Genomic DNA, 57,397 nt, shown 5'->3' on the forward strand with positions numbered 1-57,397 from the left:
TGATCTCGCTGATCGAGAGGGCAAATTCATCGCTCGCGGCAGCCGCAGCGGTGGCGCCGGCATTGGCTTCTTCCATCGAGGCAGCGACTTCGCCGGTGCGGCGGCTGGCTTCCTCGGCGCTCTGGGCCATGCGGCTGGCGGTGGTGTGGAGCTGGCTGGAGGCTGCTGCCACGCCGCTCACCACATCGCCGACAGTGCGTTCGAACTGGCGGGCGACTTCATCGAGCAACGCGGCCTTCCTCGCTTCGGCCTCGATCCGCTCGGCCTCGCGCTCGGCTTGCAGCTGCAATTCCTGCTCGGCCTTTTCTGAGCGCTCCCGCGCCCAGCTTTCGAGCCGCTTGCTTGCGCGCTTGAACAGGTCGAGCGCACGGATCATCGCCCCGATTTCGTCCTTGCGGGCCTCGCCCTCGATTGCGAAATTGCGGTCGCCTGCGGCAAGGCGCGTCATGCCCGAGGTGATCTCGACGATGCGGCGGGCAAAATCGCGCGAGAGGTAGGCAAGGCCCAGTGCCAGCAGCCCCGCGCCCAGCACCGCCAGCACGGCGAGGATCACGATCATGTTGAAGAAATAGGCGATGCCCTTGGCCTCGCGCGCTTTCCCTTGCGCGGCCAGTCCTTCCGAAAACGCCGCTGCGGAAGCGACCAGCGCCTCTCCCAGCGCGTCGACTTCGGCGGCGGCAGCGTTGGCCGGCTGCCCGGCGCGCACGGCTTCGCGGGCAGTATCGAACCCTTCCGCAAAGGCGCTGACTTCAGCGCGCAGGCGTGTGATTTCGGGGGCGAGGTCCGCTGCTTCCGACGGCAGCGCCGCCTCGATGGCGGCCACCTGTGCAAGCGCCGAGGCCTCGCTGGTGCGCTGTGCCTCGCGCAGCGCGGGGCTGCGGTCATAGAGCACGCGAACGGAATGATAGCGCAGTTCGCCCGCCACCGATTGCAGTTCTCCGGCAGCAACCACGGCGGCCTGCATCCGGGCCGAAGTATTGTAGCGGCTCCACAATTCGCCGAGGCCGAAGCCGAGCACGAGGCTCATCAGCACGCCGACGCCGAAGAAAGTGCCGAAGATCGCGTTGATCTTCCCCGCCAGCGGCAGGTCGCGGAACCAGCCTATGCGCTCGAGCAGCGGGACGCGGGTGGCAGGGGCAGGCGGCGGGGTGGCGGTAACATCATCCTCGACCGCAAAGTCCGAACGCAGTTCGCGGACGAAATCGGGCACGGCCTCTTCCTCGCGCCGTTCCTGCCAGCTCATCATGTTCATGCCGCAATTCCCCGAGCCTGTGTTTGCGGCATTTGTGAAGGATAATCCTTTCCAAATGCTTGCCCGCTAGGGGGAAATGCGGGCTCAGCCGGCGCGCACCCTGTTAAGGAAGCTCTGCACCTGGCCGCGCAGGGTGGCGGCCTGGGTTTCGAGGCTGGTGGCGCTGGAAAGCACCTGCGCGGCGGCCGATCCGGTCGAAAGCGCCATGGCGCGCACTTCGTCGATATGGCCAGCCACGGTTTCGGTGCCGCGCGCGGCCAGATCGATGCTGCGCGCCAGATCGTGGCCTGCGACCGATTGCTGGTCGACCGCGGTGGCGATCGAGACGGCGGTGGTTTCGAGGCTTTCGATCTGGCTGGCGATGTGGCGCAGCGCGCTGACGCTGGCGCCGGTGGTGGATTGCATGGCGCGGATCTGTTCGGCGATCAGATCGGTGGCGCGGCTGGTCTGGTTGGCGAGTTCCTTGACCTCGCTGGCGACAACCGCAAACCCGCGCCCCGCTTCGCCCCCGCGGGCGGCTTCGATGCTGGCATTGAGGGCAAGCAGGTTGGTGCGGCGTGCGATCGACTGGATCAGTTCGACGATCTGGCCGACTTCCTCGGCCGAGGCGGACAGCGCGCCGATGGTGCTGTCGGCCTGCCGTGCCGACAGGCTGGCCTCGCGCGCCAGCTGGGCGGAGGATGCCGCCTGCCGGCTGATTTCCCCGATCGACATGGCGAATTCGTCGCTGGCGGCAGCGGCGGCCGTCGCGCCGCTATTGGCTTCGTCCATCGCGGCGGCGGCGGCGGCGGTGCGGTGGCTGGTATCCTCGGCGGTGGTCGCCATCAGCGTTGCGGTCGATTGCAGCTGGCTGGAGGCGGCGACCACGCTGGTCACCACTTCGCCCACGGTGCGTTCGAACTGGTCGGCGATGCCCTGCAACACGCGCTCGCGTTCCAGCCGCGCTTCTTCCTGCTGCACCTGCAAGCGGGTTTGCGCGTCGAGCTCGGCGCGGGCGCGCTCGGCCTGTTCGCGGCCGAGGCGTTCGAGGCGCTGGCCGGCGCGGTGGAAGATTTCTGTGGCGCGGGCCATTTCGCCGATTTCGTCCTTGCGGTGCTTGCCGCTGATCGCGACATCCCGCGCCCCGGCGGCAATCAGGCTCATCTGCCCGGCGATCGCCTTGAGCGTGCCGCCGACCGTGGCGTTGAAATAGCGTTGCGAGACCAGTGTCAGCGCGGTCAGCACTGTCGCGAGCGCGATCCACATCACCAGCAGCGTGTTGATCAGGCCGGTGCTGCGGTCGGACAGGGCGGCGGCATCCGCGCCCGCCTGCTGTGCCAGAACCGTGCCGCTTGCCACCATGGCATTGCCCGCGGCGAGGATTTCGCGCCCGTCCCGCCCGGCTTCGAAACGGGCGATCCGGCGCGACAGGGCGGCAAGATCGGCGCGGAGCGTGCCGAGCTGTTCGCGCAATGCGGGATTGCGGGCCGGAGCAGCCGCAGTGAGCGCGGCAAGGCCCGCTTCGGCCTTGCCCAGCGCGGAAAGTGCGGCGCGGGCGCGGCGCTCGTCGCCGCCGGTCACCAGCATTTCGGCATGGCGGCGCCCTTCGCCCAGTTGCACCAGCAGGCGTTCGGCGGCGAGCGCCTGTTCCTGCGCGGCGCGCATCCGCTCAGCGCGGTTGCCGAGTTCGATATAGCCGCCCACCACAAACAGCCCCGCCGCAAGCGCAAAGCCGAGATTGAGGCTGAAGAACAGCGTGATCTTGCCGCCGATGCTGAGGCTGTCGAACCAGCGGCGCAGGCGGGCGAAGCGCAGCGGTGCGCCCTCCGGTCCTGCCGCGCCCCCTTCCGCATTGGCCCCGGCGCTTTCGGCATCGAGGTTCATGGCGATGTCCTGCAGCGCGCTCATGCGGCCTGCTCGTCGCCGTTGGCGGACGCCCTGTTCGCCTGTTGCTGGTCTGCCTGTTGCTGCTTGAACATCAGACGGTCGATTTCATAGGCAGGCATGGCGCGGTAATAGAGCCAGCCCTGAATCTGGTCGCAGCCTGCCAGCCGCACCAGTTCGGCCTGTTCGGCGGTTTCCACGCCCTCGGCGGTCACCCCCATATTCATGGCGCGGGCGAGCGCGATCGAGGACAGCATCATCGCCCGGCTGGCATCGTCCACTCCGGCCAGTTCCACCAGCGAACGGTCCAGCTTGAGCTTTTCGAAGCGGAAGCGCCGCAGGAACCCGATCGAGGCATAGCCGGTGCCGAAATCGTCGAGCGCGATGCGCACCCCGAAGCTGCGGATCACATCCAGCGTGCGTTCGGCCACCACCGGATCGAGCACGAGGCAGGTTTCGGTGACTTCCAGTTCAAGCCGGTGCGGCGGGAAGCCGGTTTCTTCCAGCACCTCGCCCAGCTTGATCGGGAATTCGGGATTGCGCAGCTGCGCGGCGGAAATGTTGACCGACAGGTTGATGTCGCCCCAGCGCAGGGCATCGCACACTGCCTGACGCAGCACCCACACGCCCAGCGGGTTGATCAGGCCCGAATCCTCGGCCACCGGAATGAAGATATTGGGGCTGAGCGGCGTGCGCTCGCCCCGCTCCCAGCGCAGCAGCGCCTCGACCGCGACGATCCGGCTGGTTTCGGCATCGACCAGCGGCTGGTAGGCCACGGTGAATTCACCGGCAGCGATTCCGGCGCGGATTTCATCCTCGATCTCGCGCACGCGTTCGCGGCGGCGGTCGAAATTCTCGTTGAACCAGGTGCAGCGCATCTTGCCGCCGCGCTTGGACATTTCCATCGCCACATCGCTGCGGCGGAGCATTTCCGAGGATGGCACACGCTTGTCCGACGTGCTGCGCGTCAGCCCGATGCTGGCACCCACCGCAATCTGGCGCTCGCCCACCGCGATCGGCGTGCCCATGCGTTCCAGCAGGGTGCGGCAGATCCCTTCGAGGATGGTGCCCGCGACCTTGCCGGTCATCATGGCCGCAAATTCGTCGCCGCCCAGCCGGTAACAGCGCGCTTCGCTGCCGCAGACCTCGCGAATCAGCTGCGCGCATTGTTCGATCAGCTGGTCGCCCACGGCGTGGCCATAGTGATCATTGACCTGCTTGAAGCTGTCGAGATCGATCATCGCCAGCGCGACTTCCTCGTCCCCGCGCGAATGGTGCTGGATATCCTCGTGCAGCGCGTGGCGGTTGGGCAGGCGGGTGAGGCTGTCGGTGATGACGCGGGCTTCCAGCTCGCGGACATTGGCGATGCCGCTGCGTCCGATGAAGAACAGCGCGGCGGCATAGACCAGAATCGCCGAGATCAGCAGCGCACCGGGCGAGACGATCTCGATCCGGCTGCTGAAGCTGATGGCGGTGACGATCACCAGGGTAACAGCGCTCACCAGCCCGAGCGGCAGCACCACCAGTCCGGTGGGAGTCAGTCTCAAGGGCAGCTTCGCCGCGAACATGACAACCATTTCCCCGCGCCGGACGGCTGCATCGCCGCCGGGTTCGCGATTACGGTAAAGGCAACGGGCTAAGGAAGGGTAAAGCCGCGCTTCAGGCAATCTGGCGCAGCGCCGCGGGGCGGGCCGGTTCGAAGAAGCTGGCGCGCTTTGCGGTGGGCACGAACAGATCGGTCTGGCCGACCACGGTTTCGCCCGCGCCCAGCATCAGGAAGCCGTCGGGCGCGGTGGCGCTGGCCAGCCGGGCAAAGGCATCGGCGCGGGTGGCGGGATCGAAATAAAGCAGCACGTTGCGGCACAATACCAGATCGAACGGCGCCCGGCCGGGGTGGGGGCCAAGGATATTGTGCTGGCGGAAGCGGGCGATGCGGCGCGCTTCCTCGCGGATCTGCCAGCCGCGGGTGGTTTCATCGAAATGGCGCAGCATCTGGGTGACGCCCAGCCCGCGCTGCACCTCGAACTGGCTGTAAAGCCCGCTGCGCGCCGCCGCGATGGCGCGGTGCGAGACATCGGTGCCAAGGATGTCGATGCTCCAGCCCTGCCAGCGTTCGGCCTGATCGGCGAACAGCATGGCGAGCGAATAGACTTCCTGCCCGGTCGAACAGCCCGCCGACCAGATCGACAGCCGCCGCGTGCCCGCCCGCCGCCGGGCGAGTTCGGGCAGGATTTCCGCGGGCAGCTGGTCAAAGGTCGGCTTGTCGCGGAAGAAATAGGTTTCGTTGTTGAGCAGCGCCTCGACCACGTCCTGCGACAGGTCACGCCCTTCGGCGGCGCTCGGCGGCGCGGCGAGCAGGCACACCAGCTGGTCGACATTGCTGATGCCGTGTTCGCGGAAAATCCCCGCCAGCGCCGAATTGACCCGCCAGCGGCGGCTTTCGGTGAGATGCTGGCCGGTGCGCGCGGCGAGCAGATCGGCGATGATCTGGTGAGAGGCTTCGCTGGCTTCCATCGCCGCCTCCTAACGCCCGGCCCGCAGCATGGCTTCGGGGGCCAGCGCATGGGTGAGGATGGCATCGCCCAGCCGTTCGGGCGGAGCGATCAGGCTGGCAAGGCCGGCGCGGGCGACAGCGCCCGGCATCCCCCACACCGCGCTGGTATCGGCATCCTGCGCCCAGATCGTGCCGCCCGCTTCGACCAGCGTCTGCGCGCCCAGCACCCCGTCGCGGCCCATGCCCGACAGGATCACCCCGACCGCCCGTCCGTCGCAGGCATCCGCGAGGCTCGCCAGCATCGGATCGACCGAGGGCGTGCACCCGCTTGCCGCCGGTTCTGCCGAAATCTGGGCCACCAGCCGGTCACCCTTGCGGCGGGCCAGCAGGTGCCCGTGGCCCGGTGCGATCACGATCCGGCCGGGGCGGATTTCGAGACCGTCGGCGGCAATATCGGCGGGGCGCCCGCAGGCGGTTTCGACCTGGCGGGCGAAGACCGGGATGAAAGAGGCGGGCAGGTGCTGGGTGATCAGCACCGGCAGTTCGAAAGCCGGTGTCAGGCGCCGCAGCATCAGGCCGAGCGCGTGGATCCCGCCGGTCGAAGCGCCGATTGCGACCACATCGGGACGCCAGCTGCGCGCCTTGCGCAGGGGGCGCGCAAACGAGGGCTCGGCCAGCCGCGCCGCCTCGCCCGATGTTTCGCCCCGGCGCGAGCCCAGCGCCCTGATCTTGCCGAGCAACTGGCTGCGATATTCATCGGTAAAGCCGCCCGGACGGGGCTTCAGCAGCGTGTCCGCCGCCCCCATCTCCAGCGCGGCGAGGGTGTGTTCGGCGCCGTCCACCGTCAGCGAGGAAACCACCAGCACCTGCGGCGAGGCGGGCGTGGCAAGGATCGCGGGCAGCGCGCCCAACCCGCCGATTCCCGGCATTTCGAGATCGAGCAGCACCACATCGGCGGGCGTCGCGGCCAGCTGCGCCAGCGCGCCTTCCGCGCTGCTGGCCGTGCCGGTGATCACCATCGCCGGATCGCTTTCCACCATCCGTTTGAAGATGGTGCGGACTGTCAGCGAATCATCGACGATCATCACCCGGATCGCCGCCGCCGCGCCGCGATGGGCAAACGGGCGGGAGGCTCCGGGGGCCAGCGGGATGCGTGGCGGGGACGGGGGCGGGGTGCGGGTCACGCAAACCCGACGAGCTGCAACTTGATCTGGAGCGTTTCGTGATCGAACGGCTTCATCACATATTCGTCCGCGCCCGCGCTTATCGCCTCGCGGATGTGCGCGACATCGTTTTCGGTGGTGCAGAACACCACTTTGGGCGCGTTGCCGCCGGGCCGCTGGCGCAGCGCGACGAGGAATTCGATCCCCGTCATCACCGGCATGTTCCAGTCGAGCAGGACGACATCGGGCATCGCGCTCTCGCACATGTCGAGCGCCACCTTGCCGTTTTCGGCCTCGTCCACGGTAAAGCCGAGGGTTTCGAGGATATGCCGCGAAACCTTCCGGATCACCCGCGAATCATCGACGATCAGACACGTTTTCATGGGCGGTTCCTGCATTGGCGAGCGCCCAGCCTAGGCGGAGTTGGTAAGCATAGGATTAAGCCGCGATCTCGCTTTCGCGCTGCTGTGCCTCCGGCCCGGCCAAGAGCACCGGCAGATCGAGCAGCAGCGCGGGGCCGATCATCGTTTCGATCATGCCGGTCGCCACTCGCGACCATGCGCTGCCGAACCCGCCGGGCACCTGCCCCGCATCGCCCACGGCGGTGGTGATATCCTCGATCGCGTCGACCAGCAGGGCATAGGAATGGCCGCCCTCTGCCACCACCGCAGCGCGGTGATCGGTCGGCCACCCGCCATCGGCAAAGCCGAGCGCGAGGCGGCAGTCGATCACGGTCAGCGCCTGGCTGCGCAGCGCGGTGATGCCGGTGATGTGGTCCGGTGCGCGCGGCACCGGGGTGATCGCGCCCACTTCGATCACCGATTTCACATCGAGCGCGCTCATCGCGCAGCGGCGACCGGCGATGCGGGCGATCACGAGCAGGTTGCCGGTGGTCATGCTGCGCCTCCTGTGCGTGCGGATTGACGGGCGGGCCCGCGGGCGGCAGCGGCGAGCGCGGCCATCAGCGCGTCGCGGTCATAGCGGTAGATGGTGGCGCTGCCGGCGGGGGCTTCGGGATGATCGCGCAGGCGGATCACCGGCCCGGCAGGGGCGCGGCCGAGCAGTTCGGCCACTTCGAACACCTCGTCGGACACGATCGCGATGGTCGCCGGATCGGCGGCTTCGGGCGCGTCTTCGGCGATCACCTCGTAACCCGCAGCGGTCACCAGCGGGGCAAGGATGGTGCGCGCCCATTCGTCGGCGGGCAGCGTGCAGCGCGGGCGGTTGGCGGCGACCGGGCGTTCGCCATGCAGCGCGAACAGCGCGTGGGCATCGATCAGGGTCACCGGCCTGCCACCCACCAGCGTGACCGCCTCGGCCAGCGGATCATCGGCGACCGGGCGCAGCGCGCTGTCGAGTTCCACGGCATCCTCGATTTCGCGCACGGCGTAGAGCAACTCGCCCGCGCCATCGCCAAGCCGCAGCAGCCGCAGGCGCGGCAGGGCGAGCGGGGCGTCGGGCAGGCCGACCAGCGGCAGGATCATCCCGTCGATTACCACCCGCGGGCGCGGGCCGGACATGTCGAGCGCGCTGACCGGCGCGGTTTCGATGCGCTGGACCAGCTCCAACCGCACCGCAGAGCGGCGTCCGGCAAAATCGGTGAACAGCATGGCGCGGGGCCATTCCTGCACGGTGGCGGCGGCCGGCTCGTCCGCGGCGCTATCGCGCACGCGGCTGCGGCTATCGCCCGCCAGTTCGTGCAGCGCGGCGATATTGGCGATGTCGAGCAACAGCACCGGCTGGCCATCATCCAGCAGGGTGGAACCGGCGTAGAGGCCCGATTTCATCACCACCGGGGCTAGCGGCTTGACCACCAGATCGCCGTGGGTGTGGATGCGGTCGACCGCCAGCGCGAACAGATCGCCGCCGGTCAGCCGCAGCATCACCAGCGTCGGATCGGTTGTGTCCGCGGCGCCTGTTTCCAGCCCCAGCACATCGGCCAGCATCAGGCAGGGCACGCGGTTGCCGCGGAAGGTGACCAGCGCGGTCTCGCCCAGCTGTGCCAGATCGAGCGCCCTGGCCGAAGACTGGACGATTTCCTCGACATAGGATTGCGGGATCGCAAAGCGCTGGCCGCTCACTTCCACCGTCAGCCCGGCAATGATGCTCAGCGTCAGCGGGATTTGCAGCGTGAAGCGGGTGCCTTCGCCCGGCGTGCTGGCGACCTTGATGCTGCCGCCGACCCGTTCGAGGTTCTGGCGCACCACATCCAGCCCGACGCCGCGGCCCGAGATATTGCTGACCGCCTCGGCGGTGGAAAAGCCGGGTTCGAAGATCAGGTTGATGATCCGCTCGCGGCTCATCGCGGGCCGCTCGGCAGCGGTGATCAGACCGGTGGCGATGGCCTTGGCGGCGATGCGGTCTTCATCCAGTCCGCGCCCGTCATCGCTGATCATCACCGCGATGGTATTGCCCGACTGGCGCGCCGCGATGGCGATGGTGCCGTGTTCGCGCTTGCCCGCCGCGAGGCGCGCGGCAGGGGTTTCGATCCCGTGGTCGATGGCGTTGCGGATGATGTGGGTCAGCGGATCGCGGATCGTCTCGATCATCTCGCGGTCCAGTTCCACCTCGCCGCCATCGATATCGACCAGCACCTGCTTGCCGAGTTCGGCGCAAAGATCGCGCACCAGACGAGGCAGGGCGGCGAGCAGCGTTTCGATCCGCTGCATCCGCATCCGCGTGATCGCATCGCGCACGTCGGAAAGGATTGCGGTGAGGCGTTCGAACGGGCCGTCGATGGTCGGCTGGGTGCCTGCCTGCCGCAGCCGGTGGGCGAGATCGTTGCGCGCCAGCACCATGTCGCTGACGCCGCTCATCACGCGGTCGAGCAGTTCCACCGGCAGGCGGATGGTGCGCAGCGACGCGGCGTTCTGGTCACTGCGGCGGACGGGTGCCGGCGTGTCGGCGGGGGTGTCGCCTGGCGCCTCACAGGTCGGGCTTGCCGCCACCTCGGCGGGTTCTGCCCCGGTTTCGCCCGATGTTTCTGCAAGCAGACCTTCGGTTCCACGTGGAACATCCAGCGCCGCAATCAGTGCCTCGTCGCCGCCTTCGGGGAAGGGCTCGCCCGCCTCGATCGCGTCGATCATGCCTGAAATGCGGTCGATGATGGCGAGCACCGCGGTGACCATCGCCGCATCGGGTTCGCGCCGCCCCGCACGGCAATCGGCCAGCGCATCCTCTGCCGCGTGCGACAGGGCGGCAAGGCGCGGAAAATCGAAGAAGCCGCAATTGCCCTTCACCGTGTGGACAAAGCGGAAGATCGCATCAAGGCGCGTCCGATCGGCCGGATCGGCTTCCCACGCGACGATCTCGCCGCCCGAAGCCTCCAGCATCTCCCGCGTCTCGGCGATGAATTCCGCCAGCAGATCGTCCATGAGGGGTGCGCCCTTTTGCCTTGCGCAAAGGGCTATGCCGCCGATTTGGTTAACAATGCCCTACCCGGCGACCCACGCAGGCGCGCGTTTGAGGAAGATGTGGCGCACCAGCACCACCGCCGTCACCGCGCCGAACAGATTGGCCGCCAGTTCGGCGGTGTAGATCGCGGCAGAGCCCATGCCCGGTTGCAGCACCAGCGCCACCGGCAGCATCACAAGGAACACCCGCGCCACCGATTGCACCAGCGCAAAGCTCGCCCGGTCGACCGCGTTCATGATCCCGTTGCCGACGATCAGCAGCCCGAACCCAGCATAGCCCCATGCCGCGATTTCGAGATAGAGCGCGAATTCGGCAATCACCGCCGGGCTATCGGTGAACAGTCGGGCGAACTGCTCGCCCGCCACGATCATCGCGATGGCGACCGCCAGCCCCCAGACGATGCAGAAGGCGGCAGCATAGAGCGCCGCCTCGCGCGCCCGGTCATACCGGCCCGCGCCCCAGTTCTGCCCCACGATCGCCCCGATCGCGCCCGACAGGCCGAGCAGCGGGACGATCACGAAGCTTTGCAGGCGGCCCGCCGCGCCGAAGCCTGCCACCGCCGCCTCGCCCTCCAGCGCCACCAGCGCGGTCAGCACCGACAGGCCGAGCGGGTTGATCGCATTGGAGAACGCCGCCGGCAGCCCGACCTTGATGATCGCCTTGGCCGGATCGATCAGGCTGCAATCGCGCAGAAGGGCAAGGTTCAGCGGCAGTGCGGTGCTGCGCATAAGCCACACCGCAAGGCCCACGCCGATCGCCCAGCCGATGACTGTGGCATAGGCCGCGCCCGCCATGCCGAAGCCTTCGATGCCGAAAGCGCCGGTGATCAGCAGCGGATCGAGCACCCAGTTGGCGGCGGCATAGGCGATCGAGATGGTGCTGGTGCGCTTCGCCTCTCCCTGTCCGCGCAGCACGCCGTTGGAGCCCATGATCAGCAGGATGAAGGGGAAGCCCGCTGCATAGGGCTGCATATAGGCGCGGATCAGCGGCATCAGCGCAGAGGGGGCATTCATCGCGGCAAAGATCGGGTCGATCGCCAGCCACAGCGCCAGTCCCATCAGCGCCCCGCAGGCGAGCGCGAAGACGATCCCGAAATTGGCCCGCCGCGCCGCCCTTTCGTGATCGCCTTCGCCAAGCGCGCGCGCGACCACCGAATTGATCCCGACCATGATCCCCACGCCGAGCGACGTGATCGCCACCGAAACCGGAAAGATGAAGGAAATCGCCGCCAGCGCATCGCTGCCCAGCTGCCCGATGAAATAGGCATCGACGATCCCGATCGACATGATCGCCGCCACCCCGATCACCATCGGCAGGGTCTGGCCGACAAGATGCCCCGGAATGCTGCCGCTGACGAGTTTCGCGGACGAGGGGGACGGGGCGTTCATTGCGTTCCGGCCTAGCCGCAGCCTGCGCGGCTTGCAAAGCATTCCCTGCGCATGCGATAGCACCGGCCAATTGCAGACGGAGAGGAACGGCCCATGGCAACCCAGCTCAAACCCGGTATCGAATGCAGCAAGGAAGAATGGCAGGCGCGGCTTGACCTTGCAGCGTGCTACCGCATCTTCGACCACCTCGGCTGGTCGGAATCGATCTACAACCACATCTCGCTGAAGGTGCCGGGGGAGGAGAATACCTTCCTCATCAACCCCTTCGGGCTGCTCTACAGCGAAGTGACCGCCAGCAACCTCGTCAAGATCGATGTCGAGGGCAACAATGTCGGCGGCTCGCCCTATATGGTGAACAAGGCGGGCTTCACCCAGCACGCCTATTTCCACAAGCATCTGGGCGCCCGCGCCGATGCGATCTGCCACGTCCACACCACCGCGACGATGGCCGTGGCGAGCCACAAGGACGGGCTGCTGCCGACCAATTTCTACGCCTGCAATTTCGCCGGCCAGATCGGCTATCACGACTTCGAAGGCGTGACGGTGCGCCCCGAGGAAGGCGAGCGGCTGGTGCAGAACCTTGGCAACCACACCATCCTGATGCTGCGCAACCACGGCCCTGTCGTGATGGACCGCACCATCCAGGGCATGTTCGTCAAGATGTGGGCCTTGCAGCGCGCCTGCGAAATCCAGGTCGCGACGCTGGGCATGGGCGATCCGGTGCTGGTCCCGCAGGAGGTGATCGACGTGCACCAGCGCGATCTTTCGGTGATGAGCGGGCAGGGCGGCGCCGGGCTGTTCGATTTCGAGGCGTGGAAGCGCCGGGTCGACAAGATCGACGACAGCTGGCGCCAGTAAGCGGCTAGCCGAGGCCCGCGATGTCCCGCATGACCGTCAACGAGCGGCCGGTCGAGTTCGACCTCGATCCCCGCATGCCGCTGCTCTACGCGCTGCGCGAGGCGATGAACCTCACCGGCACCAAGGCCTGCGGTGGCGGGGCGGATTGCGCAGGCGCGTGCATGGTGCTGGTCGATGGCGTGGCGCTCAGGTCATGCGCGATCACGCTGGCCGAGGCCGAGGGGCGGATCATCACCACGATCGAGGGGCTTTCGGCGGACCGCTCGCACCCCGTGCAGCAGGCGATGGTGGCGCAAGGGGCGATCCAGTGCGGATATTGCACCCCCGGCATCGTCATCGCGGCGGCCGCGCTGATCCAGCGCAACCCTGCGCCCACCCGCGAGGATATTGCCGCCGCCATCCCCAATATCTGCCGCTGCGGGGTCTACCCGCGGCTCTACAAGGCGGTGGAGCAGGCGGGGCGCGTCGCGCAGCGGCAGGAACGCATCAGCGCCGCCCCCGCCCCCGGCATCAGCGCCGAGGACGCCGCCAAGGCGGTTCCGGCGCTGCGCGTGACAGCGCCGGAATAGGTGGTCAGAACCGCCCCACAATCGTGAACCGCGCATTGAGCGGCGGGGCCACCGTCAGTTCGTCGGCGGAGTGGGCGTTGGGGAAATAGAGTTCGTCGAACAGGTTTTCGACATTGATCTGGAAGCGCAGATTGTCGTTCATCTGGTATGACACCGCCATGTCCACCCGCGCATAGGCGGGCAGGGTCGCGGTGTTGCCGTTGTCGGCAAAGGTTTCGTCCTGCGCGGTCAGGCCCAGCCCGAAGCCGAGCTTGTCGGTCGCCTGGAAGTTGTTCCAGATCGCGAACATGTGTTCGGGCAATTCGCGTAACCGGCGACCCGTGGGGCCGGTGCGGCTCTGCTGTTCGCCGTCGAGATAGGAATAGCCCGCCGACAGGAACCAGCCCGGCGTGACCTGCCCCTGCAACTGCGCCTCGAACCCGCGGATCTTGGAATCGATCACATCGAGCGTATCGGGATTGTTGTCAGCCGGCTGGGGCGAGGACTGTTCGATCTCGAACGCCGCTGCGGTCAGCGACAGGCCGGGGCGGATGTCCCATTTGATCCCTGCCTCAAGGTTCGAGAAGGTGTCCGGATCCAGCGCATCATTGGGCGGGTTGATGTCGGCAAACTGGTCGCCCGAACGCGGCAGGAAGGTTTCCGAATAGCTGGTGTAGATCGAAAGATTGTCCTGCGGCTTGAGGATCACGCCGAGGCGCGGGGTGATCTCTTCATCCTTGCGGGTGCGCACCACGCCGTTGCGGTTGTCGAGCACGGTGATCTCGAACGAATCGAACCGCGCGCCCAGCACCAGCCGCAGCCAGTCAGCCACCTTGATCTCGTCCTGGATATAGGCGGAGAACACGGTCAGATCGGCTTCGGTATCGTCATTCAGCGAAGTGAAGCCGACCCGCGTGGTGCGGCCATCGGCCAGCGTGCCGACCCCGCCGCGCAGGGGGAAGGGGCGCGTCGCGCTGAAGAATTCAACGTCCGCCCGGCGGCCATCGGCGACGGCTGTATCGAACACCGAATTGAAGCGGTCGTTGTTGTTGCTGGTGTCGATGAACTCGCCGCCCACGATCAGCGTGTGGCCGATCCCGCCGGTTTCGAATTCGCCCACCAGATTGCCCGAAAGGATCAGGTTCTGGCGCTGGCCATTGTCGATATAGCCATCCATCGCCACGATGTTGGTCGCCGGGTTGTAGCCGACCGGGAAATAGTTGGCGTAGGTCTTGTCGTAATCGCCGAAAGAGGCGGTGAAGTTCGCCTTCAGGCTATCGGAAAAGCTGTGCTGCACCATGCCGCGCAGCACGTGGGCCTTGAAGGTGGCGTAGTTGTTGTCCGGATCGCCGAAGGTGATGCGCTGGAGGAAGCGCACCGGATCGCCATTGTCATCGGTCGGGATGCCGCGATCGATGAAGCGTTCGTGGTCGAGATATTCGTAGGACAGATCGATCACCGTCCGGCTGCCGATTTCGGCGCGGAAGGTGGGGTTGATGCTGATCTGTTCGCCGTCGAACAGATCGCGGTGGTTGTCGAGGTGTTCATAGGCGGCGTTGATGCGCAGCGCCGTGGTCTCGCTGGTGGCAAGGTTGAGATCGGCCCAGATGTCATAGGCGCCGAAGGTGTCGAGCGAAGCGCGCACGCCGGTGAAGGTTTCGCCGACCACACCCTTCTTGGTCACGCGGTTGAGAATGCCGCCGGTGCCGCCGCGCCCGAACAGCAGGGCATTGGGGCCGCGCAGGATTTCGACCTGTTCGAGATTGTAGAGCCCGCGGTAGTATTCCACGTCATCGCGCACGCCGTCGACGTAGAAATCGGCGGTGGAACGCACGCCGCGGAACACCACCGAATCGCGGTGCCCCTCGCCCTGCGAATTGGTGACGCCGGGGGTGTAGAGCACGATGTCGCCCACCGAATCGAAGCCCTGCCGCACGATCTGGTCAGCGGTGGTGATGCTGAGCGATTGCGGCACATCGATGATCGGGGTGGGGGTCTTGGTCGCGTTCATCTGGTTGGTGAACAGCACTTCGCCGGTGACGACGATGTTCGGGCCGCTTTCGCCCGCATCAGCCGCCGCAGCATCCGCAGCTGCGCTGTCGGCGCTTGCAGTGGTTTCGGCGAGCGCGGGGAAGGCGATGGCCGCGCAGCCGAGCATCAGGACGTTGCGGGCGGAACGAAGAATCATGGGGTACCTTTCTCGATGGCGGGTGCCAGCTATTGCAAATTATTCGCATCTGCAAGCCCGTGATCGGGATGAAATTGATAATCATCAAACTGTGGCAATTCTGCCGAAGCAGGCCTATTGGCCCGCCCGACGGCAGCAGCAGGAGCGCAAGGATGAAGGCGACGATCTGGCACAATCCGGCATGCGGGACCTCGCGCAAGACGCTCGCGATCCTCGAAAACCTCAGCCGGGTCGAAGTGACTGTGGTGGAGTATCTGAAAACCCCGCCGACCGCCGAAAAGCTGGCCCAGCTTTACCGCGATGCCGGGATCACGCCGCAGCAGGGCCTGCGCCTGCGCGGCACGGATGCCGTCGAACGCGGCCTGCCGGATGCCGATGATCAGGCGGTGCTCGCCGCGATGGTTGCCGATCCGGTGCTGATCGAACGCCCGCTGGTCGAAACCGACAAGGGCGTGAGGCTCTGCCGCCCGCAGGATATTGTGCTGGAGATTTTGTAGATCACCGTTCGTGTCGAGCGCAGTCGAGACACCTGTAACCGGCCTCTCGACTGCGCTCGAGGCGAACGGGAGAAGGTCAGGCCCGCTCTTTGGTCAAATCTCTGTCAGCCTGCAATTTGAACCACCCGTGCACCAGCACGAGGCCGCACAGCGCCACGATCAGCCCGAAGCCGAGCCAGTCCGAATGGCCGTAAAGCCAGACGCCGAGGGCAGGTGCGTAGATATAGCTTGCCCCCGCAAGGCTGGCGACGATGCCGCTCGCCTGCCCCTGTTCGGCGCGGGTGACGGCGAGCGAGGTGCCGGCGGTGGTGCCGGGGCGGAACAGCCCGAAGCCCAATGAGGCGATGGCATAGCCCAGCGCGATCAGGTGCAGATCGCCCGCCATCCCCAGCACCGCCGTGCCGAAAGCGGCGGCGGCAATCCCCCACAGGGTTGCCGCACGCGGGCCAAGGTCGAAGCGCGGGATCAGGCCCCACTGCGCCAGCAGCGTGGCAATCGCGCCGCTCATCAGCACCAGGCCGACCGGCCCCGCGCCCTCGGCAGGGCTGTCGCGCAGGCCCAGCCGGTCGAGCACCAGAAAGCCCGAAATCCCCAGCACCATCGCCTGTGCATGGCCGCCCACCAGCCCCGCAAACACCCACGGGCGCAGGCGCGGATCGCGCCATGACAAGCGCGGCGGTTCTCCCGCTTCATCGGTCTCGGCGCTTTCCTGCGGATCGACCGGCGCGCCCGATCCGCTCGACGAATAGGCGACCGCTTCGCCTCTTGCGGCGAATTGCGGCTCGTCATTGGGCAGGCGCCAGCGCAGCAGCACCAGCGCGATCACGCCGATCGCGGCAAAGCACAGGAACGGCCCGGTCAGCCCCAGCCCCAGAAACGGCACCACCATCAGCGGCGCCAGCGCCGGGCCGATCACTGTGCCAAGGCCAAAGCTCGACGCGATCAGCGACAGCGCCTGCGTGCGTTCAGCCCGCGGGGTGCGCGAGGCGACATAGGCCTGCACCGCAGGCGGCGCGGCGCTGCCGAACCCGCCGTAAAGGCTGCGGGCCGCGGCGAAGGCAATCAGCGTCCAGACCGCGGTCATCCAGCCCGCCAGCCCGGCCCACAGCGCCACTCCGCACAGCGCGAAAGAGACGATGAAGCCCGCCAGCCCCAGCGCCATCATCGCCTTGCGCCCGCGCTGGTCGGACCGCCGCGCCCAGAACGGCGCGCACACCACCCACAACAGCGCCGACCACGAATAGGCAAGGCTGATCCACACATCATCGACCTTCAGCGCCGTGCCGATCGAGGGCATCACCGATTGCATCGCGGTGTTGCCCGCCGCGGTCACCAGCATCACCATGAACAGCAATGCCATGCGCGCGGGCGGGATTGCGCCCGTCCGCGCGGCGGTGTCGGCGGGTTGCGGCGCGCTACCGGCCATGCGGCGGCCTATTCGAAGGTCGCGGCGAGGCCTTCGGGCGAATGGCCGGCCAGCTGGCGATGGATCGCGGCGACCACCACAAGGAAGATCACCCCGATCCCGCTGTTCACCAGCGCACTCACCACGCCGTTGCCGATGGCGGCGATATCCTTGCCCAGCGCCGACACGGCCAGCCCGAAAATCCCCGAAACCAGCGCGGCGATGATACCGATGGTGAAGAACAGCAGGAACAGGAAGGCGGCGATGCGGAAGGAATTGCCCTTGGTCAGCCGCCACGACCGCCCCAGCGCCTTCAGCGGATTGCGCTCGCCCTCGATGGCGATCACCGGCGCGGTGAGCGTGAACTTGATGAACATGTAGATACCGATCACCACCAGCACGATCCCCGCGAGCACCGCGGCGGCCGGCGATCCGGCGGCGGCGATCAGGCCGATCGGCACGCCGATCACCAGCGCGATGGCCAGCGAGCTGATCAGCTGCGCCAGCAGATAGGGGATCATGCTGGCAATCCCGATCATCAGCGCCTCGCGCACGGTCGGCCGCCCGCGATCGGTCAGCAGCGCCAGCAGCGCCAGCGATCCGGCGAACTGCACGATCGTCATCACCAGGAACACCGGCCAGTTATCGGCATAGGCCTGCGTGATCTGCGCCATCATCGCCTCCATCGCCACCTGCGGATCCGTGCCCGGAGGGGCCGCGGGCTCGGGCGAGACCAGCTCCGGCGCGAACAGCGCCAGCGCCAGTGCGGGCAGGAAGAAGAACAGCCCGGCAATCGCGCCGACCGTATCGCGGTTGCTGCCGATCAGTCCGGTCGCCTGCGTCCAGGCTTTCCCCATGTCGAGCTTGTGATGCGCCATCTACGATCCCTTTCATCCAAAGGCCGCCCCGACGATCCCGGTGCAATCGCCTCTTGATCTCGGCGATCAATGCCCCCACCGGTGCGGCATGGCAAGCACGGCTCCTGCAAGTCTGTTGGGATCGCCCATCGAATGGCGGCGCGAAAGCGCGCCCGTGGCCTATGCGCAGGCGCTGGCCACGATGGAGGCGCGCAACGCCGCCGTCCACGCGGGCGAGGCGGCGGAACTGATCTGGCTGCTCGAACACCCGCCGGTCTACACCGCAGGCACCAGCGCCGATCCCGCCGAGCTGGTCGATCCGCGCTTCGAGGTGGTCGAGGCCGGGCGCGGCGGGCGCTACACCTATCACGGGCCGGGCCAGCGGATCGGCTATCTGGTGCTGAACCTTGCCGAGCGGGGCAAGGACGTGCGCTGCTTCGTCCACGCGATCGAAGGCTGGGTGATCGCCACCCTCAAGACGTTTGGCGTGGAAAGCTGGCGGGCAGAAGGCCGCGTCGGCATCTGGACCCGCGATGTCGACGGCAGCGAGGCCAAGATCGGCGCCATCGGCGTGCGGGTGCGGCGCTGGGTGACGATGCACGGCTTTTCGGTGAACCTCGACCCGGACCTCAGCCACTTCGGCGGGATCGTGCCCTGCGGCATCGCCGAATATGGCGTGACCAGTCTGGCGAAGCTGGGCCTTTCGGTTTCGGCGCAGCAATGGGACGAGGCGCTGGTGGCGACGAGCGACGATTTCCTTGACGCGCTCGACGCCGCAGCGAAAAGAGCGTGCCGATGAAACGCACCGCGATCCTGACGCTGGCCCTGCTGGCCGCTGCCTGCACCGATCAGGCCGCCAATGCACCTGCCGAACAGGGCGGTGAGGCAGCGGGCGAGGTGCTGGGCGGGGAAATCAGCGATGCGATGATCCCGCTCGACCAGCTCGAATCGCAGGCCCCGCTCGCGCCGCGGCAGGGGCCTTCGCCCAAGGATATCGATGCCGAGCAGCCCGAAGTGTCGGGCGAACTGGCGCCCGAGGACGCCCCAGCGGTGGAAGCGGCACCGGCTGCAACGGCTGCGGCTGAACAGCCGCAGCAGTAAAGCTATCGCCTCATTCGTCATCCCGGCGAAAGCCGGGACCTAGGGCCGCAAGCGCTGTGCAATGAGGCCCTAGGCCCCAGCGTAGGCCTTCGGCCACCTTCGGTTCCGCTGGGGTGACGGGAAATGCGGTGACCCTTACTCCGCTGCCTGCGCCTGTTCCTCTTCGAGGGTCGGGTAATCGACATAGCCTTCGGGAATCGGGAAGTACCAGCTCTTGGGCACATCCTTGTTGGGGTTCCAGTGCGCGCCTGCCGCGATCCGCTTTTCGAGATCGGGGTTGGAGATATAGGGGCGGCCAAAGCTCACCGCGTCGCACTTGCCGCTGGCCACATCGGCAGCTGCTTCCTCGGCGGTGTAATCCGAATTGAGGATCAGCTTGCCGGTGTAGATCTGGCGGATCAGCGGGCTTTGCTTGGGAACGTCGGTCTGGCCGAAGGTGCCATCCGGCCCCGGCTCGCGCAGTTCGACGAAGGCCAGGCCCAGTTCCTCGCATACCTTCGCAGCCGCGCCGAAGGTCGCGGGCGGGTTGCTGTCATCGGTGCCTTGCGAATCGCCGTTGGGCGACAGACGGATGCCGACGCGGTCCGCGCCCCACACGTCGATCAGCGCTTCGAGCACTTCGCGCATGAAGCGGGTGCGGTTTTCCGGGCTACCGCCATATTCGTCAGTGCGAAGGTTGGTCTTGTCGCGCAGGAACTGGTCGACAAGGTAGCCGTTCGCGCCGTGCAGCTGCACCCCGTCAAAGCCCGCCGCCTTGGCGTTCTCGGCAGCGCGGCGGTAATCGGCGATGGTGCGGCGGATGTCCTCGTGGGTCATTTCGCGGGCCACGGCATAGGGCTGCTTGCCCTGCGGCGTGTGCGCCTCGCCCGGAGCCTGCGTGGCGCTGGCCGAGAAGGGCGGCTGGCCATCGAGGAACACCGGATGGACGATCCGGCCCATGTGCCACAGCTGCATGACGATCAGGCCGCCTTCCTCGTGCACGGCCTTAGTGGTGGCCTTCCACGCTTCGGTCTGTTCATCGCTCCAAATGCCGGGGGCAGACGGCCAGCCGAGGCCTTCGCGGCTGATGCCGGTCGCTTCGGTCAGGATCATCCCTGCGCCCGCGCGCTGGCGGTAATACAGCGCCATCAACTCGTTGGGGACAAACATCGGCTCGGCAGCGCGCCCGCGGGTGAGCGGGGCCATGTGGATGCGGTTCTTGGCATGGAGCGCCCCCATCTGGAGCGGCTGGAACAGGATGTCGTGCATATGTGGGTAATCCTCGTCGGTCAGTTTTGATTGGCTATCCACTTGGGGGCGGGGAGGCTAGGGCGCAAGCATGGAAAATGACGGGGCAGCCAAACAACAGCTTGCAGGCGAGGTGCCGAGGCCGGCGGCGTGGCTGCTGCTGGCGGCGCTGCTGGCGGGCAATATCGCGCTGGCGCTGGGGCCGTGGTTTGTGCGCGAGGCCGATACCGGGCCGGTTTCCGCCGGGTTCTGGCGGCTGTTTCTGGCGCTGCCCTTCCTTGTGCTGCTGGCAAAGGTCAACGGCCAGCGCCTGACCGGCATGGGGGCGCGGACGCTGGGGCTGGTGGCATTGGGCGCGGTGACCTTCGCGCTTGATCTGGCCAGCTGGCACATCGGCATCGGCATGACGCGGCTGGGCAATGCGACGCTGTTCGGCAATGCGGGTTCGATCGTGCTGCTGTTCTGGGGCTTCATCGCGGCGCGGATGCTGCCGAAGGGGCTGGAGTGGCTGGCGATCATCTTCGCGCTGGCGGGCGCGGCGATCCTGATGGGGCGGAGCCTCGAAATCAGTCAGGCGACCCTGATCGGCGACCTGTTCTGCCTTGCCGCCGGGCTGCTTTACGCGGTCTATCTGATCACCCTTCAGGGGGCGAGAGGGGCGTTCGGATCGTGGAGCCTGCTGGTGTGGGTGAGCCTGTTCGGCTGTCCGGTGCTGCTGGCGATTGCCATCGCACTGGGCGAGCCGGTGTGGCCGACCGACTGGACACCGGTGATCGGACTGTTCATCGCCAGCCAGCTGGTTGGGCAGGGGCTGCTGGTCTACGCCCTGCGCTATTTCCCGCCGCTGGTGGTGGGCCTCGCCCTGCTGACCCAACCCGCAATCGCCTCGCTCTACGGCTGGATGGTGTTCGGCGAGGTGCTGTCGGGGCTGGATATTGCGGGCATGGTGCTGGTGGGCGCGGCTTTGGCGGTGTCGCGGGCGCGGGCCTAGCCACTGTCGTCACCCCAGCGCAAGCTGGGGCCCAGGGCGGCTATGCGTTGAGCGTGAGGAAGAGATCGTCCCAGGACGGGTTCTGCCTTTCGATCGCCTCGATCTTCCACATCCGCTGCCACGCCTTGATCGCCTTCTCGCGGGCGATAGCGCTCTCGATGGTCGGGTGATGTTCGGCATAGACCAGGCGGGTGCACCTGTATTTCGAAGTGAACGCGCCGCCCTTGCCATCGCGGTGCTGCGTGACGCGTGCGGCAAGGTCTGCGGTCACGCCGGTGTAAAGCACGCCATAGCGCTTGTTGGTCATAATGTAGACGTAGCCACCGCGCTCCATTTCAGGAGCTTAGCACATGGTCGCCCGAGGCCCCAGCTTTCGCTGGGGTGACGGATTAGGAGAGCAAGCGCCACACCACGTCATGCCAGCGAAAGCTGGCACCTAGGGCGGTTGCAGCGCCAATGCCGATGATGGAACGCCAAGGCAGCTTCGCTATCACGGCAAAAAGGAACGCCAGCGATGGGCGGTTGGCGCGGATCAGGGCGAGGGTGATTGCGGCTTCGTGCTTGTTCATGCGCCTAATTTATGGGGTCGTCAGGGCGCGCGCTATTTGCCTTCCCTGACGGCAAATAGCGCGCTAATCGCCTGAAAACGCAACCTTCCCCAGGTCCCCCATGCCCACAGTCCCGCTCGCCATGTCCAGCATCCTATCGAGGCTGCGCTTGGCTTTCAGGCGGATGCCTTCCTCGATTTCGATCTGCGGCTGCAAATCGCGCAGGGCGACATACAGCTTCTCCATCGTGTTCAGCGCCATGTAGGGGCAGATGTTGCACGAGCAGTTCCCGTCCGCGCCGGGGGCGCCGATGAAGGTCTTTTCGGGGAGCGCCTTTTCCATCTGGTGGATGATGTGCGGCTCGGTCGCGACGATCAGGGTGTCGCCGGGGAAGGTCTTGGCGAAATTCAGGATGCCGCTGGTCGATCCGACATAGTCCGCGTGGTCGATGATCGTCGGCGGGCATTCGGGGTGCGCGGCGATCGGCGCGCCGGGGTATTGCTCTTTCAGCTTCAGCAGTTCGGTCTCGCTGAACGCCTCGTGGACGATGCACACGCCGGGCCACAGCAGCATTTCGCGGTTGAATTTCCGCGCCAGATAGCCGCCAAGGTGCCGGTCGGGGCCGAAGATGATCTTCTGTTCGGGCGGGATCTGGGCAAGGATCGTCTCGGCGCTCGACGAGGTGACGATGATGTCGCTGAGCGCCTTCACTTCCGTGGAACAGTTGATGTAGGTCAGCGCGATGTGATCGGGATGGGCCTCGCGGAAGGCGCGGAACTTCTCCGGCGGGCAGCTGTCTTCAAGGCTGCATCCGGCGTCCATGTCGGGCAGGATCACGGTCTTGTGGGGGCTGAGGATCTTGGCGGTATCGGCCATGAACTTGACCCCGCAAAAGGCGATCACGTCGGCATCGGTCGCCGCCGCCTTGCGCGAGAGTTCGAGGCTGTCGCCCACGAAGTCGGCGATGTCCTGAATGTCCGGCGTCTGGTAATAATGCGCGAGGATCACCGCGTTGCGTTCTTTCCGCAAACGGTCGATTTCGGCCAGCAGATCGGCGCCGGTGGGGACTTTGGTGACAAGGCTCATGGGGCAATCCCGCTGTTGGACAGGTCTTCGGGATATAGGGGCTGTCCTGCGATTTTCGAGTGAAAAGCGCGGCCTTGCCGAAGGGTCGCTCTAGCTTTCTCCCTTGAACCTGACTTCGATCTTGGCATCGGCATAACCTGTCACTCGCAGCACTGCCCCCAGATTTTCCCGCACGGCCTCGCGGGCTCCCGCGCGGGCCAAGCCGAGTATTTCCTTGTCCTTTGCATACTCAATCGCCTTTCGCTCGGCGATCTGCGAGTTCTTGCGGGCAAGGCTCTCAGCATCATCGCGCGAGACCCATACCCCGTCCGTGAATACGCGCGCCTTGGCCTCGTCGAGGTTGGGCTTAGAGACGCGAAGCGGCGGCAGGGTCACGGTAAAGACTTGCTGCTCCTTATCCCAGCTCATGTTGGACTCGGTGATTTTCGAGAGCTCAAGACGGTAATCTATCTGGGCGGGGATGATCATGAACTGGCGCCGCTCAAACAAAGATATGCCCGCCGGTCCAGCGATTAGCGCTTCAGTCGGCACCTGAAACCGATAGGTCATCACAATGAGGTCATTGCGCCGCTCAAAACTGCCTGCCGCGCTCGCAACGGGATCACCTTCTTCCTTGTAGAAGAAAGCCCGCCAACCGAAGTAACTGGCCGCAGCGAGCGATACAGCGACCAACAGCATAAGGATCGTTTCGCCACGCGCTCTGAGCCATCCGGTGTGGGTGTGACTAGACAATTGTTGGTGTGCTGGTTCCGGTGCCTGGTTCAGATTATTTTCCATATCCCACCTTCCTCGCGTCTAGCCATCCCGCGCCGTTCAAGATCGATCAGATGCGCGGTGACGCTCATCTCGGCCGCTCCGACCAGCCGCGGGTCGAGGCCTTTGTACATCTCGGGGATAAAGCCGCTCGCGGGCCGCGCTGCCTCGCCCAGCAGGCGCAGGATCTGGTTTTCGCGCTGACGACGATGCCCGATCATGCCGCGCACCAACTGTTTCGGCTTCTCGATCGCCGCGCCGTGGGCCGAGTGATAGCGCACATCATCACGCGCCATCAGCTTTTCGAGGCTTGCGAGGTAATCGCCCATGTCGCCATCGGGCGGGATCACGACGCTGGTTGACCAGCCCATCACGTGATCGCCGGTGAACAGCGCGCCTGATTCCTCCAGCGCGAAGCACAGGTGGTTCGAGGTATGGCCCGGCGTCGCCACCGCGGTCAGCGTCCAGCCGGTGCCGCGCATCCCTTCGCCATCGGCCAGCACGCGGGTTGGGGCATAGTTCGGATCGAACGCCTCGTCGGAACGCGGCCCGGCGACTTGCAGCACCAGCGGCGCGCAGCCGACAATCGGCGCGCCCGTCGCGGCGGCCAGCGGCGCGGCTGCGGGGGAGTGGTCGCGGTGGGTGTGGGTGCACATGATCGCAAGGATCCTGCGCTGCCCCACGGCGGCGAGGATCGCGGCAATGTGATCGGTCTCGTCCGGTCCCGGATCGATCACCGCGCAATCCGGCCCGTCGGCCATCCCCACCACATAGGTCTGGGTGCCGGTGAAGGTATAGGGCGAGGGATTGGGTGCGAGCACGCGCTTGACCAGCGGCTCGACATCTTCGGCAAGGCCGGTGGGCCAGGGTTGTGGGGGGATGGTGACCATCACTGCCTATTGCCGTTCGCCTCGAGCGAAGTCGAGAGGCTGGGGTGCAATTGGTGTCTCGACTTCGCTCGACACGAACGGTTAGGGAAGCGGCAAACGGGAGAGCGTTTTCATGTCCGATTACATCCTCGTGCTCGATGAAGGCACCACCTCCACCCGCGCCATGCTGTTCGCCAGCGACGGGGTGCTGGTGGCGAGCGCGCAGGCACCGATCACGCAGCACTATCCGCAATCGGGCTGGGTCGAGCATGACCCGCGCGAGATCTGGGGCAAGAGCCTCGCCTGCGCGCTCGAAGTCGTGCCCAAGGCGGGGGGCGCGGCGAGCATCGCCTGCATCGGCATCACCAACCAGCGCGAAACCGTGGTGGCGTGGGACAAGGCCACCGGAGAGCCGCTGACCAACGCGATCGTATGGCAGGACCGCCGCACCGAACCCTTCTGCGCCACCTTGCGCGAAGGCGGCCACGAGGCAGAGGTGCAGCGCCGCACCGGCCTGCTGCTCGATCCCTATTTCTCCGGCACCAAGATGCGCTGGATGCTCGATAATGTGCCCGAAGTGCGCGCCGCGGCAGAGAAGGGCACGCTGGCCTTCGGCACGGTCGAAAGCTGGCTGACCTTCAAACTGGCAGGCGGCGCGCATGTCACCGATGCCAGCAACGCCAGCCGCACGCTGCTGATGGGGCTGGAAGATGCGCAGTTCGATGCCGGGCTGTGCGACCTGCTCGGCGTGCCGCGCAGCGCCCTGCCGCAAGTGATCGACTGCGCGGGGCAGGGTCTTGCCACCGATCCCGAGCTGTTCGGGCGGGCGATCCCGATCACCGGTTTTGCCGGGGACCAGCAGGCCGCGACCATCGGGCAGGGGTGCCTTGCTCCGGGGCAGACCAAGGCGACCTATGGCACCGGCGCTTTCGTGCTGACCTGTCAGGGCGATGCCATCCCGCAATCGGCCAACCGTCTGCTCGGCACGGTGCTGACCCAGCTTGGCGGGCGGCGCAGCTATGCGATCGAAGGTTCGGTGTTCGTCGCGGGCAGCCTGGTGCAATGGCTGCGGGATTCGCTCGGCATTGTCGATCTTGCCTCGGAGACCGAGGCGCTGGCGCGTTCGATCCCCGATAGCGGCGGGGTGGTGATCGTGCCCGCCTTGTCGGGCCTTGGCGCGCCGCACTGGCAGGCCGAGGCACGCGGCGTGATCGCGGGCCTCAGCTTTTCGAGCGGCAAGGCGCATCTCGCCCGCGCCGCGCTGGAGGCGATGGCGCACCAGACCCACGATCTGGCGACCGCCTTCGCTGCCGATGGTGCACCCTGGCAGACGCTCAGGATCGATGGCGGCATGGCGGCCAATGACTGGATGGCGCAGGATCTGGCCGATATGCTGGGGATCACGGTCGAACGGCCCGGCTTTGTCGAGACGACAGCCTTGGGCGCGGCGATGCTGGCGGCGTGCGGGGCGGGGATGCATGCCAGCCTCGATGCGGCAGCGCAGGCGATGCGCGGGCGGCTCCACACCTTCGAACCGGCGATGGAGGGTGAGGTCAGGGAGGCGCGGCTGGCGGCGTGGAAGAAAGCTCTGGCGGCGGCGTGATGTTGGACAGGCTTGGGCGGTTCTAGACCCCCTCTAGACCCGTCCAGACCCCCTTTAGACCCCTTTTAGCCCCGTTTTGCCCAATGTTTCACGTGAAACATTGGCGGAGCAGGTTCTAGCCGAGCCGCCCGAAGGTCTGTCCGATCCGGTCCTGAAACGCCTGCACCGGCGATGCCATGTCGCAATGCGCGCGCCACGCTTCGTCCAGCCGGGCGATGCGCTGGTGCAGCCTTTCGGTATCGGCGATCAGTTCGCGGGTTTCGGGTTCGAGCAGCGCCAGCTGCGCTGCATCCGACCCGCGATCGGGCGGCAGCGATCCGTGCAGGCGCACCTGCCGCTCGCTCAACTCGCCCGAAAACAGCGCCCGCTGGTTGAGCAGCCACGCCAGCACATGCATCATCCGCGTGGTGGTCTTCAGCCCTTCGGTCGAGAGCGCGAGGCGCACGAAGGCGTCCTCCCCCGCCAGCGGCTCGCGGGTGCCGGCGGCGAACACGGCGCGCACCTCGTCAGCGAGCACGAGCGCTTCGGTATAGAGTGCCTCGATGATCGGGCGGGACAGATTGGTGGTTCGGGCCATGTCGCGGCACAGACTACGCTCGCCGCGCCCTGTCCGCCACCGGACTATGGTTACTTTCCAAGCAATTTTTGGCTCTCGTCCCGCACGGGCACAGAATTTACGTTTCGCTAAGCATGAGCCATCTGCGTTTCGCGCCAGCGAAACCGCAAAAATTACGCGATGATATCGGGCAGCAGCGTGTCTTCGATGATCGCGATCTGGTCGCGCAGGCGCAGCTTGCGCTTTTTCAGCCGGGCGATCTGCAACTGGTCGGCCCCGGCATTGGTGCGGGCAGCTTCGGTCAAGGCGGCAATCGCGGCGTCGAGGTCGCGATGCTCGGTCTTGAGCAATTCGAGCTTTTTGCGCAGCTCCTGCTCGGTCATTCCTGACTGGTATCCCTTCCGAATGCCCCGTTCGCCACAATGGCGAAAACCGGTGACGATGCACAGGCGCGCAATCCACGGCTGCGCTACGCGTTCCCGCCTGATTCGATAAGGTGCGCGGACAAATTTTCCACCCGCTGCTTCGCGGCGCAGGCATCGCGGTTCGTCGCAGCCAGCCACGCATGCGCCGATTTACGTTCCATTACGACTTTGCATTCTAGCTTCGGTGTGGTTTCAATGAAACCTGCGGCTCGGCCGCGTCATGTGCCGAGTCGCCTTTTCCGGGGGCATACCCCCGCACGCAAAGGAGAACGCATAATGGCATCGACCGCAGTGTCTTCCCACCTCAACGCCCTTCAGAGCAAGCACGCCGGCCTCGAAGCCCGCCTGCGCGAGGAAATGGCCCGGCCCGTGCCCGACACCGCGATGATCCAGTCTCTCAAGAAGCAGAAACTGCGATTGAAGGAAGAGATTTCCTCGCATTGATGGCCTGATCACGTGGCGTGCGGCGCAGCGGGTCACATGCGCCATTGCAGGTTACCGGTCTGAACCGTAAACCTCATGGCCATGACAGCCGCTGCCGCCGCCCGCCAGATCCTGACCCGCCTGACCGAGGTGATGGCCTCGCGCATGCACGCGCAGGCCAAGCTGGATCAGGTGGTCGAGATTATCGGCGAATGCCTGTCGAGCGAGGTGTGCTCGATCTATCTGCTGCGCGAAGGGATGCTCGAACTCTTCGCCACCCGCGGCCTTAATCAGAGCGCGGTGCACGTCACCCGCATGGCAATCGGCGAAGGGCTGACCGGCGCGATTGCGCAGAAGGTCGAAACCCTCAATCTGGCCGAGGCCAAGGCCCATCCCGATTTCCAGTACCGCCCCGAAACGGGCGAGGAAAAGTTCCACTCTTTCGCCGGTGTCCCGATCGTCTACCGCGAACGTGCGGTGGGCGTCCTGTGCGTCCAGCATGTCGAACCGCGCCGCTATGAAGAGGTCGAGATCGAGGCGCTCCAGACCACCGCGATGGTGCTGTCCGAACTGATCGCCAATGCCGAACTGGTCGATGAGGAACAGGCGCTGGGCCTCACCGCCGAACAGGTCGGGCCGCAGACGCTGACCGGGCTGACGCTGGTGAAAGGGCTGGGCGCCGGCCATGCCGTCTACCACCAGCCGCGGGTCGAAATCACGCAGGTGATGGCCGAGGATACCGAAGCCGAACGCCAGCGGGTCTACCGCGCCTTTGACCGGATGCGCGAGCAGATCGACGCGCTTGCCAGTCAGGCCGAATTCGGCGTGGGCGGAGAGCACGAGGAGGTGCTCGAAACCTACAAGATGTTCGCGTACGACGAAGGCTGGTCGCGCCGGATCAACGAGGCGATCGATTCCGGCCTCACCGCCGAAGCCGCGATCGAACGCGTGCAGCAGCACACCCGGATGCGGATGCGCGAGATCGACGATCCGCTGCTGGCCGACCGGATGCACGATCTGGAGGATCTGGCGAACCGCCTGCTGCGCATTGTCGCAGGCCAGGTCGGCACCGCCGCCTCGCAGGGCCTGCGCCGCGACACCATCCTGATCGCCCGCAATCTCGGCCCGGCAGAGCTGCTCGAATATGACAAGCGCCGGCTGAAGGGCGTGATCCTTGAGGAAGGCTCGCTCACCGCGCATGTGGTGATCGTGGCCCGCGCCATGAACGTGCCGGTGATCGGGCGCGCCAAGGGCGTGCGCACCACCATCCGCGAAGGCGACGAAATCCTGCTGGATGCCAGCGCGGGCAATGCCATCATCCGCCCCCTGCCGCAGGTGGCCGACGCGTTTCAGGCGCGCTTTGCCAAGAGCCGCGAAAAGCAGGCGGCCTATGCGTCGCTGCGCGATGTCGAGCCTTTCACCCGCTGCGGCACCCGCATCCAGGTGATGATGAACGCTGGCCTGCGCGACGACATGAGCTCGCTCGGCCTGACGGGCGCGGACGGGGTGGGCCTGTTCCGCACCGAGTTCCAGTTCCTCGTCTCGGCCACCCTGCCGCAGCGCGACCGCCAGACGCGGCTCTACCGCGATGTGCTCGATGCCGCCGGAGACAAGCCGGTGATCTTCCGCACGGTGGATATCGGCGGCGACAAGTCGGTGCCCTATCTCGCCAGCGAAATCGCCGCGCAGGATGAAAACCCGGCAATGGGCTGGCGCGCGCTGCGCCTTGCGCTGGAACGCGAAGGCCTGATGAAGGTGCAAGCGCGTTCGCTGCTCGAAGCGGCGGCGGGGCGTTCGCTTTACGTTATGTTCCCGATGGTCAGCGAGCCGTGGGAATTCGATGCCGCCAAGGCGGTGTTCGACGAACAGCTTGCCTATCTGCGCGCCCAGAAGAAGCTGCTGCCCGAACGGATCAGTTTCGGCGCGATGCTGGAAGTGCCCGCGCTGGCCGAAGTGCTCGATCTGCTGCTGCCGAAATTGAGCTTCCTGTCGATCGGCACCAATGATCTGACCCAGTTCCTGTTTGCCGCTGACCGGGCCAACCCCAAGCTGGCCGAACGCTATGACTGGCTGTCGCCCTCGATCATGCGCTTCCTGCGCCGCGTGATGCAATCGAGCATCGGCAGCGGGGTGGATCTGGGCGTGTGCGGCGAGATGGGCGGACGGCGGCTGGAAGCGCTGGCGCTGCTCGGCATCGGCTATCGCCGCCTGTCGATCACCCCTGCCGCGGTCGGTCCGATCAAGGAACTGGTGCGCAAGGTCGATCTGGCAGAGCTGACCGCGGCGATGACCGCATGGCTCGCCGAACCGGGCCGCAACCTGCGCGCCGAACTGTCGGCATGGGCCGATGCGCGCGGGATCGAGTATGATTGACCGCTGATGAGACTGGACGAGGCCTGCGCAAGCTGCGGGGCCATCGTGGCGCTTGACAGAAGCCTCGCCAAAGGGTGAGTCCTGTTCAAGCGGAATTCACCATAAACACACCACAAAGCCTCGATAGAAGGCGCGGACCCGGGTCATGGATAGCGAACACGATAACGGCGCGGATGGCGCGCAGGATACTCCCGTTGCCGGAGCAGGCGCGCAATTGCGTGCCGCGCGCGAAGGGCTGGGCCTGGCGCTGGCGCATATCGCCGCGGAAACCCGCATCCCGCTGCGGCATCTCGAAGCGATCGAGGACGGCAATTTCGAAGCCTTGCCCTCGCGCGCCTATGCCATCGGCTTTACCCGCACCTTCGCCAAGGCGGTCGGTCTGGATTCGGCGGCGATCACCGATGCGGTGCGCGCCGAGCTGGCGGACGGGTCGATGCAGCGCACGGTCCCGACCTCGTCGATGGAGCCGGGCGATCCGGCGCGTCTGCCTTCGTCCGGGCTGGCGTGGGCGGGTGCAGCGGCCGCGCTGGTGCTGATGGTGGGGGCCTATGCCTTCTACAATGCCTATTTCGGCGCAGGGACCGAGCCGGGATCGCTGATCGAGCCTGCACCTGCCGCTGCGCCGGGGCCGGTCGCCAGCGCCAGTCCCGCCGCCACTGCGCCCGCAGCGGGCGGCGCGGTGGTGCTGACCGCGCTGGAAGACGGGATCTGGCTGCGGCTTTACGAAGAGGGCGGTGAACGCCTGCTCGAACGCACGCTGAAGCAGGGCGAGACCGTGGCCGTGCCCGCCACCGCCGCCGATCCGCGGATCAACACCGGCCGTCCCGATGCCTTGGGAATTACCGTGGGCGGCAAGGCGGTTGCGAAACTGTCCGACCGGCCGACGACGCTTTCGGGTGCGCCGGTTTCGGCTGCGGCGCTGCTGGCTCGGGCGGCACCGGCCGGTGCGACGGCGAGCGCTGCGCCCACGCCGGCAAGCACCGTGGCAACCGGCGCTCCCGCTCAGGCCCCGGTCCGCCGCGCGGCATCGCGCCCCGCGCCTGCGCCGACGGCCAGCGCGCCGGTGATGCAGACCCTGCCCGAGGCACCGGCCCCGGCCCCTGCGGAAACCGCGACCGGCACGGCCGACGAAGGCACGGCAAACTAGAGCACTTTCCGACCAATCCGGGTCATCCTGACGGAGCCGATTTTGGCCCAGCGCGAGGAGTGAGGAGGGAGCCATGCCGCAGCATAGTGACCGACGAAGGACGTGGCGCCGGGCCAAAATCGGCCCGCCCCTTCGGGGTTGCGCCAGGAAGCCCGCTGGCTACGTTGCGGCACTTGCAGGGGCAACCAGCCCCTGCCGCGCGCCACGCCTTTCCAGCGGACTTCCTGACGCAATCAGGCTGATCCGGATTGGTCGGAAAGTGCTCTAACTTTACAATTCACCGCGATTTCCGGTTGATTAGGGGGCCTGCCGCTCTCGACTTGGCGGCCATGACGCGGCAGGGATTCCGGAGACGTTCATGTGCGCCGCGCCACATCGGGGCGGCCATTGCCAGGGAGCCTGTCGCGCCATGACCACCGCCCTTAGGATCATTCCCGCACGCCTCGCCGGCCTTGTGCTGGCCGCTGCCGTGGTCGTCACGGCGCCGTCACCGGCGTTTGCGCAGGACAGCGCCGGTGAAGCCCGCATCCGCAAGATCGAGGCCGAGATCCGCGCGCTCCAGCGCAAGGTCTTCCCCGGCGGCGACGGACGCTTCTTCGAGCCGCAGATCACCCCTGGCGCCGAAGCGGCGACAACCGCCGCCGCGCCTGCCACGGGCGCGCCCTCGACCACGGCGGTGACCGATATCCTCGTCCGGCTCGATGCGCTGGAGGCACAGTTGCAGCGCCTGACCGCGCGCTCGGAAGAGCAGGCCAATGCCATGGCGCTGATGGAAACGCGGCTCGCGGCGCTGGAGACGGCGGCAGGCGCACCGCTGGCAGGCACCACCCCCGCACCCGCCATCACGACCGCGACGCCCGTGCCGTCACCGATGCCGACCCCGACACCGGCCCCGCGGGTGGCAACCCCTGCCCCGGCCCCGGCTCCCGCCACCACGCCGCCTGCCGCCGCGCCCAGCCCCACGCGGCTCGCAGCGGTGCAGGCGATCGCCAAGCCGCAGACGGCTGACGCTGGCGATGATGAATATTCCTACGGCTTCCGCCTGTGGAACGCGGGCTTCTTCCCCGAAGCGCGCCAGCAGCTGACCAAGTTCGTCGAGCAATATCCCAACCATGCGCGCATCAGCTTTGGCCGCAACCTGCTGGGCCGCGCCTTCCTTGACGACAACATGCCCGAAGATGCCGCGCGCTGGTTCCTGCGCAATTACCAGGCCAACAAGAACGGCGACCGCGCGCCCGACAGCCTGCTCTATCTCGGCGCGTCGATGATCGCGATGAAGGACACCAAGCGCGCCTGCATCGCGCTGGCGGAATTTGCCGAAACCTATCCGCTGATCGCCTCCGGGCGCCTCGCCAGCGACTATCAGGCCAACCGCGCCAAGGTGAAGTGCAGCTGACGCAGCAGGCCGCACGCTTCGCCGCCGGATTGGCGGCGCTGTGGCCTGAGGACGAGCGCAGCGGCCCGCTGGGTCTGGCGGTATCGGGCGGGCCTGACAGTCTTGCGCTGCTGTTGCTCGCCCATGCCGTCCTGCCGGGGCGGATCGCGGTTGCCAGCATCGATCACGGCCTGCGCCCCGAAGCGGCGGGCGAAGTCGCTCTGGTCGAGCGGATCGCGGGAGAGCGGGGCATTCCCTTCACCGCGCTGACAGTCAGCCTCGCGCCCGGCAATGTGCAGGCGCGGGCGCGGCAGGCGCGTTACGCCGCGCTGGCGGACTGGGCGCAGGCGGCCGGTCTTGGCGCCATCGCCACCGCGCACCATGCCGATGATCAGGCCGAAACCCTGCTGATGCGCCTCAACCGTGGCAGCGGGCTGGCAGGGCTCGCCGGCGTTCGGGGCCGTTCGCAGATCGAAGCGAGCGAAGTCACGCTGCTGCGTCCGCTGCTTGGCTGGCGCAAGGCCGAACTCGCCGCGCTGGTGGCGCAGGCGGGGATCACCCCCGCGCAGGACCCGTCCAACGCCAACCCCGATTTCGACCGCGCCCGCCTGCGCGCTGCGCTGGCCGGGGCCGACTGGCTCGACCCCGCGCAGATTGCCGCGAGCGCCGGCCACCTTGCCGAAAGCCTGATCGCGCTGGAATGGTATGCCGAGCTTGACTGGCACGAGATGGTGATGCGCGACGAGGAGGCTCCCGGCGGCCTCGGCTACACCTATTGCGCCAATGTGCCGCGGGTGATCGCGATCGAGACGATCTGCAAGATCATCGCCGCGCTCGGCGGCCATGCCACCCGCAGCGAGGCAGCACGGGCATGGGACCGGCTATGGGCGGGCCAGAACGCCTCGATCGGCGGCGTGCTGGCAGTGGCCGGTATCGAGAAGGTGGAGAAAGTCGGCGTGAGGATGCGGGTCTGGCGCTTCCGGCCGGAACCGGCGAGAGGGCGTATGAACTGATTTGATCGCGCTGACGCACGATGCAGACCTCCCGCCCCGCCTCCCCACCCGGCCACCAAGAATACCATTAGGGTATGGTGGCCGGGTGGGGAGGCGGGGCGGGCGGTCTGCGCCACCGAAGGTGGCCGAAAAATCACATCACCTTATCGCCGATCCCGATCATCTTGCCGCGGGTGATGATCACCTTGTCCCCGCGCTTGGTGGCGGCGAACAGGCGGGCGGCGAATTCGTCCGGCACGCCGATGCAGCCGTGGCTGGCATAACCGTTCATCACCGGCGAACCGTGGATCGCGATGCCGGTATTGGTCAGCCACAGGCTGTGGGGCATCGGGGCGTTGTCATATTTCCGCGAATAGTGTTCGCGCGATTTGTTCAGCACCGGAAAGGTGCCCAGCGGTGTCGGGTGCGACTGGGTGCCGAGCAGGGCGACCGCCGTGCCGATTTCGTGCCCGTCGCGGAACGCACTGATCACGCGGGCTTCCAGATCGACGGTGATCACCAGCTTGCCGGTGGCAGGGGCAGCGCTTTCGTCCCAGAACCAGTCCCCGTAACGGATCGTGCCTTCGATCGGCAGGATCGACTTGATCACGAAGGGATCACTGGCAGCCCGCGCCGACAGAGCAGGGGCAGGCGCGGCGACAGGGAGGGGCTGCACCACCTCGCTGGAAATCATCCGCACTGCCGGGCCGCGCGGGGCGGGATCGACGACCGGAGCTGTCACCCCGTCATCGGCCAGCGGCGGCAATCCGGCATAGGCCATCGCCGCCTCGTCCACCTTTGTGGGGGCGGCTGCGACCGGCATTTCGGCATCGGGATCGATCCGTTCGAACGGGCCGGAAACGCGCTGTGCGGCGAGCGGCTGGGCCAGCACGGCGGTGGCAGCAAGGGCGAGCGGCAGGGCGAATGAACGGATCATGCCCGCGATTATGCCGCGTTAGCCTTTTTCATTCCAGCCCTTAACCATGGCGCGTCCCTTGCGGGGACGGTGGCGGGCGAGGGGTTAACGCAGGCCCCGGGCGGGGCTTCCGAGATTCCGCTTTCCTTTGCGGGGCGTTCGCGGGAAAAGACAGGCTGAACAAGGGGATCGCCATCATGACACCATCCGCCCGCATCCTGCTCGCGCTCGCCGCCGCGCTGGTGGCCGCGCCGCTCGCCGCGCAGGAAGCCGCGCCCGAGCCGCTGCCCGACCTGTCGGCGATGAGCGGCGAGGAGGTGCTGGCGTTGTTCAGCAAGACCAGCGGGCGCTGGCTGCGCGAGCCCTGCAATTTCGGCGTCCCCGTCACCATGGCGCTGGAGGAGAAGATCGGCAAGACCGTGCCGATCCGCCGCGCGCGGCTTTATGCGGCGGCGATCTGCGCCGACACGGAAAAGCGCTATGCCGAGGGCGCGGCGCTGGCACAGGAGTTCAACGCGGTCGATCCGGCGCAGCAGGATGTCGGTCTTGCGCTCTATTTCGCACGGCGGCTGGAGGATGCCGACATGGCGCTGGCGACCCTCGGCGCGCTGGAGAGCAAGGCGCTCGGCGAACTGGAGAAGGACGAATACTGGGCCACCGGCCGGATGCTTGCCAAGGCGGGGCGGGCAAAGGATCACGACGCCTTGTCGCTGGCCTGGGTGGAGAGCGGCAAGCTCGCCTTCATCGACGGCGAACTGCACGAAGGCATCGCCCTGCGCGGCCTGCGCGAGGCGGCGCGCACCGGACGGGCGGACATGGTCGATCAGCTGCTGGTCTCGATCACCAGTCCGCCGAGCTATATCGATCTCCTCACCAGCCGCGATTACGCGCCATTCTGGCCGCAGATCGAACAGCGCGCGGGGGCCAACCTTGCCGCCATCGGGGCCGAGCACGTGCGCATGACGGCCGCGCGGCTGACCAACGCCGCGAGCGATCGCGACCGCCTGTCTGCTGCTGCCCACGCACTGCACTACAATGGCCAATATGCCGATGCGATCGCGCTGGCCCAGCGCTGGCGCGCGCGCTCCGGCCCCGATGCGCCGATCGAGGAAGGTGACGGCTGGGCGCTCAATATCGAGGCCTATGCCCATGACGCGCTCGGCCAACCGAAAAAGGCCGATGCGGTGTTCGAGGAACTGGCGAAGCTCGACCCCGACCAACACCCGTGGGTGGTCAATTTCGTGATCAACCGCGCCTCGCGGCTGGTCGGGCAGGGGCGCTGGAAAGAGGGCCTGAAGGCCACGGTGCTGGCACGCGAGGTGGCCGAAAAGCACGGCAGCCTCTATGCGAAAATGATCATCGCCCGCGACCGCGCCTGCGTGCTCGAACGGCTGGGGCGGGCGGAGGTGGCGGCCAGCGAACTCGCCTTTCTGCGCGAGAATGCGAGGGAAGCGATAGCATTCGCGGTGCGCGGATTGCTCTGCCACGGCCAGCGGGACGAGGCGGCAGCGATGCTGCTCGCCGCGCTGCGCGACGAGACCCGGCGCCCGGATGCGCTGAGCGCCTTCCAGACCGACGAGCTCGACCTGTTCTACACCGCCTCGATCCTGCCCGATGCGCGCGATCTGCTTGCCGGATACCCCGAGCTTGCGGGCGAGCTGGCGCTGCATATGCGCGACATGCCGGAGGCCTATATACCGCAGGCGGCGCTGCGGCGGGTGGCGCTGAAAGAGGGGCCGATGCGCTAGGGCGGTTTCCTACAGCCCCTCTCGCGCGCTAGCCTGCCGCCCTTGCGTTCTTTGCCATCGTCATTGCCCCGCATTTGCCGCCATCCGGTGCCTGTTTGACAGGAGGTGTGCAATCAAGGCCCCGTTCCCCTGTCCGTCCGCACCGGACAGGGGGAATAATTACGATATAATTCAGATTTTTAATGGAATGGCGTGAAGGTGACAGGGTGTAACCTTTGTCACCTGCACAGGGGCGCGATCAGGCCAGTGCCCCGAACAGATCGTGCGCATCGGCATCCTCGATGGTCGCCTGCACGATGTCCCCCGGTTGCAGCGTGGCGGGCACGTTGCGCAGGTACACCGCGCCGTCGATCTCGGGTGCGTCGGCCTGGCTGCGGCCGGTGGCGCCGATGTCGCCATCCTCGTCCGCCTCGCCGACCTCGTCGATGATGACGGGGAGCGTGCGGCCGACTTTCGCGGCAAGCTTGGCAGCGCTGATGCGCTCGGTCACTTCCATGATCCTGGCGTAGCGTTCTTCCTTGACCGCTTCCGGCACCTGATCGGGCAGGGCGTTGGCTGCCGCGCCTTCGACCGGCTCGAACCGGAAGGCGCCGACGCGGTCAAGCTGCGCTTCCTCCAGCCAGTCGAGCAGATACTGGAAATCCTCCTCGGTCTCGCCGGGGAAGCCCACCACGAAAGAACTGCGGATGGCGATATCCGGGCAGATGTCGCGCCACGACTTGAGCCGTTCGAGCACCTTGGCCTCGTTTGCCGGACGCTTCATCAGCTTCAGCACTTTCGGCGAGGCGTGCTGGAACGGGATGTCGAGATAGGGCGTCAGCAGCCCTTCGGCCATCAGCGGAATGACCTGATCGACATGGGGATAGGGGTAGACATAATGCAGCCGCACCCACGGCGCATGGCCTTCGGGGGTGCGAAGCTGGCCCAGTTCGCGGGCGAGATCGGTCATGTGGGCGCGGACGGGGTGACCCTTCCAGTCGCGGCTCTCGTGGCGGATATCGACCCCGTAGGCGCTGGTGTCCTGCGAGATGACGAGCAGTTCCTTCGTCCCCGCCGCAACCAGCTTCTCCGCTTCTCGCAGAACGGCATCAACCCGGCGGCTGGCGAGTTTCCCGCGAAGGGAGGGGATGATGCAGAAGGCGCAGGAGTGGTTACAGCCCTCGGAAATCTTGAGGTAGGAGTAATGGCGCGGAGTAAGCTTGATATCGGGCTGCGGGATCAGGTCGATGAAGGGGCCTTGGCTTGGCGGGGCGTGGGTGTGCACCGCCTCGACCACCTGCTCGTACTGGTGCGCGCCGGTGATCGCCAGCACCTGCGGGTGCGCGGCGCGGATCGCGTCGGCTTCCTCGCCCATGCAGCCGGTCACGATCACGCGGCCATTTTCGGCGATGGCCTCTCCGATCGCGGCGAGGCTTTCCTCCTTGGCGGAATCGAGGAAGCCGCAGGTGTTGACCAGCACCACATCTGCCCCGGCATAATCCTCGGCAAAGGCATAGCCATCGGCGCGCAGGCGGGTGAGGATCCGCTCGGAATCGACCAGCGCCTTGGGGCAGCCGAGCGAGACCATGCCGATTTTCTTCTGGTCGGGGATCGTGGTTGCAGGGGTGTTCATAGCGGCGCGCCCCTACACTGTGCGCAGGGTTTGCGCCAGAATATCCTCGCACAGGGCGGTCGCGGGGTTGACCGGGGGGCGGTTGGCTTGGCATTCTGGGGCATGATCGCAAAGCTCTTCACCGACCACCCCCGCTCCATCGGCGAAACCTATGGCCAGCACGCCCGCACCGCCTTCAGCTTTGGCGCACGGATGGTGGTTGGCGGGCTTGCCTGCATGGTCCACGCGCTGGTGCCCGGCCTGTTCGTCAAGACCGCAAGCCGCACCGTGGTGCAGCTCGACGCCGAAATGCGCGGGCGGAAAGCCACACCGGCAGAGGAAGAATTCGCCTACGTGATCTAGGCTGGCAAGGAGGCGAGGCGGATGAGCGATTTTGCCCTTTGGCCGGTACTGGCAGGCACCGCGGCGTTCTTTCTGGTGGGGGCGCTGTGGTATGGCGTCATCTTCGCCAAGCCGTGGCAGCGGGCGGCGGGGCTGACCAACACCCAGCTGCAAAGCGGCAATATGGGGGTGATCTTCGGCCTCACCTTCGCATTTGAAATGCTGGTTGCGATGGTGCTGTGGCACCTTGTCGCCCGCACCGATCCGCCGCCGCACGTGGTGATGATGATGGCTGCCGGGTTTGCAGCAGGGGTAATGATCCCCGCGATCGGGATCAATTACCTCTATCTCAGGAAGCCGCTGGCGCTGTTCCTGATCGATGCCGGGCATTTCCTGGCCGGCATGGCGGCGATGGGCGGGGTGTTCGTCTGGTTTCGCAGTTAGACGCTGTCGCTGCCTGCGGTCGGGACGATCTCGACCACCACATCGCCGGGCTGGAGCGTCTTGCACTCGTCCTCCCAGAAACCGATGGCGCGGCCGTTGCGATAGACCCTGAGGCCCTGACCGCCGCTCTTGAGATTGTCGATCGAGCAGTTGCATTCATCCGGCCCGATCACCCGCTCCACCAGCTGCACCCGCCCGCCGACGCTGGCAAGGTCGGCGAGATAATCGGCGATATGCGCGCCCTTGACGCTGCCGGCCAGCAGCAGGCCGGTGAAGCGCACCGGATTGATGACGATGTTCGCCCCGGCCTGCCGCGCCAGCAACTCGTTGTCGTCGGCCCGCACCACCACGCTGATCGGCACATCGGGGGCGAGATGGCGCACGGTCAGCACGATCAGGATCGATGTGTCGTCCCGCCCGGCGGACACCAGCACGCTCTGCGCCTCGGCAATGCGCACCGACTTCAGCGTTTCATCCCGCGTCGCATCGGCTGACATCACGTTGACGCCCAGCTTTTCCGCCTCGGCAAGGCGATCTTCGGATGGGTCGATCACCACGATCCGGCGCGGATCCACACCGCGCTCGATCAGCTCCCCGACGCTCTGCGAGCCGGACACGCCGTAGCCGAGCACCACGACATGATCGGTCAGCTGTTCCTGAATGCGAGCCATGCGCCATTTCTCCCAGCTGCGCTTGATGACGAAATCGTAGGCCGCGCCCACGAAGATGAACAGGACCGCGATCCGCACCGGCGTGACGATCACCGCCTCGATCAGCCGCGCACGGTCCGAAATCGGAGCGATATCGCCAAAGCCGGTGGTGGTGATGCTGATCATGGTGAAATAGACCACGTCGAGGAAGCTGACATGGTTGTCGTAGCCGTCCTTCAGCCCTGCCCGGTCGAACCAGTGGATCAGGATGACGAAGGCGATCAGCAGGAACGCCAGCCCCATGCGGATGCTGATGTCGCCCCAGACCGGGATCTTCACCTGCCGCCGCAGCGGGCGGAACTGGTCGGCGAGCATCGCCCTGCGGCGGAACGGGTTGCGGCTGGCCCCCTGATCGCGCGCGCCTGCCATCAGCCCCCGAACCGTTCTGCCAGAATGCCGATGGTCGAATAGTGGGTCAGATCAAGCTGCAAGGGCGTGACCGCGACATAGCCGTCGTCGATCGCTTCCAGATCGGTGCCGTGATCAAGGGTATGCTCGATCGGATCGAGCCCGAACCAGAAATAGCGGTAGCCGCGCGGATCGCGGCCTTCGACGATGCTGCCGCGCGAATAATCGTGGAAGCCCTGCCGCACCACGCGGATGCCCTTGACCGCTTCGGGGGCAATCGCGGGGAAGTTGACGTTGATCAGCGTGCGTTCGGCCATCGGCGCGTCGATCAGCTTTTCGAGCACCTTCGCCCCCCATTCGCGGGCCGCGCCGAAGGGCACGTCATCGCCCATGCCTTCGCGGGCATAGACCTGGCTGAAAGCGATCGAGCGGATGCCTGCCAGCGCGCCTTCGATCGCGGCAGAGACGGTGCCGGAATAGGTGATGTCATCGCCGAGGTTGGCCCCGCGATTGACGCCGGACAGGATGATATCGGGCGCGTCGGGCATCACCGTGCGCAGCGCCATCATCACGCTGTCGGTCGGCGTGCCGGTGACAGCAAAGCGCCGCTCGCCCAGCTGTTGCAGCCGGACGGGGCGGGTGAGCGTCAGCGAGTGACCCGCGCCCGATTGCTCCTCGGACGGGGCGCAGATCCAGATATCGTCGGAAAACTGGCGCGCGATGTGTTCCAGCACCTTGAGGCCCGGGGCGTGAACGCCGTCGTCATTGGTGAGGAGGATGCGCATCAGGCGGCGGGCTCCAGCTTGGTGACGCCGCCCATATAGGGCAGCAAGGCGTCAGGCACGGTCACACTGCCATCGGCGTTCTGGTAGTTTTCGATCACCGCTACCAGCGTGCGCCCGACCGCAAGGCCGGAGCCGTTCAGGGTGTGGACGAACTCGGTCCGCTTCTCGCCCCCACTCTCTTTGGCCACGCGGTAGCGGGTGTTCATGCGGCGGGCCTGGAAGTCGCCGGTGTTCGAGCAGGAACTGATCTCGCGGAACGCACCCTGTCCGGGGAGCCAGACCTCAAGGTCATAGGTCTTGCGCGCCCCGAAGCCCATGTCGCCGGTGCACAGCAGCAGCTTGCGATAGGGGAGGGCGAGGCGTTCGAGGATGGTCTCGGCGGCGCGGACCATGCGCTGGTGTTCGGCCTCGCTGTCTTCGGGCCGCACGATGCTGACCAGCTCGCACTTTTCGAACTGGTGCTGGCGGATGAAGCCGCGGGTGTCCTTGCCCGCCGCGCCGGCCTCGGACCGGAAGCACAGGGTCAGCGCGGTGAGGCGCATGGGGAGCGCGGCCTCGTCGAGCAATTCGCCCATGACACTGGCGGTGAGGGAGACTTCGCTGGTGGGGATGAGCCAGCGGCGGTTCAGCGCAAAGTCCATTCTCTGAAGCAATGTTTCACGAAAACCGGGTTCGGCCCGCTCAAGATTGTCGCAGAACGGTTTGTCCTTGAGTAAATCGAGAACAAACTCGATTTGGTTCTCACTGTAGCTCAGCCTGCTGATGGAGAAGGAATCGTTCTCAAACTTCGGCAGCTTGTCGGTGCCATACATGGCATCGTCGCCCACCAGCACCGGCGGGTTGCATTCCGCATAGCCGTGCTCGCCGGTCTGCACGTCGAGCATGAACTGGCCGAGCGCGCGGTGCAGGCGGGCCATTGGCCCACGCAGGAAGGTGAACCGCGCACCCGAAAGCCGCGCGCCGGTTTCGAAATCCATGCCGAGTGCAGGCGCGATGTCGGCGTGTTCCTTCGGGGTGAAGTCGAATGCACGCGGCTTGCCCCAGCGGCTGACTTCGACGTTTTCTTCCTCGCTCGCGCCGTCGGGAACGTCCGCGCCGGGGAGGTTGGGGATGATTTCGAGCTTGGCCTTGAGCTCTGCCGCCAGCTCGTCGGCACGGGCTTCCAGCGCGGGCATCGCGTCCTTCAAGGCGGCGACTTCGGCCTTGATCGCCTCGGCCCCCTCGCGGTCGCCCTTGGCCATCGCCGCGCCGATCAGCTTGGATGCCTCGTTGCGGCGGCTCTGGGCGACCTGCACCGCGGTCACCGCAGCGCGGCGTTCCTCGTCGAGAGCAATCAGTCCGGCAGCCAGCGGGTCAAGCCCGCGCCGGGCCAGGCCAGCGTCAAAAGCCTCGGGGTTTTCGCGGATAAATCGGATGTCGTGCATGGGGCGCGCTATGCCCGCTCTCGCCATGCAAGGGAAGGGGCCAAGCGTAGTGGCAAGGGGCGGCGGTGACATTCGAGAGGCCGCCGCCCCTTGCCGGGGAGAGAGGATCAGAAGTTGATCTGCGCGGTCACGTAAACCCGGCGCGGATCGCCGTAGAACCCGGTCAGCGTCCCTTCGCGGCCCAGCGTCGAGACAAACGGCGCGCCGCCGACCCCGCCTGCCACGAAGTTGTAGCCGGCTACGATATATTCCTTGTTGAACAGGTTCTTGCCGTGCAGCCCGATCGAGAACAGGCCGCTGTCATCGGTGTAGACCATGCTCGCATCGACCAGCACGAAGCCATCCTGATCGAGGAAGGGGTTGGGCACTTCGAACTGGCTCGCATCCGACCGCAGCGAGGCAAGGCCGATGAAGTCCATCATGCCCCCGCCCACCGGCAGGCCCATGTTGAAGCCCATGTGTGCGGTGACATCCGGGGTGTTCTGGAACACGCGCTGGTCCGCCACATCGCGGCCGAAGGCGTCGATGAAGGTGTTGAACTTGGCGTCCAGAATGCCCAGCGACCAGTTGATGCTGAAGCGGCTGCCGTCGCCGGCGAAATCCTTGCCGACCAGCGCATTGCCTTCGAACTCGATCCCGTTGACGTCAGCCGAAGCCGCGTTCGAGGTGATGCCGATAAAGCTTTCGTTCACCCCGTCGCCGTTGGCGTCGAAGCCGACCGAGCCGGGGATCTGCACGTTGTCGTACTGGCCAAGGAAGGCGGCAAGGCTGATGTTCAACTGGTTGTCGAGCAGCGATGCCTTCCAGCCCAGTTCGAAGCTGTCGACCGTTTCGGGGTCGAACGCCATGAAGTCGAACACCTCGTCCGCGGTGCAGGCACCGCCGCGGCTGTTGCGGCACGCGGTGGTCTGGCCGCGCGGGTCGAAGCCGCCGCCCTTGAAGCCCTGCGAATAGGTGAAATAGAGGTTGTGGTCGGCGTTGGGCTGCCAGCTGATCGAGGCACGCGGGTTGAAATCCTTGAAGGTCGCGCTGCCGTTGAAATTGCTGGTGACCGCAATCGGGGCGCCCGCTCCGCCGAACAGGTTGGAAAACCCGCCGAGGAAGGTGGTGCGCAGCACCTGGCTGGTGCGCTTGTCGTTGGTGTAGCGCCCGCCCACCGACACGCTGATCGTGTCGGTGAGGTCATAGGTGAAGTCGCCGAACACCGACCAGGTCTTGGTCTTCACATCGCCGAGCGTCTGCGCGGTGAGGCCGTTCAGCGTGGTGAACAGCGCCACGTCAAAGGCGGTGAAGGCGTTGGCATCAAGGTAGTAGAAGCCCAGCACGCCCGACAGACGGTCGCCTTCGTAAAGCAGTTGCAGTTCCTGGCTGAACTGGTCGTTTTCGTAGATCGCGGGCACATCCAGATCGACTGCGGCAAGGCTGTCGAAATCGATCGGGGTGGTCGAGGAGTCCTCACGGTAGCCGGTGATCGATTTGATCGTGACCGTGTCCGACAACTCCAGCGCAATGTTCAGCGCGCCGCCATAGGCTTCGACTTCCTGATCGACGATGTTGAGGCCAGCGCGGGTATCGAACACGCTGTCCAGCACCGGCTGCGCGGTGACGAGGCTGGGGATCAGGCGGTGGCCCTGCCGGGCTTCGGAATTGTCCTTCACGTAATCGCCGGACAGGCGAATGAACAGCGGCCCGCTGTCGAATTCGATCGTGCCGCGGGCGGCCCACACGTCCTTGTTGTAGTTTTCGGTGCCGAGCGTGAGATTGTCGCCGAACCCGCCGCGCGACAGGCGCGCGCCGCTGGCGCCGATGCGCAGGTTGTCGCTGATCGGGGTCGAGGCGCTGACGATCAGATCGGCCTGGTCATACGAACCATAGGTGCCGCGCACCATCAGGCTCGGGTCTTCGGGCAGGCGTGCCGTGACATATTTGATCGCGCCGCCGATGGTGTTGCGGCCATAGAGCGTGCCCTGCGGCCCGCGCAGCACTTCGATGCGTTCGACATTGTAGATGTCGAGCACGGCAGCCTGCGGACGGTTGAGGTAGACATCGTCGATGTAGAGGCCGACGCCCGCCTCGAAGCCCGCAACCGGATCCTGCTGGCCGACGCCGCGGATGAAGGCGGTGAGGGTGGTGTTGGTGCCGCGGCTGACCTCCAGCGTGATGTTGGGCACCTGCTGGCCGATCTGGGTGAGTTCCTGGATGCCCTGCTGCGCCAGCGTCTCGCCCGTCAGCGCGGTGACCGACAGCGGCACGTCGATCAGACGTTCTTCGCGGCGGCGGGCGGTGACGATGATCACGCCGTCTTCTTCGGCCGCTTCGCTGACGCTGGTGTCTTCGGCCATGTCCTGCGCGTAGGCAGGCGCGGCAAAACCGGCGATGGCAGCGCTTCCGGCGAGCAGCAGTGCACGGCGGCAGAATGTCTTGGTCATGGGGTGTGTTCCTCTCCTGGCCCTCTATGCCAGCCCTGATATTGAAAGTTGAACCATGTTTCAAGTTTGGACTTGTGCGGCTGGGCTCGCGGGCGTAGCGAATGGGGCGAGGGAGTAGCCGATGGGCAACAGTCACGGGAGCGCGACAAAGGTCGCAGAGGCCGCAGGCGGCGATGCAAAGGCACCGCGGACCGAGCGCGGTCGACGGACCTTGCGCAAGCTGCTGGATGCCGCAGCCGAAGAGTTCGGCGAAAAGGGCTTTCACGAAGCCTCGGTGAGTTCGATCACGCGCCGTGCGGGCGTGGCGCTGGGCAGCTTCTATACCTATTTCGACAGCAAGGATGCGCTGTTCCGCGCCCTTGTCGGCGACATGAGCGAGAAGGTGCGCACCAGCGCGCGGTCAGCCTTGTCTGACGACATGGGGCCGCTCGAAATCGAGCGGGCGGCGCTGGCCGCCTTCCTGCGCTTTGCGGCCGAGCACAAGGAAATCTACCGCATCATCGACGAGGCCGAATTTGTCGATCCGGCCAGTTACCGCCAGCATTATGAAACCATCGCCGCCCGCATCACCGATCGCCTGCGCGCCGGCGCGGCTGCGGGCGAGTTCAGGGACGGGCTTGGCGAGCTCGAGGCATGGGCGATGATGGGCATGAACGTGTTCGTCGGCCTGCGATATGTCGTCTGGGGTGACGGAGGCATTGCCCCCGATGCGGTCGCTGCCGGGGTCAACCGCCTGCTGGCCGAAGGCATCGTGCGTCGCTGAAGCCGCCGCTTTCCACGGCTCCCATCCGCCGTTAGACAATGCGACCATGATCCTTGTCATCAACGCCCTGAGCGATGCCGGGCACCTTGCCGCGCTGCGCGAACGGATTGCCATGCTCGAATGGCGTGACGGCCGCGAGACGGCGGGGGCGGTCGCGCGCGAGGTGAAGCGCAACCTTCAGGCCGATCTCGGAACTCCGGCAGGTCGGCGGATGCAGGATGAGCTGCTGCCGCTCATCGCCGACAACACGATTGTCAAAGCCGCCGCCCAGCCCCGGCGCTTTTCGCCGCTGATCATCAGCAAGACCGGCGTTGACGGCAAATACGGCGCGCATGTCGACAATGCGCTGATGGGCAAGGGCACCGCGCGCCTGCGCACCGACCTTTCCTTCACGCTGTTTCTCACCCCGCCGGGCGAATATGATGGCGGCGAACTGGTGGTCCACACCGCCGGCATGACGCAGGAGCTGAAGGGCGAGGCGGGCCATCTGGTGCTTTACCCCTCGGGCAGCATCCACGAGGTGAAGCCCGTCACCCGCGGGACACGGATCGTCTGTGTCGGCTGGATCGAGAGCATGGTGGCCGATCAGGCGCGGCGGGAGATGCTGTTCGATCTGGAAAATCTGCGCACCGCGCTGCGCCAGAAACTGCCTGCCCAGTCAGCCGAGCTTCTCACGCTCGACAAGACCATCGCCAACCTGCTGCGGATGTGGGCGAGCGCCTGAAGACTTCGGCGCGGCGGCGCGCTTGCCCCTGATTGTGAACCAGATGATCAGGCCGACACCGATCACGCTTGGCCCGGCCCAGACCGCAGGGTTGAACACATGTTCGGGCACCAACCGGATCAGCCCGACCGACATGAAGGCGGTATAGGCCGAAATCCCCATCCCGATCAGCGCACGGAAATGCTCTCCGATGTAAGTCGTGCGCGGGGGGGCATCCGCACGCCAGATATAGAGCTGCTGGATCGCCATGGAGACGATGCCGATAAAGGCGACCAGCATCATCAGCGGGTGCCCGACCCTGAAGCCGTAGATGCCGCACCACGCGCCGGAAATAACCACTGCGGCAATCACCGCCTGATAGCGCAGGCCCCGCAGAGCCAGGCGATTGCGGCTGTGGCGCACCACGGCGAGACCATAATCGACAAAGCCGATGGTCAGCATGCCGAGATAGAGCATCATCCACCCGAACAATCCGGTGAACAAGGCGCGGTCGGTGATTTCGGGATGGCGGGTGTCCGGCCCGTAGAGCGAAAGCAGCGCCATCGCGATGGCAAGACCGCCCGCTCCAAGAAAGCCATAGCACGCGGCGCGCCCCCACTTGCGGTGGTTGGTTGCGCCCTTGCGGGTCACGATCGGGCCCCAGAATGCCGTCAGCCCCACCGCTCCGGTGATCACATGGGCAACGACAAGGGCTTCGAACAGCGCCATTCCAGCGAACATGACACAGAATGTGTCAGGTTCCTAGATCACTCCCGCTTGTGGCCTGTGCTGTTCAGCGCACCCGCGACGGTGCCACCATCACCGCATTGGCGATCATCAGGTCGAGCCCTTCGAGATAGGCGCGGGTGGAAGGATCGTGCGCAAAGCCGATCACCAGCCCGCGTCCCTGCCGCTGCGCCATCAGATAGGGCTTGTAGGCCAGCTGCCGCCGGTTTTCTTCCCACACATAGCCGCTGGCGATAAGATTGCCCGCAGCGGCGAAGCGCAGGACGTTGACGCCCTTCGCCCGGTCGAGCGGGGTGAAGATCTGCGTGCCGGTGGCCAGCACCACCGCACCATCATCATAGCCTGCCGACAGGAAGTGATCGCGCTCCGCCACCACGTTCAGCAGCGCGCCGGGCAGCGTATCGGGAAGGGCGGCCTGATCCTTGATCACCTCGCGATATTCGGCATCGCTGGCGATCTCGACCGCCTCGGCAAGATCGCCCTTGGCCTCGCCCGCTGCGTCAGGCTCGCGCCCGAGCGCCGCTTCGCGCTTGACCGCGAGCAGCGGATTGTCGCCGCTGCTGAAGGTTTCCAGGCTGTCGCCGATCGCCACCAGCACGCCGCCCTTGCGCACGAATTCGCGGATGGCGCGCTGTCCGGCGTCGCCCAGAACGGCGGAGGGATCGCCTTCTGGCACCAGCAGCACATCGTAACCGGACAGGTCGGCACGGGCGAGGCGGGCGGTGCGGATCGGCACCACGGGCAGGCCGAGGCGCTGTTCGAGCACGTAGCGCAGCGCGCCTGCGCTCAATTGCGACACGCCATCGTCCCACGCCACGGCCACCTTGGGAAGGGTGAGCCGCGCGAAGCTCTCGCTGCCGAGGTTCGGCCCGCTCTCCACCCATCCGCTGTCCATCGCGACCGTGTGTGCGCCGATTTCGCGGGCCAGCGCTGCAAGTCGCGCCATCTTTTCAGGGCTGTTCGCTCCTGCGGGGAACACCACGGTGCCACGCGGAAAATCGCGGCCTGAAGTGGTGAAGGCCTTGTCGGTCACGCGGCCCTCGATCCCTTCGCGCAGGGCCAGTGCGACAAGTCGTGCCTGCCCGCTGTCGGTCCACGGCACGGCGATGGCAAAGCTGCCGCTGCCGTCCTGCCTGGGCGAGATGGGCGCATCCGCCGCGAGCGCTTCGCCCGTGGCAACCGCGTTGCACAGCGCCACTTCGACCCCCGCCATCGGGCCGACCGACCATGCGGTGACATCGTAAAGTTCATGCGGCAGATCCTGCGACCGGCGCCGTTCCTGTTCCGCAAGGAAATCGGCCGGCAGCGGCGTGTCCCGATCGAGCAGGCTGCGCACCAGGCGGGCAGCCGGCTGGGCCTGCGGGACCGCGAGATAGCCTGCGGGATAGGACTTGCCGCAGGCCGTGGCAGCGCCTTCGCGCCGCAGCACGGTGATGCCCTGTTCGGCAAGGCGGCGGCCCAGCCGCTCTGCATTCCAGCGGCGCTTGCCCAGATCGATGATGTAGCTGCCGCGCCCTGCTGCGCCGCCGGCATTGCTGCTGCGGTAGGCGGCGAAGTCCGACAGGAAGCGCTGCGGATTGTCGGCCACCGCCGCTGCCGTGGCGAGGCTGGCGGTGAAGTGGTTCATCACGCCATCGGCATAGGTGAGCCGGGTTCCGTCGCGCCGCGCAAACACCAGCCCGCGTGCCGAGCCCTGTTCATATGTGCTGCCGATCGCGCCCTGATGCGCGTTCCATGTGTCACCATAGCCGGGGTAGAACAGGTCATAGACCTCGCGGGTGAAATAGGGCTCTCCGCGTGCGTCGAAAGCGGCAGCGTTATAGCGCCCGATCAATTCGTAGGCGCGGATCTGTGCGGCGGATAGGTTGGGATTGAACGGCTGGGCTGCGGGCGAGAAGAAGTAGGTCTCGTCCCCGCCCATTTCGTGCAGGTCGACCACCACCACCGGGTTCCATTGCCGGATCGCGGCGACCTTGCCCCGTGTTTCGGGCTGGCTGAGGGTGAACCAGTCACGGTTCAAATCGAACATGTAATGGTTCACACGCCCGCTCGGCCAGGGCTCGTCATGCTCGGCAGCCTGCCGGTCGGCAGCCGGGACGATGCCGGTCGAGGCGAGGAAATTGTTCACGAACCGCGCCCGCCCGTCGGGGTTCTGCATCGGGTCGATCACCACGATGGTTTCGGCCATGATCTTCGCGGCGCGATCGTCGTTTCGGGCGGCGAGCAGGTGGTAGGCGGTCATCAGCGCGGCATCGGTCGAGGAAATCTCGTTGCCGTGCACGCCGTAGGCCAGCCAGGTCACCGGCAAAGCGCTGCCGTTGCCCGCGCGTCCGGCGGCGATGGCGGCCATATCGGCGCGGATCGCCTCCAGCCGGGCGATGTTCTGCGGGGCCGACAGAATCAGGTAATAGAGCGGGCGACCTTCCCAACTGGTCGCATACTGCACCAGCTGCGCACGGTCGGGCGCGGCATCGGCCAGCGCCTTGAGATAGGCATAGGTCTGGTCGGGCGAGGTGATGCGGCTGCCCGGTGCGTGCCCGGCCGTGGCGGTCAGCGTCGGGATGGCTGGATCGAAGGTCCCGTCGATGAAGGACTGCGCGCTTGCAGGCAGGGGCGCCGCCGCCAGTGCTGCGAACCCAGCGAGCCAGCGGCCCAGTTTACCCATGCGCATTGCGTTTCCCCGATTGGCGGTGATTGTCGGCAAGGGCCATGCCTTGCCGCGAAGTCGCAGCGCCGGTCAAGCGGGGAAGGGCAGTCGGGGCGGGAATGGTCCCGTCAGACGAACTCGGCGCGCAAATATTGCTCCATGAACAGGCCGGTGAGCGGGTTGTGCGGGGCCAGCGCGAGATCGCCGAGGCCTGCGAGGATATCCGCCGCCGGTGCACCGATGGCGCCACGCCCGCCTGCGTCCTGCGCCGCGAGCGGTTGATCCGCGCCCAGCCCAGCCTCGCCGATGCTGCCGCCATTGCCGAACCAGCCCGCATAGGTCTCCGGCCCGAAGCCGTTGGCGGTGAGGTAGTCGATCACTTCCTGCTGCGACTGGTAGTTGGCGTAACGGATGTTCCCGTCGAACTCCATGATCGCCCGCAGGTAGGCGGTGCCGTCTGTCAGAGCGAAATAGACCTCCTGCAGCCCGTCATTGTCATAGTCGTCGGCGCCGAGGACGCGGTTGATGTTTTCGATGAACAGGTCGTTCTGGAACCTGCGCTGGCTGTCGTTGGGGCTGCCCGGCTGCACCACGCCGGCCCGCACCAGCGGATCGATGTAGATCCCGGCCACCCGCGTCTCGCCCGCCCAGCTGAAGTCCATGAAATAGACGAGGCCATCGGGTGCAGTGCCGACGGTAGCAAACCTGCCGATCTCGAAGTTGACGAGGATCTGGTCGATGTCCCCGTCGCCATTGACATCCGCCGAGCCGATCCGCAGCCATGCGCCACCACCGCCGAGGAAATTGCCGTCGAAATCGCGGATCGCGTTCATGGCTTCCTGATAGACGCTGCGGTCGGCTGTCTCGAAATTGACGCTCACCCCCGCGCCGGGGCGCAGGCGGACAGTCTGGTCGTCGAACTGCACGAACTCGACGCCTCTCAGCGTGTCCGTGCCGTCCGGGCCGGTAATGGTGAAGGAACCGTCGAGGAAGGGCTGGGTGATGATATAGGCCGAGCGGTTGCCGCGCATCACTGCGGTGTCGACATTGCTGCCGCCATCGATGTTGTCGTTGCCATCGCCGCCCATCAGCAGATCGACACCGTCGCCGCCGGAGAGAAAATCATCGCCGCCGTTGCCGTAGATGGAATCGTCGCCTGCCCCGCCCTGAAGCGAATCGAAGTTGGAGCCGCCGATAATCGTGTCATTGCCGCGGTTGCCGAACACCTGCACGGTGGTGGTCACCGCAGTCATGTCGAGCTGGGTCGCCTGGGTGCTGAACCGGATCTGGAGCGGGGCTGCGGTCAGCGTCAGCGAACCGCCGTCAGCCAGCGTCAGGAACCGCAGTTCGAGCTGCTGGATCGCCTGTAACTGGGCCACCCGCATGATGACATTGCCTTGCCCGGCGCTGGCAATCGCTTCGAAATCGCCAGAGATCGCCACGCCGGTGAGGTCCAGATTCTCAACGTTGCCCGTATCGATGATCAGCCGGTCAAACCCGTCGCCGCCGCTGATCACATCGTCGGCGCCGATCGAGGCGACCTGGATCGTGTCATTGCCCGCACCACCGGAAATGTTCAGCCGGCCATTGCCGAACACCGAGATATTGTCGTCACCACCCCCGCCGATCAGCGTGTTGTCGCCATCGCCGAACAGCAGGAAGCTGTCGTTGAAGGCGCTGCCGGTGAAGTGGTTGTTGCCGCCTCGCGAGATAATGCGGGTGCGGTGATTGCCGGCCACGACGGTATCGTTGCCGAAGCGCACATCGATCCCGATCTCGATGTCGGTCTGGTTGGGGCTGGGGTTGGCGATCGCGCCATCCGGGCCGATGATGTTGTCATCTCCGTCGCCGCTGACGATGTTGAGCACGAACACGCCCGGCCCCGAAAGGTCGGCCCGCGCCCCGCCATTCGGCAGAGAGAGCTGGGTGACCTCGAAGCGCCCGACGGGATTGAGAATCGCATTGTCGGTGATGCGCAGGTTGGGGGTGACGATGGTGCTGAAGGCATTGACCTGCGCGACGGTGCCGATCAGGCCGAGATTGCCTGACAGCTCCAGCCCCTCGATCGAGGTGTAGAACGGTGCGCCCAGATCATAGGTGGTGATCTCGACACCCTGATTGGACCCGATAATGCGTACCGTATCGGTGCCATTGCCGCCGTTGATGGTATCGGCCCGCGGGTTTTCATCGGCTCCGCTGCTCAGATCGAAGATGAACAGGTCATCGCCATCTTCGCCGTTGAGTATGTCTGCGCCGGTGCCGCCGATCAGGGTGTCATCACCGCCGCCGGCATTGATCACGTCATTGCCGCCAAAGCCCGAGATCGTCTCGCCCAGATTGGTCCCGGTCAGCGTATCATCGCCCGGCGTGCCGTTGATCGGCGGGCCGTTGGTGGACACGCCGTTGGGGTTGATGCCGGAAAAGTTGAACGCGGTGAAGGCGGAGGGCGCGACATTGAGGAAGCGGATCGTATGGGTCGGGCCGAAATCGGGATTGGGGTGCATCGTCAGCAGCGTGTCCGCCCCGCTCGCCACGAGCCGGAAATGCCCGGTGCCGAAAGGATTGCTCACCCTGTCGTAATTGAACAGGTTGAACTGCATGATCCGGCTGAGGTCGATCTGGTCACCGGCATTGCCCGTGGCGAAATCGGTGAAGATCGTTTCTCGCGATCCGCTAAAGGCAAGCGTGCTGAACTGCACGACATCCGCACCGCTGCCAAATGTCACGCGGATTCCATTACCCTCAAGCGCGAGTTCCAGACGGTCATTGCCCGCGCCCAGATCGATCGTGCCGTTCACACCCGTGGCGAAATAACGGACGGCGTCATTGCCCGCTCCGGCATTGACGCTGGAATTGGTCTCGCCATTGAAGTTCGAATTCTGGACGATGATTTCGTCGTTTCCGTTGCCGCCGATGATCAGATCGGTGCCTGAAAACGAGAACAGCCGGTCGTCGCCGTCGCCGCCGTCGATGGTGTCATTGCCCTGACCGCCATCGATGAAGTCGTTGCCGCCAAGGCCATTGACCGTGTCATCGCCCGCACCTGCATCAATGCGGTCATCCTGTTCGGTGCCGTTGATGGTGTCATTGCCCGGTGTGCCGTTGATGTCTGCCATTCTGCTTCCCCCCGCAAGAGGCCGCGGTGGTTGCAAAGCCCGGCCATCCTGTTCGTTTTACTGCGCTTTCCGTAGCATCGCCACGGGCGCGCGGCAAACTCTATGCGAAGGGAGACTTGCGTTAACGCTGCGTCTTTTCGTCCGCTGCCTCTCCGTCGGCGGGAAGGTGCCCGGGCAGGGCAATCAGGTCTTCCAGAAACAGGGCGATCAGGCCCGAGTGCGATTCCACCCCGGCTTTCGCATAGATGCGCGCCAGCTGCGCGCGCACCGTTCCCTCGGCCGAACCGCGCAACCGGGCGATTTCGTTCACTTCGCAGCCCTTGAGCGCGAACAGCGCGACATCAGCCTCGGCAGGGGTCAGGCGCCATTCGTCGAACTGGATCCGGATCAGATCAGTCAGTGCGCCCCGCGCGGCAGCGACGGTCGCAGTCTCGTGCCGGGCTGCGGCCAGATATTCCCGTGCCCGCATCGCGCCGAGCAACACCGCAGCTATCAGGGCCACCACGGCCGCAGCTTCGACCGCCAGATGCAGGTTCATTCCCTCGATGGCGACGTCCGCGACGACATCGACCAGAAAAAATGCGCAGGCCACAGCTTGCAGTCCTGCAAGGGCACCGACCGCCGCAGCCTTTCGTTCGAGCCTGCTTGTTCTTCCCGCCATGCTGATTGCCTATTCCTCCAGCCACCTGCACGCCACAAGAACCTGTCCGGCGCCGCGAGGCCTAACCAAAATCATCCCCGCCCGGGCAGGGCGGCGTCGGCAAGAGATGAGGTCGAGTCGCCGCTGAAACACTGCCTTGCTTGCCCCTCTGTTACTGACATCGCTGACAGTAAGCAGTTGCTTACGGTGCCGGGCAGCCTGCCGCGGCCCTACCGATGGGACCACCGCGAGGCCAGAAAGCAGTCCCATCTCGACGGGTATTCCAGTGCGGCGAAAGAGAAAATCGTTCTCTCTCAATCAATTAAATAAAAGTAAAAATGTCAATTGTGCGCCGCATCATAGGCGTCAACTAAATTAGACGCTTCACAATGTTATGATACCGTTGATCTGGATCAATTTGCATCGTCGAAATCTTGCCAAAATTGGCTGTCTGCTCTCATTGAATGAGTTTCTGCTCCCTGTAACCTTACCAAAGGGATGGAATTAATTCAGTATGATCAGGCGTTTATTTTGGGAGCGATATCATGAACTTCTATTCGAAGCGCACTACACTTGTGCTTGGCACATCTATTGCTGCGATGGGCATGACCATGCCTGCGGTCGCGCAGATGACGACTGTAACGGTTCCGGGGGTCAGCTTGCCGGGAGTTGCGACAATTCCCGGCGCGACGCCGATCGATAGCGGGGTGACCAGCACCGGCACTCCTGCCGCCACCGCGAATGTCGTCGATGTCGCTTCGGGAACGATCGAACAGCGCGTTGTCGGCGAAGAGGGCGGCGCGACCACGGATGCCGCATCGCTCACCAACAACGGCAGCACCACCATTCGCGCCCGTGCAACAGCGACCAATGCCGAAGCGCAGGCGAATGCCAATGCCTCGCTGGTGGACGGCATCTTCCAGAACATTGCCGGCCCGTACAACAGCGTGACTGCGGCCTTCGTCAACAGCGGGACGCTGACCATCGGATCGTCCGCCAGCGCGACCGGAACCACCGGCCCCGGTGAAGGCGATGCTTTCGGCGCGCGGGCGACATCTTCGGCCATTGGCGGTGTGCATCAGGAGGCGGTGATCGAAGGCAACCGCAGCGGAACCACCACGGTGACCCACGCCAACAGCGGCACCTTCAACTTTACCTCGACCGCCATGGCAGCTGCGGCGGATTCAGCCAGTGCCACGTCCGAACTGGAAGAAGCCGTTTTTATGCGGGCGCAGGGCAATGGCAGCGGCGATGTCACCGCCAACACCACTTTCACCAATAACGGCACGGTCAACGCCGCATCCGCTGCCACGGCCACTTCCAGCGCGCTCGATGCGATTGCGGTGGCAGGAGCTGGCGGCGGGGAACACGGGCTGTTCCACATCCGCAGCGCGGTCAATGGCACCGGCACCGATGTTGGCAATGCCGCGCTGATCAACAATGCCGGACGCAGCATCACCGTAAGCTCCACTGCGACCGCGACCGCTCTCGGCAATGCCTCGGCAACCGCGCTTGGCGGGGACGGCTTCTCGAGCGAGGAGGACACCAAGGGCACCGTCATTCTTGTGCAGGCGCAGGCCAGCGGCGCGGATGAAGGCACTGCCAATTCCACCATCACCAATGCCGGAACGATCACCGGCACCTTCAGTTCGCGGGCGACTTCGACCGGCACCGGTGGCTCGGCCACTGCCAGCACGGTCTCGAACGGCACGATCCGCCAGATCGTCGAGGCGGGCGGGCCGGAAAGCTTCGTTGGCCGCGTCGGTACTGCGACGCTGACCAACGCCGCAGGGGGAACGATCAACATCACCACTTCGGCCATCGCCAACGCAGCCGGCGCGACCAATGCCTCGGCCCAGCTTGGAGCGGCGGTGCTTCAGAACGGCGAGATCATCGGCGTCTCGAACCTTGGCTTCACCAATGCCGGGACGTTCAACGCCGGTTCGAGCTCGTCGTCGATCTCGACCGGTGCTGCTGCCAATTCACTCGCACTTGCAAGGGGTGTCCGGCAGGCGGGGATCTCGGTGGGCGGGTTCAACGCGGGCTTTTCCAACACCGGCACCTTCACCGTCAGCACCAATGCGGTGGTTGACGGGAACACCGCCGGATCGCTCGGGATCGCCGATTCCATCGGCTATCAGGTGCAGAGCGAGCCGATGACGCTGAACGTTTCGAACGGCGGCACCTTCACCGTCAACGCCACTGCGACCAGCGACCGTGTGGCAGTGGCCACGGCGACCGGCATGGAGTTCTTCGCCAATATCGATCCTACCACCCTGCCTCCTGAAGAAGGCGGCGGCGGCGGGCATGGCGGCGGCGGCGGAGGCCATGGCGGCGGCGAGGCAGCGGACGGCAGCTTTATCGGCACGGCCACCCTCGCGTCCGATGGCAAGCCCGCCAGCATGGAAGAAGAGGAAGATCCCTGGGAAGGCTGGACCAACCGCATCAGCGGCACGGTCAGCAACAGCGGCACCCTGTCGGTCAACGCGACCGCAACCGGTGGCACCCCGACAAACGGACCGCTTGCCGAAGCAACCGCGACCGGTGTGCATTTCCGCTCGGCGGTCAACACTGCGACCTTCACCAACACCGGTACCATCCGCGTTACCGCGATCACCAATGGCGGCAACTCGCGGGCGACCGGTATTCTGGTGACCGACTTCATCACCTCGCCGGTGGTGCCGGCCAGCACCGACCGGATGACGATCATCAATAACGGCGGCACGATCATTGCCCGCGAAAGCGTTAATGGCGGGGCGACCTTCCGGCGAGGCACCGCGATCAACACCAGCGGTGCGCCGAACCCGGTCGACATCCGATTCCTGGGCAACAGCAACGTCTATGGCAACATCATCCTCGGTGCGCCTGACACGATCACCATCGCCAGCGGCACGACCACGTTTGACGGGATCGTCAATCCGACGGCGGCTGCCGGCAGCATGACCGTGGCCAACGGCGCGACGCTTTATCTGGTCAACCAGCCGACCGGAAACACCAGCTATGATGGCCCCGCGCGCGTCAACGTGAACACCTTCACGCTGGCGAGCGGCAGCACGCTGCAACTGCAAATGCCCAGCGCCACTGCGGCAACGGCAGCGCAGGCATCGTACCCGCGGATCACTGCCGGAAACGTCACGCTGACCGGTGCCAATCTTGTGCTCCAGCTGAACACGCCGAACGGGCTGTATGATAACCTTTACACCTTCAACGACGTGATCGACGGGCAGGTCAGGACTGGCCAGTTCGCCAGCGTCGTCACCAACACGCGGTCGGTGCTGCTGACCCCGGCGGCGGTGTATGATGCCAATGCCAATGTCGATATCACGCTGACCCGCGTGCGCTTCGACGCGGTGGCGGGCCTTACCGCCAACCAGAAGGCAACCGGCGGCGCGATCGAGGCGGTCTACAGTCCGCCCCAGACCGGTGCCTACGGCACGCTGCTCACCAACCTGTTCCTGATCAATGACGCAGGGGTCTATGCCGAAGCGATGAACCAGCTCAGCGGTGCGCAATATGCCGGGCACATGCAGGCTTTGCGCAACAATTCGGTGCAGGTCAGCACGCTGGTGTCCGACCAGACCGACTGTGCGGTGATCACCGGCGGGATCAAGGAATGCCGCGAACGTGACGACGGGCTGCGTGTGTGGGCTCTGGGCGCTGTCCATGATGCGCGCGTGCGCAACGACGGCAACGGCATCGGGCACAACAGCGACGGGTCCCACGCCCTGCTGGGGGTCGATTACACCACCAGCAATTTCACCTTCGGCGCCTTTGGCGGCTATCGCAAGGTTGACACCGCGTTCGATCTCTACGGCGGCGAGATCGACAGTGACGGCTTCCAGCTCGGCTTGCTGGCAGGGTACGACATTGGCGACTTCTACCTGCGCGCCAACGGCAGTTACTCCAAGCTTGATGGTGATGCCGTACGGACGGTCGGGGTTCTCACCACCGCTGGCGTGATCACGGCCGAGCCGGACTTCCGCGTCACCTCCTTCTATGCCGAGGCCGGCGGCCGCTTTGCCCTCGGCGAAAGCTGGGTGACCCCGTTCCTTGGCGTCGAATACACCAAGGTGAAGATGAACGGCTTTACCGAAGCTGGCGTAGGCGGGGCCAACCTCGATTTCGGCAGCCAGAGCGCAAGCGACACCGCCTTCCTCGCTGGCGTCAAATGGGCCGGCAAGCTGGGGATCGTGGTGCCCGAGGCGAAGGTTGCCTATCGCAGCGATGACAAGGGCGTGTTCGGCACTTCGCAACGCTTTGCCGATGCGCCGGGGGCTGCGTTGTTCGACACCGCTTCGCCGCAGTCGGACAAGGATACGGTTATGGCCGGCGTCAGCCTTGCCGCGCTGTTCAACGACAAGGTGACCGGACGGATCGGCTATCAGGGCCGGTTCGGAACAGGACTGCGCGACAATGCCTTCTACGGCAGCCTCGTGATCACGTTCGGCGGAAGCTGAGCCGCAGCCAGCTCCCCTGCGCGGGGGGGGGGGGGGGGCGCCCCCCCCCCCGCGTCCCCCCTCAAGCGAACCATCATTTCGTCGATCGAATCAGGGAGGTTTCAATGGCAGGATTTCAACAATTGGCCGGGGCCGCCGCTCTGGCTTTGCTCGTCGCCGGATGTGCCGGCAAGCCAACACCTTACCAGCCG

Annotated in this window: 49 protein-coding genes (2 of these 49 running past the window's edge); 19 read left to right on the plus strand and 30 right to left on the minus strand. The window is 66.0% G+C overall.

The features are described 5' to 3' along the window. The 9 genes from ACU0AG_RS11680 to ACU0AG_RS11720 all read right to left on the minus strand — a co-directional run. Positions 1-1,252: the 5' portion of a methyl-accepting chemotaxis protein gene (locus ACU0AG_RS11680; RefSeq protein ID WP_482782455.1), read on the minus strand. It extends 611 nt beyond the left edge of the window; only the first 1,252 of its 1,863 coding nucleotides appear in the window; its start codon is at positions 1,250-1,252; its stop codon lies off the left edge, out of view. Between the two features lie 84 nt (positions 1,253-1,336). Continuing rightward, positions 1,337-3,139: a methyl-accepting chemotaxis protein gene (locus ACU0AG_RS11685; protein ID WP_482782456.1), complete on the minus strand. Its 1,803-nt coding sequence runs from the start codon at positions 3,137-3,139 to the stop codon at positions 1,337-1,339. Further along, the gene (locus ACU0AG_RS11690) at positions 3,136-4,662 is read right to left on the minus strand and encodes a putative bifunctional diguanylate cyclase/phosphodiesterase (RefSeq protein WP_482782457.1); all 1,527 of its coding nucleotides are present in this window, start codon (positions 4,660-4,662) and stop codon (positions 3,136-3,138) included. Before ACU0AG_RS11690 ends, ACU0AG_RS11685 begins: the two co-directional genes overlap by 4 nt. Before the next feature lie 112 nt (positions 4,663-4,774). Next, positions 4,775-5,629: a CheR family methyltransferase gene (locus ACU0AG_RS11695; protein WP_482782458.1), complete on the minus strand. Its 855-nt coding sequence runs from the start codon at positions 5,627-5,629 to the stop codon at positions 4,775-4,777. Between the two features lie 9 nt (positions 5,630-5,638). After that, positions 5,639-6,793: a chemotaxis-specific protein-glutamate methyltransferase CheB gene (cheB, locus tag ACU0AG_RS11700; protein ID WP_482782459.1), complete on the minus strand. Its 1,155-nt coding sequence runs from the start codon at positions 6,791-6,793 to the stop codon at positions 5,639-5,641. After that, entirely contained in the window at positions 6,790-7,155 is a 366-nt protein-coding gene (locus ACU0AG_RS11705; protein ID WP_482782460.1) for a response regulator, read from the minus strand. Before ACU0AG_RS11705 ends, cheB begins: the two co-directional genes overlap by 4 nt. A gap of 55 nt (positions 7,156-7,210) precedes the next feature. Further along, complete coding sequence (locus ACU0AG_RS11710; protein WP_482782461.1) at positions 7,211-7,669, minus strand: chemotaxis protein CheW; 459 nt, start codon at positions 7,667-7,669, stop codon at positions 7,211-7,213. Continuing rightward, a complete protein-coding gene (locus ACU0AG_RS11715; RefSeq protein WP_482782462.1) occupies positions 7,666-10,146 on the minus strand; it encodes a chemotaxis protein CheA in 2,481 nt (826 codons plus the stop codon). The genes ACU0AG_RS11710 and ACU0AG_RS11715 overlap by 4 nt, the downstream gene beginning before the upstream one ends. A 60-nt stretch (positions 10,147-10,206) precedes the next feature. Continuing rightward, a complete protein-coding gene (locus ACU0AG_RS11720; protein WP_482782463.1) occupies positions 10,207-11,574 on the minus strand; it encodes an MATE family efflux transporter in 1,368 nt (455 codons plus the stop codon). A 93-nt stretch (positions 11,575-11,667) separates the two neighbouring features. Between ACU0AG_RS11720 and ACU0AG_RS11725 the strand changes: the two genes are divergently transcribed. Both ACU0AG_RS11725 and ACU0AG_RS11730 read left to right on the plus strand, forming a co-directional pair. Further along, on the plus strand, positions 11,668-12,432 hold the full coding sequence (locus ACU0AG_RS11725; RefSeq protein ID WP_482782464.1) for a class II aldolase/adducin family protein: 765 nt from the start codon (positions 11,668-11,670) through the stop codon (positions 12,430-12,432). 20 nt (positions 12,433-12,452) lie between these two features. Then, a complete protein-coding gene (locus tag ACU0AG_RS11730; protein WP_482782465.1) occupies positions 12,453-13,001 on the plus strand; it encodes a (2Fe-2S)-binding protein in 549 nt (182 codons plus the stop codon). 4 nt (positions 13,002-13,005) lie between these two features. Here the strand turns inward: ACU0AG_RS11730 and ACU0AG_RS11735 are convergent, their stop codons facing one another. Then, positions 13,006-15,168, minus strand: a complete 2,163-nt coding sequence (locus ACU0AG_RS11735; RefSeq protein ID WP_482782466.1) for a TonB-dependent receptor — start codon at positions 15,166-15,168, stop codon at positions 13,006-13,008. A 152-nt stretch (positions 15,169-15,320) separates the two neighbouring features. On the opposite strand from ACU0AG_RS11735, the gene arsC reads away from it, so the two are divergent. Further along, entirely contained in the window at positions 15,321-15,665 is a 345-nt protein-coding gene (gene arsC / locus ACU0AG_RS11740) for an arsenate reductase (glutaredoxin) (RefSeq protein WP_482782467.1), read from the plus strand. A 76-nt stretch (positions 15,666-15,741) separates the two neighbouring features. Here the strand turns inward: arsC and ACU0AG_RS11745 are convergent, their stop codons facing one another. Both ACU0AG_RS11745 and ACU0AG_RS11750 read right to left on the minus strand, forming a co-directional pair. Continuing rightward, on the minus strand, positions 15,742-17,091 hold the full coding sequence (locus ACU0AG_RS11745) for an MFS transporter (RefSeq protein WP_482782468.1): 1,350 nt from the start codon (positions 17,089-17,091) through the stop codon (positions 15,742-15,744). Positions 17,092-17,099: 8 nt separating this feature from the next. Continuing rightward, a complete protein-coding gene (locus ACU0AG_RS11750; protein WP_482782469.1) occupies positions 17,100-17,948 on the minus strand; it encodes a glycerophosphoryl diester phosphodiesterase membrane domain-containing protein in 849 nt (282 codons plus the stop codon). A gap of 88 nt (positions 17,949-18,036) precedes the next feature. Between ACU0AG_RS11750 and lipB the strand changes: the two genes are divergently transcribed. Continuing rightward, entirely contained in the window at positions 18,037-18,726 is a 690-nt protein-coding gene (lipB, locus tag ACU0AG_RS11755; RefSeq protein ID WP_482782470.1) for a lipoyl(octanoyl) transferase LipB, read from the plus strand. Further along, positions 18,723-19,028, plus strand: coding sequence for a hypothetical protein (locus tag ACU0AG_RS11760; protein ID WP_482782471.1), 306 nt, complete (start codon positions 18,723-18,725; stop codon positions 19,026-19,028). The genes lipB and ACU0AG_RS11760 overlap by 4 nt, the downstream gene beginning before the upstream one ends. Positions 19,029-19,163: 135 nt before the next feature. Here the strand turns inward: ACU0AG_RS11760 and ACU0AG_RS11765 are convergent, their stop codons facing one another. Then, positions 19,164-20,276: an alkene reductase gene (locus ACU0AG_RS11765; protein ID WP_482782542.1), complete on the minus strand. Its 1,113-nt coding sequence runs from the start codon at positions 20,274-20,276 to the stop codon at positions 19,164-19,166. 70 nt (positions 20,277-20,346) lie between these two features. Between ACU0AG_RS11765 and ACU0AG_RS11770 the strand changes: the two genes are divergently transcribed. Further along, entirely contained in the window at positions 20,347-21,246 is a 900-nt protein-coding gene (locus tag ACU0AG_RS11770) for a DMT family transporter (RefSeq protein ID WP_482782472.1), read from the plus strand. 40 nt (positions 21,247-21,286) lie between these two features. On the opposite strand, the gene ACU0AG_RS11775 is transcribed toward ACU0AG_RS11770, so the two are convergent. The 5 genes from ACU0AG_RS11775 to ACU0AG_RS11795 all read right to left on the minus strand — a co-directional run bounded on the left by ACU0AG_RS11775 (position 21,287) and on the right by ACU0AG_RS11795 (position 24,523). After that, a complete protein-coding gene (locus ACU0AG_RS11775; RefSeq protein ID WP_482782473.1) occupies positions 21,287-21,580 on the minus strand; it encodes a GIY-YIG nuclease family protein in 294 nt (97 codons plus the stop codon). Between the two features lie 55 nt (positions 21,581-21,635). Beyond that, positions 21,636-21,815, minus strand: coding sequence for a hypothetical protein (locus ACU0AG_RS11780; protein ID WP_482782474.1), 180 nt, complete (start codon positions 21,813-21,815; stop codon positions 21,636-21,638). A 63-nt stretch (positions 21,816-21,878) separates the two neighbouring features. Beyond that, positions 21,879-22,880, minus strand: coding sequence for a quinolinate synthase NadA (nadA, locus tag ACU0AG_RS11785; protein WP_482782475.1), 1,002 nt, complete (start codon positions 22,878-22,880; stop codon positions 21,879-21,881). Positions 22,881-22,970: 90 nt separating this feature from the next. Next, positions 22,971-23,657, minus strand: coding sequence for a DUF4230 domain-containing protein (locus tag ACU0AG_RS11790; RefSeq protein ID WP_482782476.1), 687 nt, complete (start codon positions 23,655-23,657; stop codon positions 22,971-22,973). Continuing rightward, positions 23,642-24,523 (minus strand): MBL fold metallo-hydrolase, encoded by an 882-nt coding sequence (locus ACU0AG_RS11795; RefSeq protein WP_482782477.1) that lies wholly within the window; start codon positions 24,521-24,523, stop codon positions 23,642-23,644. The genes ACU0AG_RS11790 and ACU0AG_RS11795 overlap by 16 nt, the downstream gene beginning before the upstream one ends. Before the next feature lie 112 nt (positions 24,524-24,635). Here ACU0AG_RS11795 and glpK point away from each other — a divergent pair, with 112 nt between their 5' ends. After that, the gene (gene glpK, locus ACU0AG_RS11800; protein WP_482782478.1) at positions 24,636-26,105 is read left to right on the plus strand and encodes a glycerol kinase GlpK; all 1,470 of its coding nucleotides are present in this window, start codon (positions 24,636-24,638) and stop codon (positions 26,103-26,105) included. Positions 26,106-26,220: 115 nt separating this feature from the next. Here glpK and ACU0AG_RS11805 read toward each other — a convergent pair whose 3' ends face one another. Next, complete coding sequence (locus ACU0AG_RS11805) at positions 26,221-26,682, minus strand: DUF1465 family protein (protein WP_482782479.1); 462 nt, start codon at positions 26,680-26,682, stop codon at positions 26,221-26,223. 152 nt (positions 26,683-26,834) lie between these two features. Then, positions 26,835-27,044: a DUF465 domain-containing protein gene (locus tag ACU0AG_RS11810; RefSeq protein WP_482782480.1), complete on the minus strand. Its 210-nt coding sequence runs from the start codon at positions 27,042-27,044 to the stop codon at positions 26,835-26,837. 318 nt (positions 27,045-27,362) lie between these two features. Between ACU0AG_RS11810 and ACU0AG_RS11815 the strand changes: the two genes are divergently transcribed. From ACU0AG_RS11815 to tilS, 5 genes are all read left to right on the plus strand, one after another. After that, positions 27,363-27,530, plus strand: coding sequence for a YdcH family protein (locus tag ACU0AG_RS11815; RefSeq protein ID WP_482782481.1), 168 nt, complete (start codon positions 27,363-27,365; stop codon positions 27,528-27,530). An 81-nt stretch (positions 27,531-27,611) separates the two neighbouring features. Beyond that, the gene (ptsP, locus tag ACU0AG_RS11820; RefSeq protein WP_482782482.1) at positions 27,612-29,882 is read left to right on the plus strand and encodes a phosphoenolpyruvate--protein phosphotransferase; all 2,271 of its coding nucleotides are present in this window, start codon (positions 27,612-27,614) and stop codon (positions 29,880-29,882) included. A gap of 145 nt (positions 29,883-30,027) precedes the next feature. Further along, a complete protein-coding gene (locus tag ACU0AG_RS11825; RefSeq protein WP_482782483.1) occupies positions 30,028-31,029 on the plus strand; it encodes a helix-turn-helix domain-containing protein in 1,002 nt (333 codons plus the stop codon). A 409-nt stretch (positions 31,030-31,438) separates the two neighbouring features. After that, positions 31,439-32,425, plus strand: coding sequence for a tetratricopeptide repeat protein (locus ACU0AG_RS11830; RefSeq protein WP_482782484.1), 987 nt, complete (start codon positions 31,439-31,441; stop codon positions 32,423-32,425). Then, complete coding sequence (tilS, locus tag ACU0AG_RS11835; RefSeq protein ID WP_482782485.1) at positions 32,416-33,417, plus strand: tRNA lysidine(34) synthetase TilS; 1,002 nt, start codon at positions 32,416-32,418, stop codon at positions 33,415-33,417. Before ACU0AG_RS11830 ends, tilS begins: the two co-directional genes overlap by 10 nt. Positions 33,418-33,550: 133 nt before the next feature. Here tilS and ACU0AG_RS11840 read toward each other — a convergent pair whose 3' ends face one another. After that, complete coding sequence (locus ACU0AG_RS11840) at positions 33,551-34,333, minus strand: L,D-transpeptidase (protein WP_482782486.1); 783 nt, start codon at positions 34,331-34,333, stop codon at positions 33,551-33,553. Between the two features lie 176 nt (positions 34,334-34,509). Here ACU0AG_RS11840 and ACU0AG_RS11845 point away from each other — a divergent pair, with 176 nt between their 5' ends. Beyond that, positions 34,510-36,060 (plus strand): hypothetical protein, encoded by a 1,551-nt coding sequence (locus ACU0AG_RS11845; protein WP_482782487.1) that lies wholly within the window; start codon positions 34,510-34,512, stop codon positions 36,058-36,060. Positions 36,061-36,298: 238 nt separating this feature from the next. Here the strand turns inward: ACU0AG_RS11845 and rimO are convergent, their stop codons facing one another. Further along, positions 36,299-37,672 (minus strand): 30S ribosomal protein S12 methylthiotransferase RimO, encoded by a 1,374-nt coding sequence (gene rimO / locus ACU0AG_RS11850; protein WP_482782488.1) that lies wholly within the window; start codon positions 37,670-37,672, stop codon positions 36,299-36,301. Between the two features lie 102 nt (positions 37,673-37,774). Here rimO and ACU0AG_RS11855 point away from each other — a divergent pair, with 102 nt between their 5' ends. Both ACU0AG_RS11855 and ACU0AG_RS11860 read left to right on the plus strand, forming a co-directional pair. Then, a complete protein-coding gene (locus ACU0AG_RS11855) occupies positions 37,775-38,014 on the plus strand; it encodes a DUF6356 family protein (RefSeq protein WP_482782489.1) in 240 nt (79 codons plus the stop codon). 21 nt (positions 38,015-38,035) lie between these two features. Continuing rightward, on the plus strand, positions 38,036-38,437 hold the full coding sequence (locus tag ACU0AG_RS11860) for a DUF1761 domain-containing protein (protein WP_482782490.1): 402 nt from the start codon (positions 38,036-38,038) through the stop codon (positions 38,435-38,437). On the opposite strand, the gene ACU0AG_RS11865 is transcribed toward ACU0AG_RS11860, so the two are convergent. The 4 genes from ACU0AG_RS11865 to ACU0AG_RS11880 form a co-directional block, all read right to left on the minus strand. Next, the gene (locus ACU0AG_RS11865; protein WP_482782543.1) at positions 38,434-39,462 is read right to left on the minus strand and encodes a potassium channel family protein; all 1,029 of its coding nucleotides are present in this window, start codon (positions 39,460-39,462) and stop codon (positions 38,434-38,436) included. The genes ACU0AG_RS11860 and ACU0AG_RS11865 overlap by 4 nt on opposite strands. Before the next feature lie 53 nt (positions 39,463-39,515). Next, entirely contained in the window at positions 39,516-40,280 is a 765-nt protein-coding gene (surE, locus tag ACU0AG_RS11870) for a 5'/3'-nucleotidase SurE (protein WP_482782491.1), read from the minus strand. After that, positions 40,280-41,704 carry a serine--tRNA ligase gene (gene serS, locus ACU0AG_RS11875; protein WP_482782492.1) on the minus strand — a complete coding sequence of 475 codons (1,425 nt, stop codon included), beginning with the start codon at positions 41,702-41,704 and terminating at the stop codon, positions 40,280-40,282. Before serS ends, surE begins: the two co-directional genes overlap by 1 nt. A gap of 107 nt (positions 41,705-41,811) precedes the next feature. After that, positions 41,812-44,133: a TonB-dependent receptor gene (locus ACU0AG_RS11880; RefSeq protein ID WP_482782493.1), complete on the minus strand. Its 2,322-nt coding sequence runs from the start codon at positions 44,131-44,133 to the stop codon at positions 41,812-41,814. Between the two features lie 121 nt (positions 44,134-44,254). Between ACU0AG_RS11880 and ACU0AG_RS11885 the strand changes: the two genes are divergently transcribed. Both ACU0AG_RS11885 and ACU0AG_RS11890 read left to right on the plus strand, forming a co-directional pair. Then, positions 44,255-44,896 carry a TetR/AcrR family transcriptional regulator gene (locus ACU0AG_RS11885; RefSeq protein ID WP_482782494.1) on the plus strand — a complete coding sequence of 214 codons (642 nt, stop codon included), beginning with the start codon at positions 44,255-44,257 and terminating at the stop codon, positions 44,894-44,896. A 46-nt stretch (positions 44,897-44,942) separates the two neighbouring features. Beyond that, positions 44,943-45,620, plus strand: a complete 678-nt coding sequence (locus tag ACU0AG_RS11890) for a Fe2+-dependent dioxygenase (RefSeq protein WP_482782495.1) — start codon at positions 44,943-44,945, stop codon at positions 45,618-45,620. Here ACU0AG_RS11890 and ACU0AG_RS11895 read toward each other — a convergent pair. From ACU0AG_RS11895 to ACU0AG_RS11910, 4 genes are all read right to left on the minus strand, one after another. Then, positions 45,555-46,340, minus strand: a complete 786-nt coding sequence (locus tag ACU0AG_RS11895) for a hypothetical protein (RefSeq protein ID WP_482782496.1) — start codon at positions 46,338-46,340, stop codon at positions 45,555-45,557. The genes ACU0AG_RS11890 and ACU0AG_RS11895 overlap by 66 nt on opposite strands. Before the next feature lie 52 nt (positions 46,341-46,392). Then, positions 46,393-49,011, minus strand: a complete 2,619-nt coding sequence (locus tag ACU0AG_RS11900; RefSeq protein ID WP_482782497.1) for a M14 family zinc carboxypeptidase — start codon at positions 49,009-49,011, stop codon at positions 46,393-46,395. Positions 49,012-49,121: 110 nt separating this feature from the next. Beyond that, a complete protein-coding gene (locus ACU0AG_RS11905) occupies positions 49,122-52,109 on the minus strand; it encodes a beta strand repeat-containing protein (protein ID WP_482782498.1) in 2,988 nt (995 codons plus the stop codon). Between the two features lie 121 nt (positions 52,110-52,230). Next, the gene (locus ACU0AG_RS11910; protein WP_482782499.1) at positions 52,231-52,701 is read right to left on the minus strand and encodes a helix-turn-helix transcriptional regulator; all 471 of its coding nucleotides are present in this window, start codon (positions 52,699-52,701) and stop codon (positions 52,231-52,233) included. A 653-nt stretch (positions 52,702-53,354) separates the two neighbouring features. Here ACU0AG_RS11910 and ACU0AG_RS11915 point away from each other — a divergent pair. Further along, positions 53,355-57,206 carry an autotransporter domain-containing protein gene (locus tag ACU0AG_RS11915; protein WP_482782500.1) on the plus strand — a complete coding sequence of 1,284 codons (3,852 nt, stop codon included), beginning with the start codon at positions 53,355-53,357 and terminating at the stop codon, positions 57,204-57,206. Positions 57,207-57,310: 104 nt separating this feature from the next. Continuing rightward, on the plus strand, positions 57,311-57,397 hold the 5' portion of the coding sequence (locus ACU0AG_RS11920) for a CC0125/CC1285 family lipoprotein (RefSeq protein WP_482782501.1). The gene runs 492 nt beyond the window's last position; the window shows 87 of its 579 coding nt (coding positions 1-87); the start codon lies at positions 57,311-57,313; its stop codon lies beyond the right edge, outside the window.

Source organism: Erythrobacter sp. RANMB8 (assembly GCF_056848235.1).

Bases quoted from the DNA above. Each gene is read 5' to 3' on its own strand.
- ACU0AG_RS11685 (WP_482782456.1), bottom strand. From the start codon at position 3,139: ATGAGCGCGCTGCAGGACATCGCCATGAACCTCGATGCCGAAAGCGCC.
- ACU0AG_RS11695 (WP_482782458.1), bottom strand. From the start codon at position 5,629: ATGGAAGCCAGCGAAGCCTCTCACCAGATCATCGCCGATCTGCTCGCC.
- ACU0AG_RS11705 (WP_482782460.1), bottom strand. From the start codon at position 7,155: ATGAAAACGTGTCTGATCGTCGATGATTCGCGGGTGATCCGGAAGGTT.
- ACU0AG_RS11710 (WP_482782461.1), bottom strand. From the start codon at position 7,669: ATGACCACCGGCAACCTGCTCGTGATCGCCCGCATCGCCGGTCGCCGC.
- ACU0AG_RS11715 (WP_482782462.1), bottom strand. From the start codon at position 10,146: ATGGACGATCTGCTGGCGGAATTCATCGCCGAGACGCGGGAGATGCTG.
- ACU0AG_RS11720 (WP_482782463.1), bottom strand. From the start codon at position 11,574: ATGAACGCCCCGTCCCCCTCGTCCGCGAAACTCGTCAGCGGCAGCATT.
- ACU0AG_RS11725 (WP_482782464.1), top strand. From the start codon at position 11,668: ATGGCAACCCAGCTCAAACCCGGTATCGAATGCAGCAAGGAAGAATGG.
- ACU0AG_RS11730 (WP_482782465.1), top strand. From the start codon at position 12,453: ATGTCCCGCATGACCGTCAACGAGCGGCCGGTCGAGTTCGACCTCGAT.
- ACU0AG_RS11735 (WP_482782466.1), bottom strand. From the start codon at position 15,168: ATGATTCTTCGTTCCGCCCGCAACGTCCTGATGCTCGGCTGCGCGGCC.
- arsC (WP_482782467.1), top strand. From the start codon at position 15,321: ATGAAGGCGACGATCTGGCACAATCCGGCATGCGGGACCTCGCGCAAG.
- ACU0AG_RS11745 (WP_482782468.1), bottom strand. From the start codon at position 17,091: ATGGCCGGTAGCGCGCCGCAACCCGCCGACACCGCCGCGCGGACGGGC.
- ACU0AG_RS11750 (WP_482782469.1), bottom strand. From the start codon at position 17,948: ATGGCGCATCACAAGCTCGACATGGGGAAAGCCTGGACGCAGGCGACC.
- lipB (WP_482782470.1), top strand. From the start codon at position 18,037: ATGGCAAGCACGGCTCCTGCAAGTCTGTTGGGATCGCCCATCGAATGG.
- ACU0AG_RS11760 (WP_482782471.1), top strand. From the start codon at position 18,723: ATGAAACGCACCGCGATCCTGACGCTGGCCCTGCTGGCCGCTGCCTGC.
- ACU0AG_RS11765 (WP_482782542.1), bottom strand. From the start codon at position 20,276: ATGCACGACATCCTGTTCCAGCCGCTCCAGATGGGGGCGCTCCATGCC.
- ACU0AG_RS11770 (WP_482782472.1), top strand. From the start codon at position 20,347: ATGGAAAATGACGGGGCAGCCAAACAACAGCTTGCAGGCGAGGTGCCG.
- ACU0AG_RS11775 (WP_482782473.1), bottom strand. From the start codon at position 21,580: ATGGAGCGCGGTGGCTACGTCTACATTATGACCAACAAGCGCTATGGC.
- ACU0AG_RS11780 (WP_482782474.1), bottom strand. From the start codon at position 21,815: ATGAACAAGCACGAAGCCGCAATCACCCTCGCCCTGATCCGCGCCAAC.
- nadA (WP_482782475.1), bottom strand. From the start codon at position 22,880: ATGAGCCTTGTCACCAAAGTCCCCACCGGCGCCGATCTGCTGGCCGAA.
- ACU0AG_RS11790 (WP_482782476.1), bottom strand. From the start codon at position 23,657: ATGGAAAATAATCTGAACCAGGCACCGGAACCAGCACACCAACAATTG.
- ACU0AG_RS11795 (WP_482782477.1), bottom strand. From the start codon at position 24,523: ATGGTCACCATCCCCCCACAACCCTGGCCCACCGGCCTTGCCGAAGAT.
- glpK (WP_482782478.1), top strand. From the start codon at position 24,636: ATGTCCGATTACATCCTCGTGCTCGATGAAGGCACCACCTCCACCCGC.
- ACU0AG_RS11805 (WP_482782479.1), bottom strand. From the start codon at position 26,682: ATGGCCCGAACCACCAATCTGTCCCGCCCGATCATCGAGGCACTCTAT.
- ACU0AG_RS11810 (WP_482782480.1), bottom strand. From the start codon at position 27,044: ATGACCGAGCAGGAGCTGCGCAAAAAGCTCGAATTGCTCAAGACCGAG.
- ACU0AG_RS11815 (WP_482782481.1), top strand. From the start codon at position 27,363: ATGGCATCGACCGCAGTGTCTTCCCACCTCAACGCCCTTCAGAGCAAG.
- ptsP (WP_482782482.1), top strand. From the start codon at position 27,612: ATGACAGCCGCTGCCGCCGCCCGCCAGATCCTGACCCGCCTGACCGAG.
- ACU0AG_RS11825 (WP_482782483.1), top strand. From the start codon at position 30,028: ATGGATAGCGAACACGATAACGGCGCGGATGGCGCGCAGGATACTCCC.
- ACU0AG_RS11830 (WP_482782484.1), top strand. From the start codon at position 31,439: ATGACCACCGCCCTTAGGATCATTCCCGCACGCCTCGCCGGCCTTGTG.
- ACU0AG_RS11840 (WP_482782486.1), bottom strand. From the start codon at position 34,333: ATGATCCGTTCATTCGCCCTGCCGCTCGCCCTTGCTGCCACCGCCGTG.
- ACU0AG_RS11845 (WP_482782487.1), top strand. From the start codon at position 34,510: ATGACACCATCCGCCCGCATCCTGCTCGCGCTCGCCGCCGCGCTGGTG.
- rimO (WP_482782488.1), bottom strand. From the start codon at position 37,672: ATGAACACCCCTGCAACCACGATCCCCGACCAGAAGAAAATCGGCATG.
- ACU0AG_RS11855 (WP_482782489.1), top strand. From the start codon at position 37,775: ATGATCGCAAAGCTCTTCACCGACCACCCCCGCTCCATCGGCGAAACC.
- ACU0AG_RS11860 (WP_482782490.1), top strand. From the start codon at position 38,036: ATGAGCGATTTTGCCCTTTGGCCGGTACTGGCAGGCACCGCGGCGTTC.
- ACU0AG_RS11865 (WP_482782543.1), bottom strand. From the start codon at position 39,462: ATGCTCGCCGACCAGTTCCGCCCGCTGCGGCGGCAGGTGAAGATCCCG.
- surE (WP_482782491.1), bottom strand. From the start codon at position 40,280: ATGCGCATCCTCCTCACCAATGACGACGGCGTTCACGCCCCGGGCCTC.
- serS (WP_482782492.1), bottom strand. From the start codon at position 41,704: ATGCACGACATCCGATTTATCCGCGAAAACCCCGAGGCTTTTGACGCT.
- ACU0AG_RS11880 (WP_482782493.1), bottom strand. From the start codon at position 44,133: ATGACCAAGACATTCTGCCGCCGTGCACTGCTGCTCGCCGGAAGCGCT.
- ACU0AG_RS11885 (WP_482782494.1), top strand. From the start codon at position 44,255: ATGGGCAACAGTCACGGGAGCGCGACAAAGGTCGCAGAGGCCGCAGGC.
- ACU0AG_RS11890 (WP_482782495.1), top strand. From the start codon at position 44,943: ATGATCCTTGTCATCAACGCCCTGAGCGATGCCGGGCACCTTGCCGCG.
- ACU0AG_RS11895 (WP_482782496.1), bottom strand. From the start codon at position 46,340: ATGTTCGCTGGAATGGCGCTGTTCGAAGCCCTTGTCGTTGCCCATGTG.
- ACU0AG_RS11900 (WP_482782497.1), bottom strand. From the start codon at position 49,011: ATGGGTAAACTGGGCCGCTGGCTCGCTGGGTTCGCAGCACTGGCGGCG.
- ACU0AG_RS11905 (WP_482782498.1), bottom strand. From the start codon at position 52,109: ATGGCAGACATCAACGGCACACCGGGCAATGACACCATCAACGGCACC.
- ACU0AG_RS11915 (WP_482782500.1), top strand. From the start codon at position 53,355: ATGACCATGCCTGCGGTCGCGCAGATGACGACTGTAACGGTTCCGGGG.